This window comes from Azospirillum brasilense, from assembly GCF_003349955.1.
Taxonomy (GTDB): Bacteria; Pseudomonadota; Alphaproteobacteria; order Azospirillales; family Azospirillaceae; genus Azospirillum; species Azospirillum brasilense_B.
Genome location: NZ_QLKQ01000043.1, coordinates 1 through 56038, shown reverse-complemented (window position 1 = coordinate 56038; position 56038 = coordinate 1). Strand labels below are relative to the sequence as shown.

At 68.9% G+C, this 56038-nt stretch carries 51 protein-coding genes and 1 tRNA gene (1 of these 52 cut by a window edge); 37 read left to right on the top strand and 15 right to left on the bottom strand.

The annotated features are described in order from the left end of the window. Positions 1 to 260 carry the 3' portion of a diaminopropionate ammonia-lyase gene (locus DXK32_RS19090; protein ID WP_114859967.1) on the top strand. It extends 973 nt beyond the left edge of the window, so the window shows 260 of its 1233 coding nt (coding positions 974-1233); its start codon lies off the left edge, out of view; the stop codon is at positions 258 to 260. A 30-nt stretch (positions 261 to 290) separates the two neighbouring features. Here the strand turns inward: DXK32_RS19090 and DXK32_RS19085 are convergent, their stop codons facing one another. Continuing rightward, entirely contained in the window at positions 291 to 605 is a 315-nt protein-coding gene (locus tag DXK32_RS19085) for a hypothetical protein (RefSeq protein WP_162801247.1), read from the bottom strand. A gap of 186 nt (positions 606 to 791) precedes the next feature. Between DXK32_RS19085 and DXK32_RS19080 the strand changes: the two genes are divergently transcribed. Next, positions 792 to 1973: an aminotransferase gene (locus DXK32_RS19080; RefSeq protein WP_114859965.1), complete on the top strand. Its 1182-nt coding sequence runs from the start codon at positions 792 to 794 to the stop codon at positions 1971 to 1973. A 6-nt stretch (positions 1974 to 1979) separates the two neighbouring features. Here DXK32_RS19080 and DXK32_RS19075 read toward each other — a convergent pair whose 3' ends face one another. After that, positions 1980 to 2645: an ATP-dependent Clp protease proteolytic subunit gene (locus DXK32_RS19075; protein WP_114859964.1), complete on the bottom strand. Its 666-nt coding sequence runs from the start codon at positions 2643 to 2645 to the stop codon at positions 1980 to 1982. Between the two features lie 251 nt (positions 2646 to 2896). On the opposite strand from DXK32_RS19075, the gene DXK32_RS19070 reads away from it, so the two are divergent. The 10 genes from DXK32_RS19070 (at position 2897) to DXK32_RS19025 (ending at position 17913) form a co-directional block, all read left to right on the top strand. After that, positions 2897 to 3652 carry an alpha/beta hydrolase family esterase gene (locus DXK32_RS19070; protein ID WP_162801250.1) on the top strand — a complete coding sequence of 252 codons (756 nt, stop codon included), beginning with the start codon at positions 2897 to 2899 and terminating at the stop codon, positions 3650 to 3652. Positions 3653 to 3754: 102 nt separating this feature from the next. Then, complete coding sequence (locus DXK32_RS19065; RefSeq protein WP_014240224.1) at positions 3755 to 4609, top strand: ABC transporter ATP-binding protein; 855 nt, start codon at positions 3755 to 3757, stop codon at positions 4607 to 4609. A 24-nt stretch (positions 4610 to 4633) separates the two neighbouring features. Further along, positions 4634 to 5443 (top strand): ABC transporter permease, encoded by an 810-nt coding sequence (locus DXK32_RS19060; RefSeq protein ID WP_014240225.1) that lies wholly within the window; start codon positions 4634 to 4636, stop codon positions 5441 to 5443. Positions 5444 to 5478: 35 nt separating this feature from the next. Then, positions 5479 to 6498 (top strand): ABC transporter substrate-binding protein, encoded by a 1020-nt coding sequence (locus tag DXK32_RS19055; RefSeq protein ID WP_114859962.1) that lies wholly within the window; start codon positions 5479 to 5481, stop codon positions 6496 to 6498. 264 nt (positions 6499 to 6762) lie between these two features. Further along, on the top strand, positions 6763 to 7194 hold the full coding sequence (locus tag DXK32_RS19050; RefSeq protein ID WP_035673230.1) for an ArsC/Spx/MgsR family protein: 432 nt from the start codon (positions 6763 to 6765) through the stop codon (positions 7192 to 7194). A 33-nt stretch (positions 7195 to 7227) separates the two neighbouring features. Then, on the top strand, positions 7228 to 9339 hold the full coding sequence (locus DXK32_RS19045) for an ATP-binding protein (RefSeq protein ID WP_114859961.1): 2112 nt from the start codon (positions 7228 to 7230) through the stop codon (positions 9337 to 9339). A 13-nt stretch (positions 9340 to 9352) separates the two neighbouring features. Beyond that, a complete protein-coding gene (locus DXK32_RS19040) occupies positions 9353 to 11320 on the top strand; it encodes a response regulator (protein WP_114859960.1) in 1968 nt (655 codons plus the stop codon). 145 nt (positions 11321 to 11465) lie between these two features. Next, positions 11466 to 14090, top strand: a complete 2625-nt coding sequence (locus DXK32_RS19035; protein WP_247877233.1) for a hybrid sensor histidine kinase/response regulator — start codon at positions 11466 to 11468, stop codon at positions 14088 to 14090. Between the two features lie 14 nt (positions 14091 to 14104). Beyond that, the gene (locus tag DXK32_RS19030; RefSeq protein WP_114859959.1) at positions 14105 to 15994 is read left to right on the top strand and encodes a response regulator; all 1890 of its coding nucleotides are present in this window, start codon (positions 14105 to 14107) and stop codon (positions 15992 to 15994) included. 233 nt (positions 15995 to 16227) lie between these two features. Then, on the top strand, positions 16228 to 17913 hold the full coding sequence (locus DXK32_RS19025; RefSeq protein WP_114859958.1) for a methyl-accepting chemotaxis protein: 1686 nt from the start codon (positions 16228 to 16230) through the stop codon (positions 17911 to 17913). Positions 17914 to 17941: 28 nt separating this feature from the next. Here DXK32_RS19025 and DXK32_RS19020 read toward each other — a convergent pair whose 3' ends face one another. Further along, positions 17942 to 18802, bottom strand: coding sequence for an alpha/beta hydrolase (locus tag DXK32_RS19020; RefSeq protein ID WP_114859957.1), 861 nt, complete (start codon positions 18800 to 18802; stop codon positions 17942 to 17944). Between the two features lie 77 nt (positions 18803 to 18879). Beyond that, positions 18880 to 19524, bottom strand: a complete 645-nt coding sequence (locus tag DXK32_RS19015; protein WP_114859956.1) for a dienelactone hydrolase family protein — start codon at positions 19522 to 19524, stop codon at positions 18880 to 18882. Positions 19525 to 19679: 155 nt separating this feature from the next. On the opposite strand from DXK32_RS19015, the gene DXK32_RS19010 reads away from it, so the two are divergent. Continuing rightward, on the top strand, positions 19680 to 20171 hold the full coding sequence (locus DXK32_RS19010; protein WP_114859955.1) for a cupin domain-containing protein: 492 nt from the start codon (positions 19680 to 19682) through the stop codon (positions 20169 to 20171). A 21-nt stretch (positions 20172 to 20192) separates the two neighbouring features. Here the strand turns inward: DXK32_RS19010 and DXK32_RS19005 are convergent, their stop codons facing one another. Then, a complete protein-coding gene (locus tag DXK32_RS19005; protein WP_114859954.1) occupies positions 20193 to 21659 on the bottom strand; it encodes an FAD/NAD(P)-binding protein in 1467 nt (488 codons plus the stop codon). A 219-nt stretch (positions 21660 to 21878) separates the two neighbouring features. Between DXK32_RS19005 and DXK32_RS19000 the strand changes: the two genes are divergently transcribed. Both DXK32_RS19000 and DXK32_RS18995 read left to right on the top strand, forming a co-directional pair. Continuing rightward, positions 21879 to 22181 carry a hypothetical protein gene (locus DXK32_RS19000; protein WP_114859953.1) on the top strand — a complete coding sequence of 101 codons (303 nt, stop codon included), beginning with the start codon at positions 21879 to 21881 and terminating at the stop codon, positions 22179 to 22181. 58 nt (positions 22182 to 22239) lie between these two features. Continuing rightward, on the top strand, positions 22240 to 25590 hold the full coding sequence (locus DXK32_RS18995) for a PAS domain-containing protein (protein WP_114859952.1): 3351 nt from the start codon (positions 22240 to 22242) through the stop codon (positions 25588 to 25590). Positions 25591 to 25605: 15 nt separating this feature from the next. Here DXK32_RS18995 and DXK32_RS18990 read toward each other — a convergent pair whose 3' ends face one another. Together DXK32_RS18990 and DXK32_RS18985 are read right to left on the bottom strand one after the other, a co-directional pair. After that, entirely contained in the window at positions 25606 to 26133 is a 528-nt protein-coding gene (locus DXK32_RS18990; protein WP_114859951.1) for an isopentenyl transferase family protein, read from the bottom strand. Between the two features lie 114 nt (positions 26134 to 26247). Then, the gene (locus DXK32_RS18985) at positions 26248 to 26532 is read right to left on the bottom strand and encodes a hypothetical protein (RefSeq protein ID WP_114859950.1); all 285 of its coding nucleotides are present in this window, start codon (positions 26530 to 26532) and stop codon (positions 26248 to 26250) included. A gap of 92 nt (positions 26533 to 26624) precedes the next feature. Between DXK32_RS18985 and cutA the strand changes: the two genes are divergently transcribed. Both cutA and DXK32_RS18975 read left to right on the top strand, forming a co-directional pair. After that, positions 26625 to 26939 (top strand): divalent-cation tolerance protein CutA, encoded by a 315-nt coding sequence (gene cutA, locus DXK32_RS18980; RefSeq protein ID WP_114859949.1) that lies wholly within the window; start codon positions 26625 to 26627, stop codon positions 26937 to 26939. Positions 26940 to 27074: 135 nt separating this feature from the next. Then, positions 27075 to 28289 carry an MFS transporter gene (locus tag DXK32_RS18975; RefSeq protein ID WP_114859948.1) on the top strand — a complete coding sequence of 405 codons (1215 nt, stop codon included), beginning with the start codon at positions 27075 to 27077 and terminating at the stop codon, positions 28287 to 28289. A gap of 4 nt (positions 28290 to 28293) precedes the next feature. Here DXK32_RS18975 and DXK32_RS18970 read toward each other — a convergent pair whose 3' ends face one another. From DXK32_RS18970 to DXK32_RS18955, 4 genes are all read right to left on the bottom strand, one after another. Further along, positions 28294 to 28971 carry an SPOR domain-containing protein gene (locus tag DXK32_RS18970; protein WP_114859947.1) on the bottom strand — a complete coding sequence of 226 codons (678 nt, stop codon included), beginning with the start codon at positions 28969 to 28971 and terminating at the stop codon, positions 28294 to 28296. A gap of 184 nt (positions 28972 to 29155) precedes the next feature. Beyond that, a complete protein-coding gene (locus tag DXK32_RS18965) occupies positions 29156 to 30445 on the bottom strand; it encodes an O-acetylhomoserine aminocarboxypropyltransferase (protein ID WP_038528179.1) in 1290 nt (429 codons plus the stop codon). A gap of 18 nt (positions 30446 to 30463) precedes the next feature. After that, positions 30464 to 30982, bottom strand: a complete 519-nt coding sequence (locus tag DXK32_RS18960; protein ID WP_114859946.1) for a CoA-binding protein — start codon at positions 30980 to 30982, stop codon at positions 30464 to 30466. Continuing rightward, a complete protein-coding gene (locus DXK32_RS18955; RefSeq protein WP_114859945.1) occupies positions 30979 to 31797 on the bottom strand; it encodes an enoyl-CoA hydratase in 819 nt (272 codons plus the stop codon). The genes DXK32_RS18960 and DXK32_RS18955 overlap by 4 nt, the downstream gene beginning before the upstream one ends. A gap of 259 nt (positions 31798 to 32056) precedes the next feature. Between DXK32_RS18955 and DXK32_RS18950 the strand changes: the two genes are divergently transcribed. The 6 genes from DXK32_RS18950 (at position 32057) to DXK32_RS18925 (ending at position 36213) form a co-directional block, all read left to right on the top strand. After that, positions 32057 to 32527: a PaaI family thioesterase gene (locus DXK32_RS18950; protein ID WP_114859944.1), complete on the top strand. Its 471-nt coding sequence runs from the start codon at positions 32057 to 32059 to the stop codon at positions 32525 to 32527. A 196-nt stretch (positions 32528 to 32723) separates the two neighbouring features. Beyond that, positions 32724 to 33188 carry a 50S ribosomal protein L13 gene (rplM, locus tag DXK32_RS18945; protein ID WP_014240247.1) on the top strand — a complete coding sequence of 155 codons (465 nt, stop codon included), beginning with the start codon at positions 32724 to 32726 and terminating at the stop codon, positions 33186 to 33188. Between the two features lie 4 nt (positions 33189 to 33192). Beyond that, positions 33193 to 33675: a 30S ribosomal protein S9 gene (gene rpsI, locus DXK32_RS18940; protein WP_014240248.1), complete on the top strand. Its 483-nt coding sequence runs from the start codon at positions 33193 to 33195 to the stop codon at positions 33673 to 33675. Between the two features lie 130 nt (positions 33676 to 33805). After that, a complete protein-coding gene (argC, locus tag DXK32_RS18935; protein WP_114859943.1) occupies positions 33806 to 34858 on the top strand; it encodes an N-acetyl-gamma-glutamyl-phosphate reductase in 1053 nt (350 codons plus the stop codon). Between the two features lie 35 nt (positions 34859 to 34893). Next, positions 34894 to 35412, top strand: coding sequence for a gamma carbonic anhydrase family protein (locus tag DXK32_RS18930; RefSeq protein ID WP_114859942.1), 519 nt, complete (start codon positions 34894 to 34896; stop codon positions 35410 to 35412). A 213-nt stretch (positions 35413 to 35625) separates the two neighbouring features. Next, the gene (locus tag DXK32_RS18925) at positions 35626 to 36213 is read left to right on the top strand and encodes an OmpA family protein (protein ID WP_014240251.1); all 588 of its coding nucleotides are present in this window, start codon (positions 35626 to 35628) and stop codon (positions 36211 to 36213) included. Positions 36214 to 36375: 162 nt separating this feature from the next. On the opposite strand, the gene DXK32_RS18920 is transcribed toward DXK32_RS18925, so the two are convergent. Beyond that, the gene (locus tag DXK32_RS18920) at positions 36376 to 38175 is read right to left on the bottom strand and encodes a PHA/PHB synthase family protein (protein WP_114859941.1); all 1800 of its coding nucleotides are present in this window, start codon (positions 38173 to 38175) and stop codon (positions 36376 to 36378) included. A 233-nt stretch (positions 38176 to 38408) separates the two neighbouring features. Here DXK32_RS18920 and DXK32_RS18915 point away from each other — a divergent pair, with 233 nt between their 5' ends. The 3 genes from DXK32_RS18915 to DXK32_RS18905 all read left to right on the top strand — a co-directional run bounded on the left by DXK32_RS18915 (position 38409) and on the right by DXK32_RS18905 (position 41062). Then, entirely contained in the window at positions 38409 to 38831 is a 423-nt protein-coding gene (locus DXK32_RS18915) for a hypothetical protein (protein ID WP_114859940.1), read from the top strand. Positions 38832 to 39203: 372 nt separating this feature from the next. After that, positions 39204 to 39671 carry a MarR family winged helix-turn-helix transcriptional regulator gene (locus tag DXK32_RS18910; RefSeq protein WP_247877232.1) on the top strand — a complete coding sequence of 156 codons (468 nt, stop codon included), beginning with the start codon at positions 39204 to 39206 and terminating at the stop codon, positions 39669 to 39671. Further along, complete coding sequence (locus DXK32_RS18905) at positions 39668 to 41062, top strand: multidrug effflux MFS transporter (RefSeq protein ID WP_247877231.1); 1395 nt, start codon at positions 39668 to 39670, stop codon at positions 41060 to 41062. The genes DXK32_RS18910 and DXK32_RS18905 overlap by 4 nt, the downstream gene beginning before the upstream one ends. Here the strand turns inward: DXK32_RS18905 and DXK32_RS18900 are convergent. Further along, positions 41038 to 41697 carry a hypothetical protein gene (locus tag DXK32_RS18900; RefSeq protein WP_162801248.1) on the bottom strand — a complete coding sequence of 220 codons (660 nt, stop codon included), beginning with the start codon at positions 41695 to 41697 and terminating at the stop codon, positions 41038 to 41040. The genes DXK32_RS18905 and DXK32_RS18900 overlap by 25 nt on opposite strands. Positions 41698 to 42012: 315 nt before the next feature. On the opposite strand from DXK32_RS18900, the gene DXK32_RS18895 reads away from it, so the two are divergent. Genes DXK32_RS18895 through glpX form a run of 3 tightly spaced genes read left to right on the top strand, consistent with a single transcriptional unit; the run spans position 42013 to position 45630 of the window. Beyond that, the gene (locus DXK32_RS18895) at positions 42013 to 43287 is read left to right on the top strand and encodes an LL-diaminopimelate aminotransferase (protein WP_114859938.1); all 1275 of its coding nucleotides are present in this window, start codon (positions 42013 to 42015) and stop codon (positions 43285 to 43287) included. Then, the gene (locus DXK32_RS18890) at positions 43287 to 44594 is read left to right on the top strand and encodes a homoserine dehydrogenase (protein WP_114859937.1); all 1308 of its coding nucleotides are present in this window, start codon (positions 43287 to 43289) and stop codon (positions 44592 to 44594) included. Before DXK32_RS18895 ends, DXK32_RS18890 begins: the two co-directional genes overlap by 1 nt. A 43-nt stretch (positions 44595 to 44637) precedes the next feature. Further along, positions 44638 to 45630, top strand: a complete 993-nt coding sequence (gene glpX, locus DXK32_RS18885; protein ID WP_174437339.1) for a class II fructose-bisphosphatase — start codon at positions 44638 to 44640, stop codon at positions 45628 to 45630. A gap of 81 nt (positions 45631 to 45711) precedes the next feature. On the opposite strand, the gene DXK32_RS18880 is transcribed toward glpX, so the two are convergent. Then, entirely contained in the window at positions 45712 to 46806 is a 1095-nt protein-coding gene (locus DXK32_RS18880) for a glycerol dehydrogenase (protein ID WP_114859936.1), read from the bottom strand. 213 nt (positions 46807 to 47019) lie between these two features. Here DXK32_RS18880 and recJ point away from each other — a divergent pair, with 213 nt between their 5' ends. The 4 genes from recJ (at position 47020) to DXK32_RS18860 (ending at position 50434) form a co-directional block, all read left to right on the top strand. Beyond that, on the top strand, positions 47020 to 48819 hold the full coding sequence (recJ, locus tag DXK32_RS18875; protein WP_114859972.1) for a single-stranded-DNA-specific exonuclease RecJ: 1800 nt from the start codon (positions 47020 to 47022) through the stop codon (positions 48817 to 48819). Between the two features lie 123 nt (positions 48820 to 48942). Next, positions 48943 to 49018 (top strand) — tRNA-Glu (locus DXK32_RS18870). Between the two features lie 234 nt (positions 49019 to 49252). After that, entirely contained in the window at positions 49253 to 50092 is an 840-nt protein-coding gene (locus DXK32_RS18865; RefSeq protein ID WP_114859935.1) for an aldo/keto reductase, read from the top strand. A 135-nt stretch (positions 50093 to 50227) separates the two neighbouring features. Then, positions 50228 to 50434 (top strand): hypothetical protein, encoded by a 207-nt coding sequence (locus DXK32_RS18860; RefSeq protein ID WP_114859934.1) that lies wholly within the window; start codon positions 50228 to 50230, stop codon positions 50432 to 50434. Between the two features lie 91 nt (positions 50435 to 50525). Here the strand turns inward: DXK32_RS18860 and oxlT are convergent, their stop codons facing one another. Beyond that, a complete protein-coding gene (oxlT, locus tag DXK32_RS18855; RefSeq protein WP_114859933.1) occupies positions 50526 to 51827 on the bottom strand; it encodes an oxalate/formate MFS antiporter in 1302 nt (433 codons plus the stop codon). 487 nt (positions 51828 to 52314) lie between these two features. Between oxlT and DXK32_RS18850 the strand changes: the two genes are divergently transcribed. From DXK32_RS18850 to DXK32_RS18835, 4 genes are all read left to right on the top strand, one after another. Beyond that, on the top strand, positions 52315 to 53244 hold the full coding sequence (locus DXK32_RS18850) for a histone deacetylase family protein (RefSeq protein ID WP_114859932.1): 930 nt from the start codon (positions 52315 to 52317) through the stop codon (positions 53242 to 53244). Positions 53245 to 53398: 154 nt separating this feature from the next. Next, positions 53399 to 53881, top strand: a complete 483-nt coding sequence (locus DXK32_RS18845) for a GNAT family N-acetyltransferase (RefSeq protein WP_114859931.1) — start codon at positions 53399 to 53401, stop codon at positions 53879 to 53881. Positions 53882 to 54141: 260 nt separating this feature from the next. Continuing rightward, the gene (locus tag DXK32_RS18840) at positions 54142 to 55167 is read left to right on the top strand and encodes a 2-dehydropantoate 2-reductase (protein ID WP_014240275.1); all 1026 of its coding nucleotides are present in this window, start codon (positions 54142 to 54144) and stop codon (positions 55165 to 55167) included. 99 nt (positions 55168 to 55266) lie between these two features. After that, on the top strand, positions 55267 to 55713 hold the full coding sequence (locus DXK32_RS18835; RefSeq protein WP_114859930.1) for a CBS domain-containing protein: 447 nt from the start codon (positions 55267 to 55269) through the stop codon (positions 55711 to 55713). Positions 55714 to 56038 lie beyond the last annotated feature (325 nt).

Genomic DNA, 56038 nt, shown 5'->3' with positions numbered 1-56038 from the left:
TCCCCGACGACGCGGCGGTGGCGACCATGCGCCTGCTGGCCGAGGGGCGCCATGGCGGGCGGCCCATCGTGGGCGGGGAGTCCGGCGTCGCCGGTCTGGCCGGCCTGCTCTGCGCCGCGGCGGACACGGCGACCCGCGCCAGCCTGGGTCTCGCCCCGGACGCCCGCGTGCTGGTCTTCGGATCGGAGGGAGCGACCGACCCCGATGTCTATGAGTCCCTGGTGGGCCGCAAGCCCGACGCGGTGCTGGGCGGCGCCTGACCGCCCGGCGGGAAACGGGGAGGAGTCGCTTTACTCGGCGGCGGGGGGAACGGCGGCAATGCGCGTCGGGACGAGGGCGGCCAGGATGCGCCCCTGGTCGTCCAACCGCTTTTCGAAGCCATCGAGACGGGTGTTCATCACCTTCAACTCCGACTTCACCATCATCATATCGGCCTTCAAGCTGCCAACGTCGGCCTTCAAGCTGCCAACGTCGGCCTTCAGGCCCCCAACATCGGCCTTCAGGCCCCCAACGTCGGCCTTTAGCCCGCTCACATCTCGGGCGGTGCCTTCGACGATGGCGATCAGCTTGTGCAGCAGAGGCTTCAGATCGTCGTTGTCGGCCATGGTCATCCTGCCTTCGTCGTGCCGCGTCTGGCGGAGCGGGTTGAGTTTATCAGAGGCGATGCACGCCGTGAAGCGCCGTTCCCACTCATGTGTAACCGCCCCGCTCTGGTCGCTTGCGCGAGCCCGGCGGGGCGGTCCACCATGGCGCCCCAAGAAAATCGGACCCCGCAGACTGGACACCAGGGAATGGACCGCAGAGACGTCAACCCGCTCGTCGCCGCCACCGAGGCCCCGCCCATCGCCGAGGCGTGGCGCTGGGTGGAAGGCCGCAGCTTTCCGGCGGACAAGCCGCTGATCGACCTCTGTCAGGCGGTGCCCGGCTACCCGCCCGCCGACGCGCTGACCGCCCATCTGGCCGAGCAGGTGCGGGCGCCGGACACGGCGCGCTACACCGCCATCGACGGCATCCCGCCGCTGACCGCCGCGCTGGCCCGGCGCACCGGGTCGCTCTACGGCGGCGAGGTGACGGCGGGCGAGGTGCTGATCACCGCCGGCTGCAATCAGGCCTTCGCGGTGGCGGTGATGGGGCTGGCGCGGGCCGGCGACAACGTGATCCTGCCCGCCCCCTGGTACTTCAATCACAAGATGACGCTGGACATGCTGGGCATCGAGGCCCGGCCGCTGGCGTTGCGCGAGGAGAACGGGCTGATCCCCGACCCGGCGGAGGCCGAGCGGCTGATCGACGCCGGCACCCGTGCGCTGGTGCTGATCTCCCCCAACAACCCGACCGGCGCCATCGCCCCGCCCGAGGCCATCGCGGCGCTGTACGAACTGTGCGAGCGGCGCAATGTCAAACTGCTTCTCGACGAAACCTATCGCGACTTCCCGGACTGGCAGGGGCGGGCGCCGCACGGGCTGTTCCAGCGGCCGGGCTGGCAGCGCACGCTGGTCCAGCTCTACAGCTTCTCCAAGGTCTACAGCCTCGCCGGCTATCGGGTCGGCGCGGTGATCGCCGACGCCGGCCTGCTGTCCCAGGCGCGCAAGGTGATGGATTGCCTCGCCATCTGCGCGCCGCATGTCGGCCAGAAGGCGGCGCTGTTCGGGCTGGAGACCCTGGACGGCTGGGTGGCGGAGAAGCGGGGCGACATCCTGGCCCGCGTCCACGCCTTCCAATCGGCGATGGAGGCCAGCGGCACCGGGTATCGAATCGCCAGCATCGGCGCCTATTTCGCCTATGTCCGGCACCCCTTCGCCGGCAAGCGCGCCCACAACGTGGCCGAGGGGCTGGCCCGCGATCACAACATCCTATGCCTGCCCGGCTCCATGTTCGGTCCCGGCCAGGACGATTACCTGCGCTTCGCCTTCGCCAACGTGGACGCGGCGGTCATGCCGGAGATCGCGCGGCGTCTCGTGGAAAGCGAAGCGTAAAAGACCTTAGCGGATCAGGTGGGTGACGATGTTGGCGCCCACCGCCGCCAGATGGTCGGCGTTGTCGCGGTAGTCGAGGCTGCCGGAGAAACCGCCGGCGGCCCGCACCCGCTCGATCCAGGCGGGGGCGGCGCCCAGCGCGACCAGACGCTTCACCATCTGGTCGGTGGAGCGCAGCGTCATCCGGCCGTTCTCGGCCAGACGCGGGGCGTGCACCATGAACTCGGCGGTCGGCGCGGCATAGCGCGGGTAGCCGGCCAGATAGAGACCGACGCACATGCTCTCGCAGGACTGCCCGCCGGCCACGCGGGTGGCGACGGCACGCCCGGCCTGCCGTTCCGCCAGCATCAGGTCGATCATGCGGTAGCCCGCGGTGGTGAAGCCGCCGGGGCTCGACAGTTCGACCACCACCGGCTGGCCCGCCGGCACGCTGCGCAGCGCGTCGGAGAAGCGCTGCTCCACGGCCGGGGTGATGATGCCATCCAGCCGCAGCGTGGTGGAGTCCAGCTGATCGACGCGGACCAGCGTGGCGTCGGGAAAGTCGGAGGCGACGGGAGGCGGCGCCGGGTTCGGACGGTTCACCGAGAGGCTGTCGGCGGTCGCGGCCCCGGACGAGCCGACGGCCAGCAGCAGCCCCAGAACCATCATGCGTGCAGTCGCGTGAACCGGCATCGAAACCTCCTTGCTCTGCGAAGGAGGGTGCCGGGAAATGCTTGCGTGATGGTTAACGCGGAGCCTGTCCGAACGTGCAACGTCCTTTGCCACAGGCTGTTTATGAAGGGAGTTGGTCGATCGGGCTGTGAATGGTGAAACAATTTTGCGCATTTTGCGCCGCGGCCTTGCTGATTCTGTGGGCCGTTCAGGGCTTATCGGCGGAATTGGTTAATAATGTGGCGCCGCGCCGCGGGTCGGACGGTTGCGGTGTGCCACCCCCGGCAACGGTGCCCGACCATGTGACCCTGGACGGGGCGGCGCGTGGGCTGATCGTGGCCGTGCCGGAGGGCTATCGCCCCGACCATCCGCACAGCCTCGTCGTCGCCTTCCACGGGCGGACCAACAGCAACGCCGAGGTGCGGCGCTACTTCGGCCTGGAAGGGCAGGCGGAGGAGCCGGCGATCGTCGTCTATCCCGCGAGCCTGAAGGACGCCCGCGGATTGAACGTCTGGTCCGATCCCGGCGACCCGCCGGACCGGCTGCGCGATTTCCGGCTGTTCGATGCCGTTCTGGAGAGCATGGCGGCGAGCTACTGCATCGACATGGGCCGGGTGTTCGTCGTCGGCCATTCGCTGGGCGGTTCCTTCGCCAACAGCCTCGCCTGCGCGCGGGGCGGGGTGATCCGCGGGCTGGCCAGCCTTGGCGGCGGCTCCGCGCGGCCCAAGGACTGCGGCGGGCCGGTCGCCGCCATGGTCCTGCACAACCCGCGCGACGAGCAGGTACCGGTTTCCGAAGCCCTGCGCCTGCGCCGTGCGCTGCTGGCCCAGGACGGGTTGCCGACGGGCAGCGAGCCCGACGAGCCGCACCGCTTCAACTGCCGGCGCTATGGCGCCGAAGGCGAGGAGAACCCGGTGCTGTGGTGCCCGCTGGCCGACGACCGCGCGCGCAATGGGCGCTTCTACCCACATCAATGGCCACAAGGGGTGGGGGCGGCGATCATGGCCTTCTTCGCGCGGCTGGACTGAGTCGCGCCATCCGCAGCAACAATTGTTGGCTGTGCCCATTGCCGAGGCCGCCTCATTCCGCCAAGATGCCGTGAAAACGACCATCAGGGACGGAACGCATTGATGTCAGACAGCGCCGCCGTGGCGGCCGCCCTGCGGACGGAGGGGGCGGACAAGGCCGCGCTCCGCCTGGACGGCGTGACCTGCACCTTTCCATCGCCCGACGGGCGCGGGCAGACCTACACGGCGGTCCAGGGCGTGACCCTGTCGGTGGCCGCGGGGGAGTTCGTGTCCATCGTCGGGCCGACCGGCAGCGGCAAATCCACCATCCTGAACGTCGCGGCGGGCCTGCTCGCCCCCAGCGCCGGGCGCGCCCTGACCTTCGGGGAACCGGTCGATGGCATCAATCCGCACGCCGGCTACATGTTCCAGGCCGACGCGCTGATGCCCTGGAAGTCGGCGCTGGAGAATGTCGCCGCCGGGCTGGAGTTCCGCGGCGTGCCGCGGCGCGAGGCGGAGGAGCGGGCGCGCCCCTGGCTGGCCCGCGTCGGGCTGGACCGCTTCGGCGACCGCTACCCCCACCAGCTCTCCGGCGGCATGCGCAAGCGGGTGGCGCTGGCCCAGACGCTGATCGTCGATCCCAAGATCGTGCTGATGGACGAGCCCTTCTCGGCGCTCGACATCCAGACGCGGCAGCTGATGGAGAACGAACTGCTCGACCTGTGGTCGGCGGACCGCAAGTCGGTGGTCTTCATCACCCACGACCTGGAGGAGGCCATCTCCATGTCCGACCGGGTGCTGGTGCTGTCGGCCGGCCCCGGCGCCCGGCTGATCGGCGAGTACCGGGTGGATCTGGAGCGCCCGCGCGACGTGGCGGAGATCCGCATGACGCCGCGCTTCCTCGACCTGCACCGGGAGATCTGGGGGCAGCTGCGCGAGGAAGTGCTGAAGGGCTACGCCCAAACCAAACTGAAATGACGTCCAAGCCGACGTGAGGACCCCATGGCCGTGGCCCGTGTGAAACGCCTGCCGAGCCGCCCGGTGATCCTGCTGCTGCAGGTCGCCGTGCTGATCGGTTTCTTCCTGATCTGGCACGTCCTGACCGCGACGAAGATCCTGAGCCCCTTCTTCTTCGGCACGCCGCTGGCGGTGCTGGAACGCACCTGGAGCGACTTCGCGTCCGGGGTGATCTGGTACCACCTGGGCATCACGCTTCTGGAGACCGCGCTGGCCTTCGTCATCGGCACGGTGGCGGGCATCGCCTTCGGTTTCTGGTTCGCCCGCGCCCCCTTGGTCTCCATCGTCTTCGACCCCTACATCAAGGCGGTCAACGCGCTGCCCCGCGTGGTGCTGGCGCCGATCTTCGCGCTGTGGCTGGGTCTCGGCATCTGGTCGAAGGTGGCGCTGGGGGTGACGCTGGTCTTCTTCATCGTCTTCTTCAACGTCTACCAGGGCGTGAAGGAAGTCAGCCCGGTGGTGCTGGCCAACGCGAAGATGCTGGGGGCGAGCAACCGGCACCTGTTCCGGCACGTCTATCTGCCGTCCGCCCTGTCCTGGGTCTTCTCCAGCCTGCACACCGCGGTCGGCTTCGCCATGGTCGGCGCGGTGGTGGGCGAGTATCTCGGCTCCGCCGCCGGCCTCGGCTACCGCATCCATCAGGCGGAGGGGGTGTTCGACACGGTCGGCGTCTTCTCCGGCATGCTGGTCCTAACGATCTTCGTCGTGGTGATCGACGCCGTGGTGACCGTCATCGAGAAACGCCTTCTGCACTGGCGCCCGCAGGAGGCGCAGACGACCAACGCGCAGGGATGACCGCGCCATATGGAAAGAAACCTGGGAGGGAAGCCATGCGTATGAAAAGCGTGATCGCCGCCGCGGCGGTGGTCCTGGCCTTCGGGATCGGCGGGGCGAACGCCCAGCAGGTCGAGAAGAAGGACCTGAAGCTGGCGGTCGGCGGCAAGCCGCTGCTCTATTACCTGCCGCTGACGGTGGCGGAGCGGCTCGGCTACTTCAAGGAGGCCGGGCTGAACGTCGAGATCAACGACTTCGGCGGTGGTGCCAAGAGCCTCCAGGCGCTGGTCGGGGGTTCCGCGGACATCGTGACGGGCGCCTTCGACCACACGGTGCAGATGCAGGCCAAGGGCCAGCCGATCACCGCCGTCGCCCTGCTGGGCCGCTATCCGGGCATCGTCCTGGCCGCGGTCAACAAGGCCGGCACGATCAAATCGATCAAGGAGCTGAAGGGCAAGAAGATCGGCGTGACCGCCCCCGGCTCCTCGACCAACTTCATGGTCAACTACCTGCTGACCCAGCACGGGATGACGCCGGAAGACGTGTCCTTCATCGGTGTCGGCGGCGGCCCCAGCGCGGTGGCCGCGGTGAAGCGCGGCGAGATCGACGCCATCGCCAACCTCGACCCGGTGATCAGCCAGTTGGAGGCCGACGGCGACGTCAGCACCATCGCCGACACCCGGACGGAAAAGGGCACGCTGGACACCTACGGCGGGCCGTATCCGGCGGCGGTGCTCTACACCACGCCGGCCTTCATCAAGGAGAACCCGAAGACGACCCAGGCGCTGGTCGACGTCTTCGTGCGGACGCTGAAGTGGCTGGATCAGGCCAAGACCGAGGATGTGCTGAAGGTCCTGCCGCCGGAATACTTCCTCGGCAACCAGACGCTCTACGCCCAGGCGTTCGAGCATTCGAAGCCGACCTATTCGCCCGATGGCCGCTTCTCCCAGGAAGGGGCGGAGGCCGCCTACAAGGTGCTGAAGGCCTTCGACAAGGCCGTGGCGGCGACGGACATCGACCTGTCCAAGACCTACACCAACGCCTACGTCGAGGACTCGCTGAAGCGCATCAAGTAAAGTTCCCTCTCCCCTCTGGGGAGAGGGTTAGGGTGAGGGGGTTGTGCTTTTGCCGAACATACCTCCATGCGCAACCCCCTCACCGGCCCTTCGGGCCACCCTCTCCCCAGAGGGGAGAGGGTTGATTTCATCGAATGAGATTTTTCGCGAACAGCCGATCCGTTCGACAATCCGGGGGTGCGACATTCCGTCACCGGCACCCCCGGTCTCCGCGCCGGTAGACTGGACCTAATTCGTCCTGTTTCGATGCGGAGCACCAACCCCATGACGGAAGTGATCTTTTACGGTCTGTCCGGCTGCACGGCCAACGCCAAGCAGAAGCTTCAGCTCCAGGCCGCCGGCCACACGCTGGTGGAGCGCGATCTGGCCGCCGAGCCCCTCACCGCCGAAACCCTGCGCCCCTTCTTCGAGGACCGTCCGGTCGAGGACTGGTTCAACCGGCGCGCCGCAGCGGTCAAGACCGGCGCCGTGAAGCCCGACGAGCTGGACGAGGAGTCGGCACTGGCCGCCCTGCTGGCCGACCGCGACCTGATCCGCCGCCCGCTGCTCCAGGTCGGGGCGGACCGCAAGGCCGGGTTCGACCCCAACACGCTGCACGCCTGGATCGGCCTGACCGCCTCCGGCGAAAGCTGCGACGACAAGCATTCGCGCGGCGTCTGCGACCACGGACATCACCATTTCCCGAAGCAGGGCTGAGCGCGGAATCAACTGGCGGGGAGATGGGGGCTGATGGTTGAATGCCGGGTTATGGACCGGCCCGACCAAGAGCTTGCGGAACTCCTCACCAGCCTGGGCGCGCGGCTCTCCGCCGCGCCGCCCGGCGCGCTGAACGATCTTCGGGAACCATTGCGCGCTCTGCGCGACCGGCTTTCGGCGGCCCTGGACGACCCGGTTCCCGACGATTTCCAGGGGCCGGGCGAGGCGCATTTCCGTTCCCTGCTGTCCGACGCCATCGGTTGCGTGTCCGAAGGCTTCGTGCTGTTCGGCGCCGACGGACGGCTGGTGCTGTGCAACGACCGCTACCGCGCCGCCTACCCGCTGCTGTCCGACCATCTGGTTCCCGGCGTCCGCTTCGCCGATCTGCTGCGCGTCGCGGTGGAGCGGGGGGCCGCCGGCGACGATCTGGGCGACCCGTCCGACTGGATCGCCGAGCGGCTGAACCGCCACATCCGCAGCGGGCCGCCGACCGACCATCAGCTCGGCGACGGGCGTTGGTACCGCATCAGCGAGCACGCCACGCGCTTCGGCGGCGTGGTCAAGATCCTCACCGACATCACGGAACTGAAGCGCCACGAGGAGGCGCTGGCCGACAGCGAGGCGCGCTACCGCCGGCTGGTCGAGATGGCGCCCTACGGCATCCTGATCTGGGATGGGCTGCGGCTGCGCTTCGCCAACCGCTCCGCCGCGCTGATTCTGGGCAACGGCGATCCCGAGGCCATGCTGCGCATCCCGCTGGTCGAGGCGACGGAGTTCGACGGGGTGCAGCGCCTGTTCGACTGGCTGCCCCCGCCCGGCAGCGGCCTGGAAGCCCCGCCGCCGGTCGAGGCCCGCTTCGTCACCGCGCAGGGCGCCCTGCGCGAGCTTGAGGTCGGCATTCACCCCTTCGCGGTCGAGGGAGAGGCGGCGTGGTTCCTCGTCCTCACCGACATCACCGGGCGCAAGCAGGCGGAACGCGCCATCCAGCAGGCGCAGAAGATGCAGGCCATCGGCCAGTTGGCCGGCGGCATCGCCCACGAGTTCAACAACATGCTGACGGCCATCGGCGGCTTCGCCCAGATGGCCCGCCGCGCCCCGCAGGACCGCCCGCGGGTCGAGCAGTGCCTGACCGAGATCGTCAAGGCGACCGACCGCGCCTCCGGCCTGACCGCCCAGCTTCTCAGCTTCGGGCGGCCCGGCCAGACCGACGCGGCGCGTCCCGTGCGCGTCGGCGCGGTGATCGACGATCTGCGCCGTTTCCTCGGCCCGACGCTGGGCGAGCGCCACCCGCTGCGGATCGGCGGCGCGGGCGGCGGGGCGGCGGTGACCATCGACCCGGCCCTGCTGCACCAGTCGCTGCTCAACCTCGTGCTCAACGCGCGCGACGCCATGCCGGAGGGCGGGCCGATCACCATCGCGGCGGAGCGGACGGACGATCTTGGAGTCACCATCACCGTTGCCGACACCGGTTGCGGCATCGACCCGGCGGTGATCGACCGCATCTTCGAACCCTTCTTCACCACCAAGGAGCCGGGGGCCGGGACCGGGCTGGGGCTGGCGCTGGTCTATTCCACGGTCGCGCGGGCCGGCGGCGACGTCGAGGTGGACACGGAACTGGGGCGCGGCACCGTCTTCACGCTCCGCTTCCCGACGGAGGAGGTCGCGGAACCGCAGGACGCGGACGCCCCCGGCCTGGACGCCTTCGGCCTGGACGACGCGTTCCTCCTCGACGCGGAGGACGACGAGATGGAGGGGCTGTCGATGGCCGCCACCGTCCTGCTGGTCGAGGACGAGGCGCAGGTGCGCGATTTCATCCGCCTGACGCTGGAGGACATGGGGATGAGGGTGGTCTGCGCCGCCGACGGCACCGAGGCCCTGCGCGCCTACGCCGACCATGGCGGCGCCTTCGACCTGCTGGTGACCGACCTCGTGATGCCGCAGCTCGGCGGGGCGTCTGTGGCGCGCACGCTGCGCCGGGAGAATCCGGACCTGCCGACCGTCCTGATGTCCGGCTACCCGCCGGAAACGGAAAGCCTGGACGATCTGCTGGCCGACCCGAAGTCGGGCGGGCGCCGCACCGTCTTCCTGCGCAAGCCGATCAACCCGGACGAGCTGGCCGACACGATCCACGCGTTGCTGATCTGATGGCGGGGCATCGATGAACGCCGTTCCCCCGTCCGCCACCCTGTCGACCGACGGCATTCCCATCGGCGCCTACGACGTCGACGCGCTCCTTGGCGAGCTGAGCGGCGATGCGCCGGAGGAGTCGGCGGAGTCCGCCGTCTGCGTCCGGGTCGAGGAGGTCTTCACCCCCGCCGCGCGATTCCTGATCGCGGAGGAGCTGGCCGAATTCCTGGAGGCGCGCGGCATCACCCCCACCGAATTCCTGCACAAGGTGGAACCGCAACGCTCCTTCCTCGACTGGCCGCGCCGCGTCCAGGTGCTGGAGCGGGTGGCCCAGCGGCAGTCCCGCCCCGGACGCCGTTCCCCCGCCATGCGGCTGGAGGAGCTGAAGCGGCTGGAACAGGAGGTTCTGGCCGTCACCGCCCGGCGCGCCCACAGCGGCACCTCCCTGTCCATCGACGCCAAGCAGTTTGCCGCCACCGTGGCCCAGACCATGGCGCGGACGCCGGGATTCGCCGGACGCCACACCATCGATTGCTGGCTGTCCGCCTGGGTGGGGGAGGGGCGCAACCACGAACTTCGGCTGGTGCGCATCCTGTCGCTCGACGGGGACGGGCTGTCCGGTGATGGGCTGTCTGGCGAGGGCATCGCCATCCTCGACCAGATCGTCGGGGAGATGCTCGCCAACGGGCTGGTGGTCGAGGCGCTGTTCGGCTGGGCCGACGGGCTGCGCGGCATGCTCGACGCCATGGCGATGGTCTGGCGGGGCGAGGCGCCGTCGCACCCCGACGCCCCGGCGGTGCTGCACCGCCTGTCCGCCTTCGTCGCCCGCCATCAGGCGCGCGCCGCCCGGCTGGGGCTGGAGGCCGGGGTTCACCACGCCCTGCTCGGCGACGCGCCGCTGTCCGGCACCAAGGCGGAGCCGAACAGCGTGGCGGCGGTGCTGGACGAGCTGTCGGCGATCAGCCTCCTCGCCGCGCGCCTGACGGTGAAGGGCGGGGTGATCGGCGGCGAGCGCACGACCCGGCTGATCGACCGGCGGGTGGCGCTGCTGCTGTCCGGCGCGCGGCTGGAGGCGGTGCTGCACGCCAAGAGCCACTACGCCCGCATCGTCGATCTCCTGTCCTTCGAGGGGGCGGTGTCGGGGGAGCGCAGCCGGCGCATGATCGTCGCCCACCTGCGCCGGCATCTCGAGGCCCGCGACTTCACCCAGCGCCTGTTCGAGACGGCCCGCACGCCGCGCGCCCGCATCAAGGCTCTGGCCGACCTGCAACGGCGCGTGGCGCGTTCCACCCTGCCGGACGGCCTGCGCGAACGCTACGTTCGCATGCTGGACGAGATCCAGAACACGTTTCTGCGCACCAACAAGGTCTTCGCCCGCATCGCCAAGGACCGCCCGCCCCACGTCGACGAGGTCATGGAGTTCGCCAGCCTGCTCGCGGAGGGCGCCTTCACCGAGGGGAAGTGCGTGGCGGCGGCGCGCGAGCTGGTCGGGCACCATGTCCGCTCCACCGCCTTCCTGCGCGGCTATCTCGCCCGCTGCAAGGACGCGACGGAGCAGCGGGCCGAGCGCTTCGCCCAGTTCTTCGCCACGCTGGCCGACGCCGGCCTGCCGATGCGCGCCATGAACACGCTGCGCGTCCTGCTGGCCGACGATGAGCCGGCCGCACGCGGCTACGTCGAGATGATCCTGCGCGACCTCGGCATCACCGAGCTGACCATCGCCCAGGACGGGCGCGAGGCGCTGACCCTGTTCGAGGAGCGGCAGGGCGCCTTCGACCTCATCGTCTGCGACTGGAAGATGCCGCGCCTGTCGGGGCTGGAGTTCCTGAAGCTGGTCCGTGCGGTGCGTCCCGACATGCCCTTCCTGATGGTCACCGCGCTCGCCACCATCATCGCGGTCGAAGAGGCCATGGCCCACGACGTCACCGCCTACATCGCCAAACCCTTTTCTCCCGAACAGCTCGAGGAGAAGATCCTGGTTCTGGTGAACCGGCGCTGAGCGGTGGAAATCGTATGCTCACGGTAGAATCCGTTCGTACGAAGGCGAACAGCGAAACCGGCTGTTAACGGCTCCCCTCCTATTACGGGTCTATGCAGATCGCGCCTTGCGCGGCGGTACACCCATGACGATGGAGCGGGGCTCCGTGGATCTTTCCGGCCGGGGCGGGCTGCCCCCCACCGACACCGACCTCGACGTCCGTGCCGCCCGGCCGGGCGGGGACGCGGCGGCGCGCCGCGGGTTGGGCGGGCTGACCGACCTGCTGTTCCTCATGCTCGGCGCCGCCGGCCTGCTGGCCGTGATGATGCCGGAGGAGGGGCGCGACCGGCTGATGCTGCCGCTCGGCGTGATGACGCTGGCGATGGCGGCGCTGGCCGTGCTGTCGGTGCGCCGCGCCCGCGCCGCGGCGGCCGCCCTGGACCGCTCCGCCCGCCTGCTGCGCGCCGCCAACGAGGAATTGGCCGGCAGCCGCCAGCGCTTCCGCGATTTCGCCGAGGCGGCGTCCGACTGGTTCTGGGAAAGCGCCCCCGACCACCGCTACACCTACGTGTCCGAACGGCTGCCGGAGCTTCTCGGCGGTGATCCGGCGCCGGTGTTCGGCGATTCGCTGCTCGACCTCGGCGCGCTGGTCGAGGATACCGACACCTGGCTGGATCATCTGGCCGACATCGAGGCCGGGCGGGCCTTCCGCGACCTGGAGGTCACGCTGCGCGACGGGGCGGGCGACACCCGTGTCTTCCGCATCAGCGCCCAGCCCTTCACCGACGCGGACGGGCGGTTCGCCGGCTACCGCGGCACTGGCATCGAGACGACCGCCGAGACGCTGGCCCTGGTCGAGGCGCGCTTCATGCAGTCGGTGGTGCACGACGCGCTGTCTAGCATCTCCGAGGGCTTCGTGCTGTTCAGCCCGGACGACCGGCTGATCTTCTGCAACGAGCGTTACCGCAGCGCCTACCCGAATCTGGCCGACGTGCTGGTGCCCGGCACCGCCTTCGAGGACATCCTGCGCGCCGGCGCCGAGCGCGGCGGGTATGAGGGCGACGACCGCGAGATGGCCGACTGGATCGCCGAGCGGATGAAGCGCCATCTGCTGCACACCGATCCGGTGGACGGCCGCCTGTCCGACGGGCGCTGGTACCGCATCAGCGAGCACGCTACCGGCTCCGGCGGCATCGTGAAGATCCTGATGGACATCACCGAGCTGAAGCGGCGCGAGGAGCAGCTCGCCGGTCAGACGGAGCGGCTGGAGGCCACCGTCAGCGCGCTCAGCGAGAGCGAGAAGCGCTACCGCCAGCTGGTCGAGCTGGCGCCCTACGGCATCGTCCTCTGGGACCGCCGGGCCATCCGCTTCGGCAACGCCGCGGCGGCGTCCATCCTCGGGGTGGACGGCAGCGGCGGGCTGGAGGGGCTGAACCTCAACCGCTTCATCGTCGAGGCGGAGACGGTGACGACGCGGCTGGGGCTGGGCGCCGAGGGCGACCACCAGCGGGTGGAATGCGCGATCGCCCGCCCGTCGGGTGAGCAGCGCCACGTGGAGATCGGCGCCTTTCCCGCGGTCTACCAGCGGGAGGCGGCGGTTCTCCTGGTGCTGAACGACGTGACCGAGCGCCGCCGCGCCGAGGCGGAGCTTCAGAAGTCGCAGAAGATGGAGGCGGTCGGTCGCATGGCCGGCGGCATCGCCCACGAGTTCAACAACATGCTGACCGCCATCGGCGGCTTCGCCCGGCTGGCCGAGCGGGCGCCGGACGATCCGGGGCGCGTCACCACCTGCGTGCGGGAGATCGCCAAGGCGTCCGACCGGGCCGCCGCGCTGACCGCCCAGCTTCTCGACTTCTCCCGCCGCCGCCCGTCGGACGAGACGGAGGTGGTGGCGCTGGCGCCGTTGGTGCGCGATCTGAAGGTCTTCCTGAAGCCGCTGATGAGCGCCGGAATCGATCTGGACATCCGCATCGGCGACGGGGACGCCCACGCCGTCGCGAACCCGGTGATGCTGAACCAGGCCCTCCTGAACCTCGCCCTCAACGCGCGCGACGCCATGCCGGACGGCGGGCGGCTGACCATCGCTCTGGACAGCGCCCTTCCGGACGGCGCCTTCTTCGAGCGCCATGGCGCGCTGGCGCACGGCCGCTACGCCGTGATCCGCGTCATCGACGAGGGCTGCGGCGTGCCGGAGGCGGTGCGCGACCGCATCTGGGAGCCCTTCTTCACCACCAAGGAGCCGGGCAAGGGCACCGGCCTCGGCCTGTGGATGGTCTACGGCACCGCCCGGCAGGCCGGAGGGACGGTCGAGATGGAGGCCGGGCCGGACGGCCGGGGCAGCGTCTTCTCCATCCATCTGCCCGCCGTTCCCGCTCCCGTCCAGGCCGGTTCGCCGGTGGACGGGCTGGGGCTGGGCGAGGACGAGGGGGCCGCGATCCTGCTGGTGGACGACGAGGACTCCGTGCGCACCTATGTCCGTCTGGCGTTGGAGGAGGCCGGCTGCACGGTGACGGAGGCGGTGGACGGGCTGGACGCGCTGGAGCGCTGGGACGAATGCGGCGGGCTGTTCGACGCCGTGGTGTCCGACATGTCCATGCCCCGCATGAACGGGCTGGAGCTGAGCCGCGCCCTGGCGGAGCGCAACCCGGAGCTGCGCATCCTCTTCCTGACCGGCTATGCGTCCCACGAGACGGCGGCGGACATGACGGCACAGCCGGGCCGCCGCATCGTCATGAAGCCAGTGGCCCCGGACCGCCTGATCGAGGCGGTGCGGGAATTGCTGGCCGAATGAGACGGGGTTAGGGCATGGCATCGGACCAGAGCATCGCGGACGGCCGGGACAGCGGCCGTGACCTGGACACGGATGGCGGAGGCGACACCGCCGTCTGCCGGACCCCGGAGGACTTCTACACCCCGCAGGGCCGCGACAGCATCGGCCGGCACTGCCAGCGCTATTTCGACGAGAACGCGCTGACTCCGACCGAGCTTCTGCATTCCCCCCGCCACCAGCAGAGCCTGTCCAACATCCCGACCTTCGTCGCCATCCTGCAGCAGGCGGAACGGGCGATGGACCGCAAGGGCGCGCTGACCGCCCTGGTCAACGAGGTCGCCCGGGTGACCCGCGAGAGGCTGAAGGACGCCCAGCCGCCGGACCTGACGCCGGCCACCTACGCCGCGACGGCGGAGCGGCTGATCGCCGCCCGCGACGCCTTCACCGGGCGCTTCATGGTCGATGCGGCGCTGACCACGCACCTGTACCAGGGCCGCAGCTTCGCCGAGAAGGCGCGGCTCCTGCTGGAGCTGGCGGACGGGCTGGAGGACGCCGACGCGCTGGCGCCGCTCGACCGGCTGCTCGGCGAGATCCTGCGCAGCGACACCGGCACCGCCTCCTGCTCCCTGGACGCGCTCTTCGTGGACCGGGTGGACATGATCGTGACGCTGATCGCCGGGGACAAGCCGCTGTCGGACGAGGCGCCGCCGGTCTTCCGGGGGCTGGAGACCCTGGTGCGCCGCACGGCCATGCCGGTGCTGAGCGACAGCCTGATCGTCGCGCTGCGCCGCGAACTGTCGAAGCCCGACCGCTTCACCATCACCAGCGCCGGCGACCTGTTCGGCGTGGAGGCGGTGCAGCGGGAGATCATGGCGCTGAGCCAGGTGTCGCAGCGGCTGCGCACGGGGGAGGGCTATTTCGGCGGAGCCCGGACGGAGGCGGCGCTCCAGCGGCGCAGCGCTCTGCTCGTCAACGAGGACACGCTTCCCGAGATCACCAAGGGGCGGACGCTGATGCAGAAGCTCCGCATCCTGTTCGTCCTGCAGAGGATGCCGCTGTCGCCCAGCGCCGAGCGGGCGGTGAACGGCTATCTGACCCAGTTCTTCGACGGGCGGGATTTCGCCGGGCGCCTGCTCGACTGCTGGAAGGAGAAGACCGAGAAGCTGAAGGGGCTGTCGGAGGTCCAGAAGCTCGTGCTCGACAGCGCCTTCGCGGAGGACGCCCGCGACCATATGGCCGGGCAGATCGACGAGATCCAGAACGCCTTCATCCGCACCCAGCGCCTGCTGAGCCCCCTTCAGGGCAAGGACGAGCCGAACCCCGACACGGTGCTGGAGATGGTGCGGCTGGCCGGCGACGGCGCCTTCTGCCGCGGCAAGAGCCGGGCGGCGGTCGCCAAGGCGCTGTACCGGCAGGTGCACCGGCCGCGCTTCGTGCGCTCCTTCCTGCTGGGCGCCACGGGCGGCAAGGAGCGCTCGGCCCGCGCCTCCTGGATGCGCGGGGCGCTGGGGGTGATCGGCGTGCCCTTCATCGACCTCGGTGCCATCCGCGTTCTGGTCGTCGACGACGAGGACGGGCCGCGGCACTTTGTCGAGTCGGTGCTGCGCGACCTCGGCATCGGCCACATCGACACGGCGTCGGACGGCCAGGAGGCGCTGCTCCGGCTGGCCGGGGACGGGGCGTACGACCTGATCGTCTGCGACTGGATGATGCCGAAGGCCAGCGGCCTGGACGTGCTGCGCCGGGTGCGCGAGGTGCGGCGCGATCTGCCCTTCCTGATGGTGACGGCGCTCGCCACCCTGAAGGCGGTGGAGCGGGCGCTGGCCCACAACGTCAGCGCCTACATCGCCAAGCCCTTCACCCCGGAGCAGCTCGAGGAAAAGGTTTTTCTCGTCCTGACGCAGAAATCGGCCCCCGGCGCGTGAGCGGAGCAACCAAAGCTGGTTGCGGCATTCTTTTGTGTCTCCTTTGAGTTATCTATTTTCGGGATGCGACACCAAAACAATCTCGATGGTTGCTCTGAAGTTGTTCGAATTTCTTTGAACGAAATTAAATAAAACTATTAACAAATGAGTTAGGATTGCTTCGATAGCATTCCGGCATGGAAACGCTCACGCGTGCCACCGCCCATCGGCGCGGATTTGTCGGGAAGGTTGTCATGTTCGATAATGTGTCCATCCGCTCGAAGCTTTGGGGATTGGTGGCTCTGGCGAGCATCGCGTCGGCGGCCATCGTCGGTGCCGGGCTCTGGCTGAATTACCAGCGCATGCACGCCGACCGCGTCCAATCCCTGCGCTTCATGGTGGAAGCCGCCCACAGCATGGCCGCCACCTATGAGGCGGAGGCCGCCGCCGGTCAGATCACGCGGGAGGAGGCGCAGGCCCGCTTCAAGCGGTCCCTTCTGGGGATGCGCTACGGCGGGCAGGAGTATCTGTTCGCGATCACTCTGGACGGCTTCGGCTTCGCCCATCCCAGCCCGAAGCTGATGGGGCAGGACGTGTCCGGCGTCAAGGACACCAAGGGCGCGCCGATCCTGATGGACATGGCGCGCATCGCCAAGGCGTCGGGGGAAGGCACCTACGGCTACTTCTGGAACGTCGCCCCGAACAGCGACGAGACGGCGGCGAAGCTGTCCTACATCAAGATCTTTCAGCCCTGGGGCATCTACATCGGGACCGGCGTCTTCATCGACGACATCCGCGGCGCCTTCCTGAGCACGCTGTGGACGGTTCTGGTGGTGGCCGGTCTTCTGGCGGTGCCGGCGGTCTGCCTGATCGCGCTGGTCGGCGTGCGGCTCAGCGCCACGATCCGCAGCCTCAGCACCCGCATGCACGCCCTGGCGGACGGCGACCTTTCCGTCGCCTTTCCCGAGGCGACCCGCCGCGACGAGATCGGCGCCATGGCCGGCGCCGCCCGCGTGTTCCTGAGCAACGCCGCGGAGAAGAAGCGCCTGGAGGCCGATCAGGCCGCCGCGCTGCGCCGGTCGGAGGAGGACAAGCGCCGCACCCTCGCCGGCCTTGCCGAACGGTTCGAGCGGAGCGTCGGCGAGGTGATGAAGGCGGTGTCGCACGAAACCGAGGCGATGGAGCACGAAGCCCAGGAGATGACCCGTGCCGCCGGGCAGACCGACCGGCTGGCCGGCACGGTGGCGGCGGCGACGGAGCAGACCTCGGTCAACGTACAGACCGTCGCCGTGGCGACGGAGCAGCTGTCCGGCTCGGTGGGGGAGATCAGCCGCCGGGTCGCCGACGCCTCGCGCATCGCGCGGGACGCCGCCACCGCGTCGGAGCGCGCCACCGGCAAGGTGACCGGGCTGGCCGAGGCGGTCGGTCGGATCGGCATCGTGGTCAGCCTGATCAACGACATCGCGGCGCAAACCAACCTGCTGGCGCTCAACGCGACCATCGAGGCGGCCCGCGCGGGCGAGGCCGGCAAGGGCTTTGCGGTGGTCGCGGGCGAGGTGAAGAGCCTCGCCAGCCAGACCGCCCGCGCCACCGAGGAGATCGCCGCCCAGGTCGCCGGCGTCCAGTCCGCGACCGGCGAGGCGGTGGCCGAGATCGGCGGGGTCGCGCGCGTGATCGAGCAGGTGAACGGCATCGCCACGATCATCGCGTCGGCGGTGGAGGAGCAGGGGGCGGCGACCCAGGCGATCAGCCGCAACGTCCAGCAGGCCGCCGAGGTCACGCGCGACGTGGCGCGCGACATCTCCGGCGTCACCGCCGCCGCCGGGCAGTGCGGGAAGATGGCCTACGCCGTGCTGGAGGCGTCCCGGCAACTGGCCCAGCAGTCGGAAACCCTGAACGGCGAGATCGGCGGCTTCCTGAAGACCCTGCGCACGCAGTGAAAGGCGGGGCCGGCGGGCGCCCTGGCGGTCAGTCGGCGGCGGCGCGCGTGCCGGTCTCCGGGACCGCTGCCGGGGTCGCCTTCTTGGGCGCCGGTTTTTCCAGAACGGTCGTCTCCACCCAGTCCGCGACGTGGCGGGCGACCGATTCCCAGCCGGGTTCGAGCATCATGCTGTGCCCCATCTCCGGAAAGAACACCGGCTCCGTCCGGAAGGCGCGGGCGGTCGCCTCGACCTGGTCCCTGGGAATCAGCCGGTCCTCCTCCGCGCCCAGAACGGCCACGCGCTCGCCGCGGGCCGGCAGCAGCGGGAAGGGAATCCAGCCGCCGATGTCCAGAAGCACGCGCTGCGACTCCTCCTGCATCAGCGGCTCGTAGCGCTTGGCCAACTCCAGCGGCACCCGGTCGGAGAACATGGCGCGGCGCACCGCCTCCGCCTCGATGCCGTTTGAGAAGGTCATCAGCATGCCCATCTGCTGGAACACGTAGGGATCGCTCCAGGCCAGCCGCATCGTGGACTCCAGCAGGCCGTGCGGCGGGGCGGAGGCCATCAGGACCGCCCCCGGAAAGCGGCGGCGGATCAAGGCCCGCTGGACCACCATGCCGCCCATGGAATGGCCGATCAGCACCGGCGGCGCCGAACAGGCGTCCACCGCGCTCAGAACATCATCCACATAGTCGGCGATGCCGAAGCTGTTCAACCGCTCCCGCCCCTCGCTGGCGCCATGGCCGCGCAGGGACACGGCGTGGGCCTCCCAGCCCTGCTCGGCGAACCAGGGCAGGAAATGCTCGTCCCAGATCCAACCGCCGCAGAAGGCGCCGTGGACGAACAGCAGGGGCACCGGCTTGGCCGGTCCAGCGGGAAGGCGGCTGAGGATTTCGAGCTGGGGCATGGGCGGTCCGATCCGGATGCTGCGGTGCGGTGGGGAAACCAGAGGTAGCCCGCATCGCTTCCGCTGTCGACCCGCGCTCAGCCGTTGGCAGCCTTGAGCAGATGGGTGGTGAACCAGGAGCGCGCGGAATCGGCCACCTGATCCAGCTTCCCCGTCTCCTCGAACAGGCGGCCGGCCCCCGGCACGACCTCCAGCGCCTTGGTGCAATGCAGCCGGGTGAAGGCGTCGTTGTTGAGGTCGAGCGCCGGGGCGTCCTTGCTGCCCACCACCAGCAGGGTGGGGGCGGCGACGGCGTTCAGCCACTCCTCCGCCAGATCGGGGCGCCCGCCGCGGCAGACCACGGCGCCGATTCCATCGTGCTCCGCGGCGCGCCCGGCCGCGATCAGCGCCGACGCCGCCCCCGACCCGGCGCCGAAGAAGCCGATGGGCTTGCGCTCCACCGTGGTGGCGGCGCGCAGATGGCGGACGGCCAGCAGCAGGCGTTCGGACTGGCGGTGGACGTCGAACTGGTTGGCCGGGTCGGCCTTCTCCCCCTCGGTCATCAGGTCCATCAGCAGCGTGGCGAATCCGGCCTCGCGCAGGCGCGCGGCGACGCGGGCGTTGCGCGGGCTCATCCGTCCGCTGGAGGTGCCATGGGCGAAGATCACCGCCGCCGCGAAACCGGCCGGTGCCCCGAATTGCCCAGCAAGACCGAGCGGTGGAATGTAGAGCGTCGTCTCCATGCGCCTTTCCCCCTTTCGTTGGGCCTTGCCCCGATGAGGTGGCCGGCCGGTGGCTCAACAGGTCGGATGGTCGGTCCGTGCCCGATGGCCTACAATGACGATCCCGAACCGAATCCACAGATCGGTATCGTTCCCCGGTGAAGGGAGACCCACCTTTGTCAGACAAGCCCCCCGCCACTGTTTCACCCACCGCACCCGTCCTCGACCCCGCGGCGGTCGGGGCGAAGCTCGGCGCCACCGGCTATCCCGAGCCGTTCCGCGCCGCCGTCGCCGGGCGCCTGCGCAAGCGGCTGGGCAACCCGCTGGGAATCACCAACTTCGGCGTGAACCTGACCCGGCTGGAGCCGGGCGCCGCCTCCGCCCTCCGGCACTGGCACACCCGCCAGGACGAGTTCGTCTATGTGCTGGACGGCGAGCTGACCCTGGTCACCGACGCCGGCGAGACGGTCCTGCGTCCCGGCATGTGCGCCGGCTTCCCGGCCGGAAAGCCCGACGGGCACCAGCTCGTCAACCGCTCCGAGGCGCCGGCGACCTATCTGGAGGTCGGCGATCGCAGCGCGGGGGACGAGGTGCATTACCCGGACGAGGATCTGCGCTACGACAGCGCGACCGATCTCTTCGCGCATCGCGACGGCACGCCCTGGTGAGCGGGGCGGAGACACCATCCGTCAGGGCACCGCCCGCGCGCCGAGAAAGGCCGGCTCCGCCAGAGGGTGGGCGGACCGCCGCAGCCCGGCGATGTGCCGGGCGGCCTGGGCGCATTGGTTGCGCAGCTCGGGCACCGCGGTCATCTCCCAGAAGGGCGGCCGGCTGACCGGGCCGAGGGCGAACAGCCGGTCCGACTCCCGACCGTCCTCGCTGATCAGGGCGCCGTCCATGCTGACATCCAGCCCCAGCCGCAGCGGGTCGGGTCGCGCCAAGCCGCGCGTCAGCAGCGCCTTGACCAGGGGATGGGCGATCCGGCTGAAGTCGCATTCGGTGCCGGTGGCGTTGACGAGGGCGCCGACGGTGCGGGTCCAGACGGTTCCCTCCGATCCACGGGCGCGGACGGTCGCTTGCACCCCGTTCGGCACGAGGGTCAGTGTCTGAAGGCGGCCGGCGCGGATGGTCAGCCGCCCGTTCGCGCAGAGGGCGGCGATGCGGGCGGCCACCTCCGGCGCGATGCGGTGGCGATGGACCTCCCAATAGGGGCGGACATGGCGCAGGAAGCGCCGCCGCTCCTCCAGCGGCAGGTGACTCCAGATCAGATGATGGTAAGGGCGCAGCGCGTCGAAGGCCGACCGCCAGTCGAATCCCGTCTCCCGCGCGCGGCGGACGTCGGCCTTCAGGGCGATCATCACGTCGAGCACGGTGCGTGGCATCACCTGGGGGTGGATGAAGCTTTTGAAGGGCCGCGTCTCCTCGTGCGTCTGGGGCAGCAGGCCGCGGCGCGACAGAGCGAGAATGGGGCCGCGGTGCCCCTGGTCCTCCAGCGACAGGACGGTGTCCACCATGGTCAGCCCGGTGCCCAGGATCAGCACGGGCGCGTCGGGGGCGATGGCGGCCAGCGCCGGCCAGTCCCAGGGCGAGGCCACGTAGCGGCTGGAGGCGTAGACCTCCGGCGCCGGGACCGGCGGCGGCGAGGGGGCGAAGTTGCCGACGCACAGGACCGCCGTGTCCACCGACAGGCTGGTGCCGTTGCTCAACCGCAGCCGGGTGCCCCGTGCGTCCGACGCGATGTCCACCGCCTCCGCCCGCGACATGGTGAGCGAGACGTGGGGTGGGGCGTTGGCCACGGCCTCCCGCAGGACGTCCCGGATGTAGGCGCCGTAGCGGGCGCGGGAGACGAAGGCGTGTCCGCTGGGCGGCACCGCCCCGGCACCCTCCTCTTGTGCCTCTTCGTCCTGCGCCCACAGCCAGCGCAGGAAGTGCCGCGGGTCATCCGGATAGGCGCTCATGTTGTAGGCGCGCACGTTCAGCAGATGCGCGGCGTTGGGCGTGGAGTAGGCGAGCCCGGCGCCGACGCTGGGCGTGCGTTCGATCAGGTGCAGGCTGGTCGGCTCATCGACGGAGCGCAACAGATGCGCGGCGAGGACGCTGCCGGTGAAGCCGGCCCCGATGATGGCGATGCGGCGTTTCGAAGGGCGTGCTGACAACGTCGTCGCTCCTCTGCTCTGGCCGTGCGAAGGGGGCGGTGATCCGGTGCCGTGGTACCGAAAGGCCCGGTCGGCCACTCTTCGGTGCAGGGTTGGACAGGTCAACCGCTATTCCGGCGTAGGACAAACCCCTGGCACCGCCGGAAGGTTTATGGTTAACAGGAAATTAACTATAACCGGGGATGGTTTCGCACCTTCGAACCATGTACGGCAGGACCGATGCGCGACCACCCCCTCCGACCCGCCCACATCATCCCGTGCGACACCAAGCCGGCCCCGTCGGACCGGCGCGACTCCGAACGGCGCGAACCGGACGTGCAGTTGGCCGCCATGGTGCCGCAGAGCGTCAAGCGCGCCGTCCGCCGCCGCGCCGAGGAGGAGGGAACGACCGTCCGCAGCGTTCTTTTGCGCGCCCTGAAGCACGCCGGGATCGCCGAGGTGGACGAAGCGGAGATCGCCGACCGCCGCATCGCCGCCGGCGCCGAACGTTCCGGCGCCTGGAAGGCCACGCGCGCCCGTTGACGGGACGGTCGGGCTTCGCGCACCGTCACACGGCATCATTTTCCGAAAGCCGCCTTGCATGAGCCTTCTTCACCGCCTGTTGCTGCTCGTCCTCGTGGCGATGATTCCGGCGGCCGTCATCGAGGTGAAGAACGAGCTGGCCCTGCGCGCCGCGCGGGAGGCCGAGGTGGGGCGGGATGCCCTGCATGTCGCCGCCCTGTTCGAGGCGGAGCAGCACCGCATGATCGACGGCCTGCGGCAGGTGCTGAGCACGTTGGTGAAGGCCGACCCGGTGCGCGCCCCCGGCTCTCCCGCCTGTCAGGCGCTGATGGACGATCTGCGCGCGTCGTATCCCGGCCATCTCGGCATCGTGATCGCCGGGCTCGACGGGGTGGTGCGTTGCGCGACCGACCGCGCCTCGCTGGGGATTTCCATTTCCGACCGCGACTATTTCCGCGATGCGCTGGACAGCGGCCGGATGACGCTGGGCGAGCATGTTTTCCGCCGGACGGACGGGCGATCCGCCATGCCGGTGGCGCTGGCCTTCCAGGACGGCGAGGGGCGGGCGGCCGGCGTCGTGACGGCGATGACCGATATCTCCTGGATCGCCGATTTCCTGTCCAAGCGGCCGCTGGCCGACAACACGCGGATCACTCTGGTGGACCGCCGCGACCGGGTGGTTGCTCAAGTGCCGTCTCTGCAAATCCAGATGGCGCCGGACCAGAGCGGCGACGGCGGCGCGCTGTCCCCCATCGTCATCGCGCTGCTGTCCCGCGACGCGCCCGGCATTGCCGAGGTGACCGGGCTGGACGATCGGCCGCGCATCGTCGCCTACCGGCCGACCGGCCAAAGCCTGGACGGCATCGGGGTCGTCGTCTGCCTGGACAAGGGCGAGGCGCTGGGGCCGATCCGCGGTGCGATGATCCAGGCGATGACCGGCATCGCCGGCGTGCTGCTGCTGACCCTGCTCGCCGTCTGGTGGGGCGCCAGCCGGTTCCTGCGGCGGCCCGTGGCGGCGCTGGTCGCGACGGCGGAGCGCTGGAAGGGCGGCGACCTGACGGCGCGCAGCGGCGTGGCCGACCAGTCGTCCGAACTGGGCACGCTGGCCCGCGCCTTCGACGGCATGGCCGAGGAGCTGGCCCGCCAGCAGCAGGTGCGGGAGCAGGCCAGCGCGCTGGCCTACAAGACGGCCGCCGTTCTGGGCAGCATCACCGACGGCGTGTTCGAGGTGGACCGCCACTGGCGCATCACCTTCATGAACGAGCGCGCCCGGACGCTGATCGCCGGCGGGCGCGACCTGATCGGCCAAGACCTGTGGGACGTCTTTCCCGAGGTGTCCGCCAGCGCGTTCGGTGAAAACTACCGCCGCGCCATGCAGGATCAGACGCCGGTCGAGTTCGAGGAGTATTGCACGGCCTTCGAATCCTGGTTCGCCGTGCGCGCCTTCCCGTCGCCGGACGGGCTGGCCGTCTTCTTCCAGGACACCACCGCCCGCAAGTGGGGGGAGGCGGCTCTGACCTCCGCCAACCGGGAAAAGAACGCCCTGCTGGCGCAACTGAACAGCCTGCTGCAGAACGCGCCGGTCGGTTTCGCCTTTTTCGACCGCGAGCGCCGCTACATCCGCATCAACGAGCAGTTGGCGGATTGCAACGGCATCCTGGCCGAAGCCCATATGGGTCGTACGCTGGCGGATCTGATTCCCGTCGTCGGCGCCAGCGTCGAACCGCTGATCGACCGGGTGTTCGAATCCGGCGAGCCGATTCCCTACCGCGAGATCGTGGGCGAGACGCCCAGGGAGCCCGGCGTGACGCGCCACTGGCTGACCGCCCTGTTCCCGGTCCATGAGGGGATGGAGGTCGCGGCGGTCGGCGCCGTCGTGATGGAGGTCACCGACCTGCGGCGGGCCGAGACGGCGCGCCGCCAGAGCGACGAGCGCTTCCGGTCGGTCTTCGAGCTGGCGGCGGTTGGCATCGAGCGGGTGGGGTTGGATGGCCGGATTCTCGACGTCAACGCCAAGATCTGCGACATCGTCGGCTACCCGCGCGAGGAGCTGCTGAAGCGGACCTACCGCGACATCACCGATCCGGCCGATCTGCCGGAGGAGGAACGGCTGATCGAGCGGCTGCTGTCCGGCGACCTGTCCAGCTACGCCCTGGAGAAGCGCTACCGCCGCAAGGACGGCGGGGCGGTGTGGGTGCGGGTGACCTCCTCGCTCGCCCGGATCACCGGCACGGAGCCGGCCTACCGCATCACCGTCGCCGAGGACATCACCGAGCGCAAGGCGATGGAGGCCGAACTGCGCGCCGCCCGCGACGAGGCGGAGCGCGCCAACCTCGCCAAGTCGAAGTTCCTGGCCGCGGCCAGCCATGATCTGCGCCAGCCGCTCCAGTCGCTGTTCTTCTTCACCGCCGCCCTGTCGGCCCATGTCGGGTCCGCCGCGGGGACCAAGATCCTGACCCATCTGGAGCAGGGTCTGGACGCGCTGAAAGGGCTGCTGGACAGCCTGCTCGACGTGTCCCGCCTCGACGCCGGGGTGGTGACGCCGGTGTTCGAGGACTTCGACGTGGCGGAGGTGCTGGACCCGATCCGCGCCGCCTACGCGCCGGTCGCCGCCGGCAAGGGCATCGGCTGGCAGGTCGAGGTCACCGCCGGGCGGGTGCGCAGCGACCGCACGCTGCTCGGCCGGCTGCTGCGCAATCTGGTCGAGAACGCCATCCGCTACACCGAAACAGGGCTGGTGCGGGTGCAGTGCCGGTCGGACGGCCGCTTCCTGTCCATTGTCGTCCAGGACACCGGCATGGGCATTCCCGACGACCATCTGGAGCGGATCTTCGAGGAGTTCCATCAGGTCGGCAACCCGGAGCGGGACCGCAACCAGGGACTCGGCCTCGGCCTCGCCATCGTGCGGCGCCTGTCGCGGCTGCTCGACCATCCGGTGGAGGTGCGTTCCGCGGTGGGCAAGGGCTCGGCCTTCCGGGTTCTGGTGCCGATGGGAGAAACGGTGGCCACCGCCGTCGCGGACGCCGGGAGCACGGCGCCGGGGACGGGGCAGGGCCGTCTCGCCGTGCTGGTGGACGACGACGCCATCGTGCTGATGGGGCTTCAGCTGATCCTGACGGAATGGGGATACGCCGTGCTGGCGGCGGGCAGCGCCGATCAGGCGATGGAGCGGTTGTCCGCCCAGACCCGTGTCCCCGACATCGTGATCGCCGATTACCGGCTGCGCGAGGGGCGGATCGGGACCGAGGTGATCCTGCGCGTGCGCGAGCGCTACGGCGCCGGGGTTCCGGGTGTGATCCTGACCGGGGAGACGGGACCGGACTGCCTGCTGGACGCCACCACCCATGGGCTGACGGTGATCCACAAGCCGGTCACCCCCCGTGAGCTGGCGGCGGCGGTGGACCAGCGGTTGAAGGCCGTGCCGGTGTGAACCGGCGTCCGGCCGTCAGCGCGTGAGGCCCCAGCGCCGGTACCACGCGTTCAGGTCCCGCGCGGAGTCGATCCGTATCTTCGGCAGGTCGGCCTGATCGAAGGTGCGCAGGTTCCGCGCCCGGTTTCTCGGGGTGGCGACGGCGATGTGGCGGATCATCTCCCATTTGATGCTGTCCCGGCGACCCTCCAGCGCGCCGCGCCGTTCCCGCTCGAACAGGGTCCGGCGGAAGTAGCGCAGCAGGCTGAGCGGCATGGGCACGTCCAGGTAGATCAAGCCTGTCGCCCGCTGGAAGCGCTGCGGAATGCAGCGTGAATAGTTTCCCTCCATGATCCAGCGGTCGCCGGCGATGGCCGCGTCGTGCAGGGCGATGAACTCGTCGGTCGGCCGCGGCTGCCAATCCGTGTTGGGGGCGTGGTAGAGCCGGTCGAGGTGGACGACGGGAAAGCCGCGCTGCCGTGCGATCGCTTCGGCAAGCGTGGATTTCCCGCTGTTGGACGGGCCGAGGATGCAAATGCGGTGGCCGAGGTCGGAAAGCTGCATGGGATTGATACCGTTGGAAAACAAAGCTTGGTGCAAAACAAAGCTTGGTCGGGCCGCGAGCGTTCGCGGACCGCAACATGGTGTTCGGAGGGGGAATCGTCACCCGTCCGGCGGTCATTCCGCCTGGACGAGTTCCTTCGCGGCGGGGCGCGGGGCGAGGGCGGCGCGGCCGGCGTCGGTCAGGCGGCAGACCAGCCAGTCGGGCTTCAGCGGGTTGTCGAACCAGCGCGCGGCCCAGCCAGACTTCAGGCAGCTTTCGATGGTCTGGCGCTTGACGCGCTGGCCGTCGCCGTCGAACAGCGGCAGCTTGCCGCCGGGCTGATCCAGGCCGTTGCGCAGCCACGCCGCCTGCGCCTCGGTGGGGCGGCGTCGGGACGTGGTGCGTCGGGGTGCGGCCATGGTTCGTCGCCTCGGAAGATGGTGCGGCCCGGCTGTCACGCTCTGGCGGCCTGTGGCAAGATTCGGGCACTCTACATCGAAAGGCTCCGGTCATGGAATTCGTCTTCGCCTACATCACCGCCGGATCGCGGGACGAGGCCCGGCGCATCGGCCGCGCGCTGGTCGAGGAGCGGCTGGCCGCCTGCGCCAACATTTTCGACGGCATGACCTCCATCTACCGCTGGCAGGACGCCATCGAGGAAGCCAATGAGACGGTGCTGATCGCCAAGACGCGGGCGGAGCTGTTCGAGCGGCTGGCCGCGCGGGTGCGGGAGTTGCACAGCTACGATGTGCCCTGTGTGGTCGAGCTGAGGGTGGGGCGCGGCAACCCGGCCTATCTGGACTGGCTGCGCGACGGGACCGCCTGAGCCCTGAACTCTGAGTCCGCCGGCCGGTCGCCGCATGCCGGCCATGACGGCGGCGCATTGGACCGCCTCCGACCCGCGTGCCAGTTTCGCAAGGGTTGCTTTCAAGCGCAAATCATCCGGATGCGGAGAATTTCCATGACCGACACATCGGCGCGGCTGTCGATCGGCTTTTCCTGGATCGGCCACGCGCTGATGCACATCGTGTCGGCCCTGTTCCTGACCGTCGTCCTGGCATTGGAGCGGGAATGGAAGCTGCCCTACGACGAGCTGATCCGGCTGTGGACGCTCGGCGCCCTGATGATCGGCGTCGGCGCGCCGCTGGCCGGCTGGCTGGGCGACCGCTGGAGCGAATGCCGGATGATGGCGGTCTTCTTCCTGCTGACCGGGGCGGGGACCATCGCCTGCGGCCTGACCGATGGTCCGGAAGCGCTGCTGTGGGCGCTGGCGGTGCTCGGGCTCGGCTCCTCCATCTACCACCCGGTGGGTATGGCCTGGATGGTCAAGAACGCCACCAACCGCGGCAAGGCGCTGGGCTACCAGGGCATCTTCGGCACCATCGGGATCGCCTCGGCGGCGGTGGTGGCCGGCGGCCTGACCGAGTGGCTGGGCTGGCGCTCGGCCTTCCTGATTCCGGGGGCGGTCTGCCTGGGGCTGGGCGTCGTGCTGGCCCTGCTGATCGCCATGGGCAAGGTCGAGGACCGCCAGGGCGACGTGAAGCCAATCCCCAAGGCGTCGCGCGGCGACGTGATCCGCGCCTTCTTCGTGCTGTCGGTGACGATGGTCTGCGCCGGGCTGATGTTCAACGCCATGCAGGTGGTGCTGCCCAAGCTGTTCGAGGCGCGGCTGAGCGACCTGCTGGGCGGCAGCACGCTGGGCGTTGGCGGCGTGGTGACGGCGGTCTATCTGTTCGCCGCCCTGCCGCAGCTCATCGGCGGGCATCTGGCCGACAAGTATCCGCTGAAGCGCATCTACACCCTGTGCCTGCTGGTCCAGGTGCCGATGATGGCGGCGGTGGCGGTCCTCGCCGACCTGCCGCTGGTCGGTGCGGCGGCGCTGGTCGTCGTCGCCTCCCAGGTGCAGATCCCGGCGGAGAACCTGCTGCTCGCCCGCTACACGCCGGAAAAGCACCGCGGGCTGGCCTACGGCGCCAAGTTCATCCTGTCCTTCGGCGCCGGCCCGCTGGCGGTGCAGCTCGTCGCCCTGGTCTACGAGCGGACGGGCGAGTTCGTCATGCTCTATGCCACGCTGTCGGTGCTGGCGCTGGTCGCCTTCGCGGCGGCGCTGCTGCTGCCGCGCGACCGCGACGTTCCGGCCAAGCCGGCGGCGGCCCCGATGGCGGCGGCGGAGTGACGCCTCACATCTGGTCCGGCAGGATGGGGTAGGGCGCGTCGCCGGGCAGGTCGGCCACCACCGTCCGCCCCGTCCAGGTCAGAAGCCAGGCGTCGCCGACCCCGGCGGCGCGGATCTCGGCCAGACGGCGCAGGGCGGTCGGGCGGTCCTCCGGCGGCAGGACGAGGCGGTGGATGCGCCGGCCCCGTACGTCGGCCGCCACGATGTCGGCCTCTGGATGGCTCAGCCGCGCGCGCTGGGCTTCCGCCTGTCCACGCTTCGAAAAGCTGCCCGCGACCACGAGAAAGCGCCGTTCGGCGGGGCGCGGCATCGGCGGCAACACGGTGGCTGGAAGCGCGGCGATCTCCACCTCCGCCGTTATTGGGAGCGGCGCGGGCGGTGGCGGGGCGGGAACGGCCGGCGGTTCGGTTTCCGGAAGGGGGACCGGCACACTCTCGGCGCTGCGGACCACCGGCACGATGACCGGCTTGCAGACATAGCCTTGGCTCAGGACGCGGAAGGTCGCGCAATCCTGCTGCAGCATCGCTGACAGCATGTGGTCGGTGCTGCTCTTGCTGGTTCCGACATAGAGCATTCCGTCCACCGCGAAGGACGCGGCGGTCATCGCCACCGGCGCGCCCGCGCAACCGCCCAGCCCCAGAAACGCGACCGCCGTCATTCCCCGCCTGAGCCGTCCGCTCATGCTCCGCTTCCCCGCCCTGTTCGTCTCAGGGTCGGTGCTATGACCTGCGGAGGTCAATGGAACGGCCAGCGCTCAGCCCTTCGCGTCACGCCTACCTCCTGCGGGGTATCCCCCGCCCGCCGGGCCGGACGCCGCGGCGGGCGGAGGGGAACCGGCATCAGGCGGCGGCCAATCAGGCGGCCAATCAGGCGGCCGATAGGGCGCGGTCGAGGTCGGCGATGATGTCCTCGACGCTCTCCAGCCCGATCGACAGGCGCAGCACGTCCGGGCCGGCGCCCGCCTGGGCCTGGCCTTCCGGCGAGAGCTGGCGGTGCGTGGTCGACGAGGGATGGATGATCAGCGACCGGCTGTCGCCGATGTTGGCGAGGTGGCTGAGGAGCTGAACGTTCTCCACCACCTTCACGCCGGTGTCGAAGCCGCCCTTCACGCCGAAGGTCAGCACGGCGCCGGCACCCTTGGGCAGGTACTTCTTGGCCAGAGCGTTGTACTTGGACGATTCCAGCCCGGCGTAGCTGACCCAGCCCACCGCCGGATGGCTTTCCAGGAACTGCGCGACCTTCAGGGCGCTGTCGCTGTGGCGCTGCATGCGCAGCGGCAGCGTCTCGATGCCGTTCAGCGTCAGGAAGGCGTTCAGCGGCGCCTGACTCGGCCCGAGGTCGCGCAGGCCGACGGCGTGGCCGTGGATGGTGAAGGCCAGATGACCGAAGGTCTCCTGGAACTTCAGCCCGTGATAGCCGGCGTCCGGCTCCGACAGGGCGGGGAACTTGCCCGACTTGCCCCAGTCGAAGGTGCCGCTGTCGATGACCACGCCGCCGACCGAGGTGCCGTTGCCCGACAGGAACTTCGTGGTTGAATGCACGACCAGCGTGGCGCCCCACTGGATCGGGTTGATCAGGTACGGCGTCGCCAGCGTGTTGTCGACGATCAGCGGAATGCCGGCCTCGTCGGCGATCTTGGCGATGGCCTCAAGGTCGGTGACCACGCCGCCGGGGTTGGCGAGGCTTTCCACGAAGATGGCCTTGGTCTTCGCGGTGATGGCGGCGCGGACGTTCTCCGGCTGGTCGGTGTCCACGAAGACGGACTTCCAGCCGAAGGCGCGCGGGAAGCTGGTGCCGAGCTGGTTGAGCGTGCCGCCGTAGAGCTTGCGCGAGGCGACGATCTCGTCGCCCGGCTCCATCAGCGGGAACAGGGCGAGCAGCTGCGCGGCGTGGCCGGAGGAGGTGGCCGTGGCCCCGGCGCCGCCTTCCAGGTTGGCGAGCCGCTCCTCCAGCACCGACACCGTCGGGTTGGTCAGGCGGGAGTAGATGAAGCCGACCTTCTGGAGGTTGAACAGCGAGGCCGCGTCGTCCACGTCGTCGAAGACGAAGCTGGTGGTCTGGTAGATCGGCGTCTGGCGCGCCCCGGTGGCGGGGTCGGGGGCGGCGCCGGCGTGGATGGCGCGGGTTTCGAAACCGAAGGACTTCTGCTCGCTCATGATGGCTTCCTCTGCTTTTTACATCAGTTTTTTGAAGGATTTGGCCGGTGCGGCCTTCTTGGACGTCAGAATGTTGGAGTTGACGCCGATGCGCCCGATCTCGTGGAACAGGCGCTGAAGCTCGATCTTGGGACAGCGGTTCATGATGACGGTCAGCCCCGCCGCCTCGGCCCGCGCCGCCGCCTCGTCGTTGCGCACGCCGAGCTGCATCCACACCACCTTGGCGCCGATGGCGATGGCCTCGTCGGTCACGCCCCCGGCGGCGGTGGCGTTGCGGAAGACGTCCACCATGTCCGGCGGCTCCGGCAGGTCGGACAGGCTGGCGTGGACCCTCTCGCCGAGGATGGTCTGGCCGGCCAGCTTCGGGTTGATGGGGATGACGCGGTAGCCCTTGTCGCGCAGGTACTTCAGAACGATGAAGCTGGCCTTCACCGGGTCGTTCGACGCGCCGACCAGGGCGATGGTCTTCACCCGGTCCAGGACCTGGCGGATGAACTCGTCGCTGTAGCCGTCGTGCGAGGGGGCGGGGCCGCTCATTGACCGCACCACACCGGTGGGCGCTTCTGCAGGAAGGCGTCGATGCCCTCCTCGGCGTCGCGGGCCAGCATGTTCTCGGTCATCACGCGGGCGGCGTAGGCGTAGGCCTCCTCCACGCCCAGCTCGATCTGGCGGTAAAAGGCCTCCTTGCCGATGGCGAGGGTCAGCGGCGACTTCGCGGCGATCTTGCCGGCGGCCTCCGCCACCACGGCGTCGAGCCGGTCGGCCGGCACCGCGCGGTTGACGAGGCCGATGCGCTCCGCCTCGTCGGCGCCGATCAGGTCGCCGAGCAGAAGCATTTCCATGGCGGCCTTGCGCCCCACGGCGCGGCTCAGCGCCACCATGGGGGTGGAGCAGAACAGGCCGATGTTCACGCCTGGCGTGGCGAATCGCGCCGTGTCTGCGCAATAGGCGAGGTCGCAGGTGGCGACGAGCTGGCAGCCCGCCGCCGTGGCGATGCCGTGGACCTTGGCGATCACCGGCTGGCGGAGTCGGCTGACCGTCAGCATCAGTTTGGAGCACTGGACGAACAGCGATTCATAGGCCGCGCGGTCCGGGTTGGCGCGCATCTCCTTCAGGTCGTGCCCGGCGCAGAAGGCCGGCCCGGCCCCGGCCAGCACCACGGCGCGGACCGAGGAATCCCGGTGGATGGCGTCCAGCTCCGCCTGCAGCGCGCCCATCAGCCCGACGGACAGGGCGTTGCGCGCCTGCGGGCGGTTCAGCGTCAGGGTCGCAACCCCGTCGCGGTCCTCGCGGAGAACCAGCGGCGTGTCGTCGCCGATGAGGGGCCCGTCGGCGGGTGGGGTGTCGTTCATCGCTGTCCAATCCTCCCGGATGTTTTGATCGTTGGCGGGAACAGTACCCCGACCGTCCCCGCCACGGAACCGGGCGTGTGGTCCGATCATCTAACGACGCCAAGGCGGGCAACTCAACCTATTTGTTGATTTGATTTGTAGATTTAACGTTGTCAGATGTTCTCTGATTGTGTGAAATCCACGGAGCCGCGACACGCTTGGCGGGCCGGGGGATGTCCGCCATGATCGGGTGTCCATAAGAAAAGCCATAGGTGAGGGAATGAGCGCGCCGGTCGTGTCCGCGGAAGAATTGGAAGCCCTGATTCGCGAGGGCGTGCCGCTGGTCGGCAATTACGGGATCACCATTGAGCAGCTCGGCGCCGGGACCGTGCGCATGAAGCTGCCCTACAACGACAGCTTCGTCCGTCCCGGCGGCACGGTGACCGGGCCGGCGATGTTCGGGCTGGCCGACGTGGCGCTCTACGCCGCCGTGCTCAGCCTGATCGGGCGGGTGGAGCTGGCGGTGACCACCAGCATGACCATCAACTTCCTGCGCCGCCCGGCGCCGGTCGCCATCACCGCCGATTGCCGGATCCTGAAGATGGGCAAGCGGCTGGCCTATGGCGAAGTCCTGCTGTTCTCCGAGGGCGATCCGGAGCCCGTCGCCCACGCCACCGGCACCTACTCGATTCCGCCGCACGACCCGGTGACGCTCGCGGTATCAGGATACCACGATCCGGAAATCTCCTGAAAAAATCAATGATATCAATGGCTTTGCTTTCGCGGTAAAATGATACCGTGCGTGTAGAGTGTTGATATGAAACGGATATTTTTCCGTTGACAGGCCCCCCATGCACTGCGTACAAAACCGGCCGCTTCGGCGCCCCGGGGATTGAACGTCCAGTTTCGGTGGCCCGCCGATCCACGTTTAGTCAACGAGTGTGGCGATGAAGACCTTCAATCTGAAGCCGACCGACATCGAGAAGAAGTGGTACGTCGTCGATGCCGACGGCCTCGTTCTCGGCCGGCTTGCCAGCATCCTGGCGAACATCCTGCGCGGCAAGAACAAGCCGACCTTCACCCCGCACATGGATTGCGGCGACCATGTCGTCGTGATCAACGCGGAGAAGGTCAAGCTGACCGGCAACAAGCGCCAGGACGACATCTTCTACTGGCACACCGGTTATCCGGGCGGCATCAAGGGCCGTTCCAAGGGCCAGATCCTGGACGGCAAGTACCCGGAGCGCGTGATCGAGAAGGCCGTGGAGCGCATGGTTCCGCGCGGCCCGCTCGGCCGCAAGGTGATGACCCACCTGAAGGTCTACAAGGGCGCCGCCCACCCGCACGAGGCGCAGCAGCCGGTCGCTCTCGACGTTGCGGCCATGAACCCGAAGAATAAGCGGAGCGCGTAATCCAATGGCTCAGGTTACCACCACCCTTTCCGGCCTGAAGGACATCGCTGCCGCTCCGGCCGCCGCCTCCGCCGAAGTGGTCGCCCCGAAGCTGGACGCCCAGGGCCGCGCCTACGCCACCGGCAAGCGCAAGGACGCCGTCGCCCGCGTGTGGATCAAGCCGGGCTCCGGCAAGATCGTCATCAACGGCCGCGACCAGGAAGTCTACTTCGCCCGCCCCGTGCTGCGCATGATGATCGCCCAGCCGTTCGGCATCACCGACCGCGCCGACCAGTTCGACGTGATGGTCACGGTGGCCGGCGGTGGTCTGTCCGGTCAGGCCGGCGCGGTCCGTCACGGCATCTCCAAGGCGCTGACCTACTTCGAGCCGGCGCTCCGTCCGCCGCTGAAGGCCGCCGGCTTCCTGACCCGCGATGCCCGCGTCGTCGAGCGTAAGAAGTACGGCAAGGCCAAGGCCCGCCGCAGCTTCCAGTTCTCGAAGCGCTAAAGCCTACCGCGGACCCGCGTTACTGCTGTACAAGCGAGGGGCGTCCCGACGGGGCGCCCCTTTCTTGTTTCTGTTTCACTCGTCGTCACCGTTCCGTGCCCATCCCCGTGCGTCAAAAGGAACAGCGTCCATGGCCAACAGCACTTCCCCCATCCGCGTCGGCATTCTCGGTGCGTCCGGTTACACCGGCGCCGAGCTGGTGCGCATGCTTCTCCGCCATCCCGGCGTGGAGATCTGCGCGCTGACGGCCGAGCGACAGGCGGGGAAGCCCATGGCGGAGGTGTTCCCGCATCTGGGCCAGTTCAACCTGCCCGGCCTCGTCAAGATCGAGGAGGTCGCCTGGGACAAGCTGGACGCTGTCTTCTGCGCCCTGCCGCACGGCACCACGCAGGAGGTCATCGCCGGCCTGCCGCGCCACATCAAGGTGGTGGACCTGTCCGCCGACTTCCGCCTGTCCGATCCCGCCGAATACGCCACCTGGTACGGGCATGAGCACCGCGCCGTGGAGCTTCAGAAGGAGGTCGCCTACGGGCTGACCGAGTTCAACCGGCAGGGCGTGCGCAAGGCCCGCGTGATCGCCAACCCCGGCTGCTATCCCACCTGCTCGCTGCTGCCGCTGCTGCCGCTGCTGATGGACGAGATGATCGAGCCGGGCGGCATCGTGATCGACGCCAAGTCGGGCGTCTCCGGCGCCGGGCGCGACGCCAAGCAGCAGAACCTCTTCACCGAAGTGTCGGAGGGCTTCAACGCCTACGGCGTCGGCCACCACCGCCACATGCCGGAGATCGAGCAGGAGCTGCGGCTGGCCGCCGGGCGCCCGGTGACGGTCAGCTTCACCCCGCACCTCGTCCCGATGAACCGCGGCATGATGGCGACGATCTACGTACGCATGGCCGACGGGGTCACCGCCGACGACCTGCGCGCCACACTGACCGCGCGCTACGAGTCGGAGCCCTTCGTGAACGTCACGGCGGCGGGCATCGCCCCGGCAACCCGCCACGTCCGCGCCTCCAACCAGGCGCTGATCGGCGTCTTCCCCGACCGCACCCCGCGCGGCGCCATCATCGTCTCGGTCATCGACAATCTGGTGAAGGGCGCCTCCGGGCAGGCCATCCAGAACATGAACGTCATGTTCGGCCTGGGCGAGACGACTGGCCTCGAACAGGCCCCGCTGTTCCCGTGACCGAAGAGAAACAGCCCGAGGAAAAATTGCCTGCGATGTCCGGCCTCATCTTGCCCTTCCAGGGCACGCATCCGAAGATCGACCCCAGCGTCTACGTGGCGCCGACGGCCTCGGTCATCGGCGACGTGGAGATCGGGCCGGGCAGCAGCGTCTGGTTCGGCTGCACGATCCGTGGTGACGTGAACGAGATCCGAATCGGTGCGCGCACCAACATCCAGGACGGTACCGTGATTCACGTCGCTTCGGCGGGGCAGGGGACCTACATCGGCGACGACGTGTCGATCGGCCACATGGCCCTGTTGCACGCCTGCACGCTGGAGAACGGTTGCTTCATCGGCATGCAGGCTTGCGTCATGGACGGGGCTTACGTCGAGTCGGGTGCCATGGTGGCCGCCGGGGCGCTGGTGACCCCCGGGAAGCGTGTGGCCTCCGGGCAACTTTGGGCCGGAAGTCCCGCAAGACCCGTGCGTGCACTTACGGAAAAGGACACATCTTTCTTCCCGGTAAACATCCGGAACTACGTGCGGCTTGCTCAAATCTACAGAGAAGGCTAATACCTCTTTAGTGCGTCGCAGCACTGTGGCATACTAGCAACAGTGACACCGGCACGAAACGTGTAGGACTTCCGGAGGGTATGTTTGTACGTGGACAAACCCCACATGTTTCGCGTTTTGTCACGTTACATGCACGCGATATGTCCTATCGTTTGTGCGATTCGTCCTCCGCGAACCAAGCGGTAGGGAGTGTGTCTCTAAGGGAGTGGAGAAATGAACAGCTTCTTCCGCGCTACCATGGCCGTCGTGCCGGCCGCCGTCGTCGCTTTCGGCCTGACCGCCGGGGCTCAGGCCCAGAGCGCCGACACCGCCGAGTGGTGCAACCCGGTCATCGGCTGGAACGACACCCCGGTCCGCACGGCGGATGGCGGCTACGCCACCCACCAGGGCAGCTTCAAGTGCCCGCCGGCCGCCGCTCCGGCGGTTGCCCCGGCCCCGGCCGCCCGCGCCCAGACCGAATACCTCGTGTTCTTCGACTGGGATAAGGCCAACGTCACCCCGGCCGCCGATCGCGTGATCGGCGATGCGGCCGCTGCCATTGGCAAGGGCGCCAACGCCCGTGTCCATGTCGTCGGCCACACCGACACCTCGGGTTCGCCGGCCTACAACCAGCGTCTGTCGGTGCGTCGCGCCGAGGCGGTGAAGCAGGCCCTCGTCTCCAAGGGCATCGCCGCCGGCGCCATCACCACCGAGGGCAAGGGCGAGAGCCAGCTCCTGGTGCAGACCGGCCCGAACGTCCGCGAGCCGTCCAACCGTCGTGCGCAGATCCTGCCGCGCGGTGCGAACGCCCCGTCGTCGTAAGGCGCAGGCATCCCTTTCGGGATACGGAACCCCGGACCTCGGTCCGGGGTTTTCGCCGACAAAGGAAAAGGCCCCGGACTTCGGTCCGGGGCCTTTCTCTTTTGGCCGTCCCTTTCGGTCCGGCCATCCGGAGGGCGGGGACCGCCCTCCGGATTCGGGACATCAGACGATGCGCACCTTGGCGTAGGAGCCGGGGGCGTCTTCCAGAACGGGCAGGCCGCCCTTGGCCGGATCGCGCGCCGGGACCTTGCCTTCGGAGAAGGTGGAGACCCAGTTGTTCCACTCCGGCCACCAGGAGCCGGGGGTCTGCTCCGACGACGCCAGCCAGTCGTCGGACGCCTTCGGCAGCTTGGTGTTGGTCCAGTAGCAGTACTTGCCGGCGGCCGGCGGGTTCACCACGCCGGCGATGTGGCCGGAGGCCGCCAGCACGAACTTCACCGGGCCGGAGAAGAGGTGGGCGCCCATGTAGGTGGACTTCCACGGCGCGATGTGGTCCTCGCGGGCCGACAGGAAGAAGGACGGGGTCTTGACGTTGCGCAGGTCGATCGGCACGCCGCCAAGCGACACCCCACCCGGCTTCGCCAGAAGGTTCTTCTGGTACATGTTGCGCAGGTAGAAGCTGTGCATCGCCGCCGGCATGCGGGTCGAATCGCTGTTCCAGTAGAGCAGGTCGAACGGGAAGGGGTCCTTGCCGAGCAGGTAGTTGTTCACCACGAACGACCAGATCAGGTCGTTGGCGCGCAGCATGTTGAAGGTGGTCGCCATCTTCGAGCCGTCCAGGTAGCCCTGCTGGGCCATCTGGCTCTCGATCATGGTGAGCTGCTCCTCGTCGATGAAGACCGATAGCTCGCCGGCTTCCGTGAAGTCCAGCATGGTGGTGAAGAAGGTGGCCGACTTGATGCGGTCATCCTTCTTGGCGGCCATGTAGGACAGGGTGGAGGCCAGCAGCGTGCCGCCCAGGCAATAGCCGATGGCGTTCACGTCCTTCTCGCCGGTCACCTTCTCGATGGCGTCCAGCGCGGCCAGCACGCCTTCGAACATGTAGTCTTCGAAGCCCTTCTGGGCCAGCTTCTCGTCCGGGTTCACCCAGGACAGGACGAAGACGCTGTGGCCCTGGTCGACCGCCCACTTGATGAAGCTGTTCTTCTCGCGCAGATCCAGGATGTAGTACTTGTTGATCCAGGGCGGCACGATCATCAGCGGCCGCTTGTTCACCTCCGGCGTGGTCGGGGTGTACTGGATGAGCTGCATCAGATCGGTCTGGAAGACGACCTTGCCCGGGGTGACGGCGATGTTCTTGCCGACCTGGAAGGCGTCGTAATCGGTCATGGAGATGCGCAGCTCGCCCTTGCCGCGCTCCAGGTCCTTCAGCAGGTGCTCCAGGCCCTTGACGAGGTTCTCGCCGCCCGTCTCGATGGTCGTGCGCAGCACCTCCGGGTTCGTCATGACGAAGTTGGAGGGCGCCATCGCGTCGACGAACTGGCGGGTGTAGAAGTCGACCTTCTTGGCGGTGTGGTCGTCCAGCCCGTCCACCTCGTTGACCGTCGACTGCATCCACCGCGCCGACAGCAGGTAGGACTGCTTGATGAAGTCGAACAGGGTGTTCTCGTCCCAGGCCGAATCCTTGAAGCGGCGGTCGTCCTTGGCCGGGGCGATGACCGGCTGGGACTCCTGACCGAAGAAGCGCTGGGTGGTGCGCTGCCACAGGGTCAGGTAATCCTGCCACAGCGTCATCTGCGCCTTCATCAGCTTGGCCGGGTCGGCCATCATGCGCGTGGTCATCTCCAGGAACGCATGGCCGACGCCCATCGGGTCGGGGTTCTTCGCGCCGACGCCGTCCGAGGCCTGACGGGACAGGAATTCGGTGACCAGCCGCTGGCTCTGCTCGGCGATGCGGGTCATCGCCCGCGACATCTCCACCGGGTCGGGAAGCTTGACGTCAGGGGCCTGGTTTTCGGCCATTGGTGCGGTCCTTCTTCTTTAGGCGAGTTTTAGGCTTCAGGAGGGACGTTGTGCGGTTTATACAGTGCCTGCCGGAAGTCTGTTCGGTCGGAGTGCGTTCCGGTCCTGGCACCCCGGACAGCTTATGCCATGTCCGTTCGAGCCGGGGTCCGTCATACACCTCTCGTATGAAGATTTCATTTCGCCCACCACCGTTCAAGCGGCTGGATGGGTTCGGATGTGGGGTTTGCAGAATGGAAACGGGTATCCGACGCGGCGTGGTGGCGAAGGCGGGCCGGCTGGGGCCGGCGTTGTCCGTCCTGGTTGTTCTGGCTCTGCCGGCCTGCAGCGACCGCGTGCTCGACACCGGGCTGGTCGGCGCCGTGACCGGTCGCGACGTGCCCAGCCAGGAGTCGCCGGTGCGCGGCATGTCCGGCGAGAACCGGGAATACCCCAATCTCGGCACCGTCCCGCCGCGCCCCACCGATCTGCGGACGGAAGCGCAGCGCCAGCAGGACCTGGACCGACTGGCCCAGGACCGCGCGGCCGCCAAGAGCATGCTGCCGACCCCCATGGACGTTCCTCCGCCGCCGGACATCACGCCTGGACAGCCAAGCGCCGGGCCAAGCGCCGGGCCAAGCGTCGGGAAGCCCGTCACCGGAAAGCCCACCCCCTGAAAACCCGATTGAGGGCTGGGGTCTAGCAAAAGACGGGCGCCGCCAGTAATCCGTAAGTATACCTATGCGAAGCGTCCTTCGGCCTCTGGCGGCTTCCCTTTGACGGAAAGGGATGCACCGGTCTTCGTCCGGCCGATGCGCAGTTACGAAGGCGGTGGCGCGGACCACGGAGCACCCATTGCTGCTGCCAATTCGGCAAAACCTACGTCTTGCGGTGGCGGGTCCGCAACAGATTTTCAAACTGCGACTATTTGGCGCGTCCGCTTCGCTTCACGTCGCGCGAACGGGCGCCGCGCGGCCATGGCGCCGTGGCATGACCGCTCTGCGCCGCCCGCGGTTGCTGGAAATTATAAGGCGCCCTTACAATAAGGCATGCTTGATGAATCCCCCTTCGGAATGATCCTGATCGACTGCGCGCGGCTTCTGCGCGCGCGGTTCGACCGTGCCTTGGACGACGCCCGGCTCGGCCTCACGGCGGGGGAAGCGCGGGCTTTGGTTTATGTCTGCCGCCACCCCGGCTCGCGACAGTCGGTGCTGGCGACCCACATGTGGGTGGAGCCGATGACCCTGGTCGGATTCCTCGACCGGCTGGAGGCGCGCGGGCTGGTGGTTCGCGAGCCGGACCCGGCGGACCGCCGCGCCAAGATCGTCCGGCCGACCCCGCAGGCCGAGCCGCTGGCGCTCCAGATCCTGGAGGCCTTCCGCAACGAGCGCGAGTCGGCCATGGCCGACCTTTCGGCGGAGGAGATCGCCCTGCTCAAGGACATGCTGGGCCGCCTGCGCAACCGCATGATCGCCGACGACATGATCGCCGACAACCGCGGCGGGGCCGGCCAATGAGCCGTCCACCCGTGCAGACCGACGCGCCCGCCATGACGGAGACGCGGACGGCCGTCATCGGAACGCTGATCGTCACGCTGGGGCCGCTCAGCCTCGCGCTCTACACGCCGGCCCTGCCGATGCTGGTGGAGGCCTTCCAGACCACGCCGGCGGCGCTGAAGCTGACGCTTTCCGTCTATTTCTTCGGCTTCGCCTTCTCCCAGCTCGCCTGCGGGCCGCTGTCCGACGCCTACGGGCGGCGGCCGGTCGCCCTGGGCTTCTTCGTCACCTATGTGCTGGGCAGCGTGGTGGCGTCGCTGTCGGGCAGCATCGAATGGCTGCTGGTCGGGCGGGCGTTGCAGGGCATCGGGGCGGCGGCGGGCATCGCCATCTCCCGCGCCATCGTGCGCGACCAGTTCACCGGGCAGCGGTCGGCGCGCATCCTCAACCTGATCGGGCTGATGCTGGCCGTGGTGCCGGCGGTGGCGCCGACGCTGGGCGGGGTGATCCTGGGCACGGTGGGCTGGCACGCCATCTTCGTGGTGATGACGCTCTACGGCCTCGCCGTGCTGACCGTTTTCGCGCTGGGCACGGCGGAGACCAATCGGACGCGCGACCGTTCGGCGGCGCGGCCCGGCCCGGTGATCCGCAACTACCGCACCCTGCTGACCGACCGGCGCTTCATGCGGGCGGGGCTGGTGCTCGGCACGACGCTGGGCGGCCTCTACACCATGGCGGCGCTGCTGCCCTTCGTGATGATCGAGCGGGTGGGGCTGAGCCCGACCGTCTTCGGCTTCGCCATGCTGTTGCAGACCGGCTCCTACACGCTGGGGGCGACCCTGGCCGGGCGGCTGCTGCGCCGGGTGGACGCGATGCGGCTGATCCCCTACGGGCTGGCCTGCGTGGCGGTGGGCGGACTCGGCTACGCCCTGGCGCCGCTGACCGGCGAGCCGACCGTGGCGAGCGTGATGGGGCCGACCGCGATCTGGGCCTTTGGCATCGCCCTGGTCATGCCCGGAGCGACCAGCGACGCCCTGGCCGGCTTCCCCCGCATGGCCGGGGCGGCGTCGGCGCTGATCGGTTTCATGCAGATCGGCGGCGGGCTGGCCGGCACGGCGGTGGCCGCCCTGTTCGCCGATCCCTACACGGCGACCACGGCCATCATGCCGGGCCTCGCCGCGCTGTCGCTGCTGTCCTACGCGCTGCTGCGCGTGCCGGCACCCCGGCGCGGCCACCCGGCCAAGCCGGCCCGCCCGGAGGATCTGGAGGTCGCCGTGGACCCCGCCGCCCTGGTCGGCGCCGGCGGGGAGGAGATCGAGGAGGCGCTGCACCAGCGCGCAACGCGGCGGCGGGCCGAGCTTAAGCCCGGCCCGCGTACCCGAGACGGTCAATCAATCCCGAAATCGAAGTAGCTGTCGCCGTTGACCTGCGCAAAGGCGGTTCCGCGGACCTGGGAGCTGTAGAAAATCAAGGCATATTCGCCGGCCTTGAGGGGGGTGTTCACGGTTGCGGCGTAGAGCGTGTAGTTCTTCGGTGCCTTCGACTGATCGGGCAACAGGGCGACGGTGGTCGGAACAACGCGATCCTTGTTCACCCCTGTCGAATAGCTCATGTAGCCGCCGCCGACGATGACCTCGCGCGTTCCATTGTCCCGCGTGGCGAAGTCCGCAAGCGTGAAGTAGCTTTCGGGTTGGGCGTTGCTGGGGACGGCGAACAGAAACACGGGCTGCCGTCCGGCGAGCCGCAGCGTGGCGCGTGTGCCGCGCAGGACAGCGTACTGTCCCACCCCACCAAACCCCAGGGCGCGGACGGCGGTGCGCATTTGTGGCGTCAGGTACCGCATGGACCGCTGCTGCCCGTTGTCGAACAACACGACCTCTTCGGGGTTGAAGGGGCCCTTGACCTTGATTTCCGCAAAATTGATTTTCGCCGGTTCCGCAGCGACAGGCCCGTCAAGCGTGGTCGTCGGCCGCTTCTCATTGCAGCCGGCAAGGCTCAGGGCCAGCACGCCGGCCAATACGGAAGCCTGAAGAACTCTCCTGAACATAGCAAAATCCTCTCGTCGTTCCCACGCAGCGGGGCGCTTATGGTCGCGTAACGATTATCAGGGGTGGAAATCGTCTCGAACGATCCATCCTGGAGGAATTCCCATCGAAAAACCAAGGCTTTTCGGCGACGCGGCCCCGTCCTGGGGTGGGCATGGTCATGCGCGAGGGATCGGGGATCGCGGAATGGGCGCCAGTTCGCCAATCATCGGGCGACGCGAATTTTACCTCGCTTCTGCGGATGCGGGGCGGTAGATAAGTGGTCCCGGTCCGCAAATATGGGTTCGTGGCGCGGCCGGACAGGCTTCGGAGCGTCCATGAGCGATTCAGAATTCCACCGGATCAAGCGGCTTCCGCCCTACGTCTTCGCCGAAGTGAACGCCATGAAGGCGCGAGCCCGAGCTGCCGGCGAGGACATCATCGACCTCGGCATGGGCAACCCGGACCAGCCGACGCCCCAGCATATCGTCGATAAGCTGATCGAGGCCGTGCGCGATCCCAAGACGCACCGCTACTCGAACTCCCGCGGCATCCCCGGCCTGCGCAAGGCGCACGCGGCCTATTACAAGCGCCGCTTCAACGTGGACGTCGATCCGGAGTCGGAGTGCATCGTCACCATCGGGTCGAAGGAAGGCTTGGCCAACCTCGCCCAGGCGATCACCAGCCCCGGCGACATCATCCTGGTGCCGAACCCCAGCTACCCGATCCATCCCTTCGGCTTCATCCTGGCCGGCGCCTCGGTGCGTCATCTGCCGGTGGGGCAGGCCAACGGCACCTCCACCGACATCGACAGCTTCATGGTCATGCTGGAGCGCGCCGTGCGCCACAGCGTGCCGAAGCCGCTGGCGCTGGTGCTGAACTACCCGTCCAACCCGACGGCGGAGGTGGTGGGGCTCGACTTCTACCGCCCGATCGTCGAGTTCTGCCGCAAGCACGGCATCTACATCCTGTCGGATCTGGCCTACGCCGAGGTCTTCTTCGACGGCGACCCGCCCCCCTCGATCCTGGAGATCCCGGAGGCGCGCGAGATCGCGGTCGAGTTCACCTCGATGTCGAAGACCTATTCGATGGCCGGCTGGCGCATCGGCTTCGCCACCGGCAACAAGACGCTCATCACCGCGCTGGCCCGCATCAAGTCGTACCTGGATTACGGCGCCTTCACGCCGATCCAGGTTGCCGCGACCGCCGCGCTGAACGGCCCGCAGGACTGCGTGGAGCAGGTGCGCACCATGTACCGCCAGCGCCGCGACGTGATGATCGAGGGTCTGGCCTCGGCCGGCTGGACGGTGCCGAGCCCGTCGGCCTCGATGTTCGCCTGGGCGCCGATCCCCGAGCCCTTCGCCCATCTCGGCTCGCTGGAGTTCTCCAAGCTGCTGCTGCAGGAGGCCAAGGTCGCCGTGGCGCCGGGCATCGGCTTCGGCGAGTACGGCGACGGCCATGTCCGTCTGGCGCTGGTGGAGAACGTCCACCGCATCCGTCAGGCGACCCGCAACATCAAGGAGTTCTTCCGCTCCAACGCCGCCGGCGCGGCGGCGAGCAAGGACCCGGCGGCGCGCGCCGCCCTCCTCGATCCGGAGAAAGCGAAAGTCTGATGTCCGACTCCCACAAAACAGGCCCCCTGAAAATCGCCGTCGCGGGCCTGGGCACGGTCGGCGCGGGCGTTCTGAAGCTTCTGGAGCGGCAGGCCGATCTGATCGAGCAGCGCTGCGGCCGCCGCATCGAGGTGGTGGCGGTCAGCGCCCGCTCGCGCGGCAAGGACCGTGGCATCGACCTGTCGACGGTCGAATGGTACGACGATCCGGTGGCGCTCGCCGCCCATCCCGGCGTGGATGTGGTGGTCGAACTGATCGGCGGATCCGAGGGGCCGGCGAAGGAGACCGTCGAGCTGGCGCTGGAGCGGGGGCGCCATGTCGTCACCGCCAACAAGGCGCTGCTCGCCCATCACGGCACCGCGCTCGCGGCCAAGGCGGAGGCCGCCGGCCTCGCCATCGGCTTCGAGGCGGCGGTGGCCGGCGGCATCCCGATCATCAAGGGGCTGCGCGAGGGGCTGGCGGGCAACCGGGTGTCGGAGGTGCACGGCATCCTCAACGGCACTTGCAACTACATCCTGACCGAGATGCGCACCACCGGCCGCGACTTCGCGGACGTGCTGGCCGACGCGCAGAAGCTGGGCTACGCGGAAGCCGACCCGAGCTTCGACATCGACGGCGTGGACGCGGCGCACAAGCTGGCGATCCTGACCTCGGTGGCCTTCGGCACGCCGGTGGACTTCAAGAGCGTCCATGTCGAGGGCATCCGCCACGTCTCGGCGGTGGACTTCGACTACGCCGACGCGCTCGGCTACCGGATCAAGCTGCTGGGCATCGCCCGGCGCACCGACCACGGGATCGAGCAGCGCGTGCACCCCTGCATGGTGCCGAAGGCGGCGCCCATCGCGGCGGTGGACGGCGTGTTCAACGCCGTGATCGCCCAGGGCGACTTCGTGGACCGCGTGCTGTTCGTCGGCCGCGGCGCCGGCGAGGGGCCGACGGCCTCGGCCGTGGTCGCCGACCTGATCGACATCGCCCGCGGGCGCTCCACCCCCACCTTCGGCGTGCCGGCGGCCCAGCTTTCCGAGGCGCAGCCGTCGCCGATGGAGGCCCGCCGGGGGTCGTACTACGTACGCCTGATGGTCGTGGACCGTCCCGGCGTGATAGCGGATGTTGCGGCGGCGATGCGCGACCAGAACGTCTCCATGGAGCAGTTCCTGCAGCGCGGGCGCGCCCCCGGCGAAGCGGTGCCGGTGGTCCTGACCACCCATGACACCGAAGAGGCGGCCATGCAGCGCGCGCTTGCCACCATCGCCGACAAGGAGTCGGTGGTCGAGCCGCCGCGCATGATCCGCATCGAACAGTTTTGACCGAACCATAGAAGAACCGAGCATCGATTCGGGGGAGAACACCATGTCCGTTCATGTCGACCTGTCCGGTATGGACCGGAACCTGGCTCTGGAAGCCGTCCGCGTCACCGAGGCCGCCGCGCTGTCCGCGTCGCTGCTGATGGGCCGCGGTGACGAGAAGCTTGCCGACCAGGCCGCGGTCGACGCCATGCGCCAGGCGCTCAACACCCTCTACATCGACGGCACCGTCGTCATCGGCGAGGGCGAGCGCGACGAGGCGCCCATGCTCTACATCGGCGAGAAGGTCGGCGCCGGCATCGGCCGCGGGCCGAAGGTCGACATCGCGCTCGACCCGCTGGAAGGCACCACCATCTGCGCCACCGGCGGCCCGAACTCGCTGGCCGTCATCGCCATGGCGGACGAGGGCGGCTTCCTGAACGCGCCCGACGTCTACATGGACAAGATCGCCGTCGGCTCCGGCCTGCCGGAAGGCGTGGTCGATCTCGACGAGACGCCGGCCAACAACCTCAAGGCGCTGGCCAAGGCCAAGGGCACTGAGGTGCAGGAGCTGCTGGTCTGCATCCTGAACCGTCCGCGCCACGCCGAGCTGATCGCTCGCGTCCGTGAAGCCGGCGCGCGCATCATGCTGATCAACGACGGCGACGTGTCGGGCGTGATCGCCACCAGCCAGGCCGGCACCGGCGTGGACATGTATGTCGGCTCCGGCGGCGCGCCGGAAGGCGTGCTGGCCGCGGCTGCGCTGCGCTGCATCGGCGGCCAGTTCCAGGGCCGTCTGCTGTTCCGCAACGACGACGAGAAGGCCCGCGCCGCCCGCTGGGGCGTCAAGGACCTGAACAAGAAGTACAGCCTGACCGAGCTGGCCAGCGGCAACGTCATGTTCGCCGCGACCGGCGTGACCGACGGCGCCATGCTGCGCGGCGTCCGCCGTTTCCCCGGCGGCGCGACCACCCACTCGGTGATCATGCGCTCCAAGTCGGGCACCGTGCGCTACGTCGAGGCGCACCACAACCTGCAGCGCAAGCCGGCCATGGCCTGAGGCCAAGGCCGCAAGAAAAAGGGGCGCGCGGCCATTCACCGCGCGCCCCTTTCTTTTTGAGGATTTCTCCTTCTTCGGAGATTACAGGGCTTTCCGCCGCCGTCCCTCGGCGTCGGCGGCCTTCATAGCGGCCAGGACGCGCTGCGGGGTGATCTCGTGCGGCTCGTTGTGGATGGTCTCGCCCTCCGCGCAGGCCCGTTCCGCCGCCAGCAGGAGCCGCTCGTCCGACACATCGCCAAGGCCGATCTCGGCCAGGGTCGTCGGCAATCCCACCGCCTTGCAGAAGCCGTAGACCTCGTTCAGCACCGCCGGCGGCCGGTCGGTCAGGATCAGCAGCGTCAGCGTGCCGAAGGCGACCTTCTCGCCGTGCCAGTAATGGTGCGTTTCCTCCAGCGCGGTCAGGCCGTTGTGGACGGCGTGGGCCGCCGCCAGCCCGCCGCTCTCGAAGCCGAGCCCGCTCAGCAGCGTGTTGGCCTCGACGATGCGTTCCAGCGCCGGAGTGACCACGCCCTGCTCGCAGGCGGACTTGGCGAGCACGCCGTATTCCAGCAGCGTGTCGTAGCACAGCCGGGCCAGAGCGAAGGCGGTCATCGGGCCGACCCGTCCGGTCATGTTGCCGCCGCGCTTGATGCGGCAGTCCTCCGCCTCGAACCAGGTGGACAGGGCGTCGCCCATGCCGGAGACGAGGAAGCGCACCGGGGCGCCCGCGACCACGCCGGTGTCGACCAGCACGAGGTCCGGGTTGCGCGGCAGCACGAGGTAGCGTTTGAACGCCCCCTCCGGCGTGTAGATCACCGACAGGGCGCTGCATGGCGCGTCGGTGGAGGCCAGCGTCGGGACGATGGCGGTGCGCGCGTCCAGCGCGTGGGCGACCGCCTTGGCGGTGTCGAGCGCCTTGCCGCCACCGATGCCGGCCACGACGTCGGCGCCCATGGCGCGGGCGAGCGCGGTCAGCCGATCGATCTCCTCGTCGGAGCATTCGCCCCGGAATTCCTGGATGTTCAGGTCGACGCGCCCGGCGGCGGCGTCAATCAGCCGGCCCTTCAGCGTCTTCAGGACGAAGCTGTCGGTGACGGCCAGAACCGTCTTGCCCAGCCGGGCCAGATCCTCTCCCAGGCTGTCGAGGGCGCCGTTGCCCTGGACGTAGCGGGCCGGAAAGATCGCCGTGGTGATCATGGTTCCCTCCTCCGCGTGGTGATGGCGGCAGTGGAGCAGGACGCCTCTCCACCCGCAATGACCTGCCTCAAGTTGCGCTGCGGCAAGGGCGCCTGCCACCTTTGCGTACAAGCGCAGCGGCGACAGGTCCACCGGGAGAGCCCCATCCGCTGGCCCGGCTGTCCCCCATCTGCTATGGCTTCGGCCTTTCCGATCCGTGGCATTCTGGGCAGCATGACCGACACCGTCCCCCCCTTCCTGAACGTCGCCCATTCCCTGTCCGGCAAGCGCTGGCAGGCGCGGCCCTACGATGAGCGGCTGGCCTGGGGGCTGGCGCAGGGGCGGGGACTGCCGGAGATCGTCGGGCGGGTGCTCGCCGCCCGCGGGGTCACGGAGGAAGCGTGCGACGGCTTCCTGAACCCGACGCTGAAGGCGCTGCTTCCCGACCCCTCCCGCTTCAGGGATATGGACGCCGCGGCGGAGCGCATCGCCCGCGCGATCATGGACGGCGAGCCGGTGGCCGTCTTCGGCGACTACGACGTGGACGGCGCCACCTCCTCCGCTCTGATGCGACGCTTCTTCCGGGCGGTGGGGGCCGACCTGCGCATCTACGTGCCCGACCGCATGAAGGAGGGCTACGGCCCCAACGGCCCGGCGCTGCTGCGGCTGAAGGCTGAGGGCGTGCGGCTGGTGGTGACGGTGGATTGCGGAATCTCCGCCTTCGCGGCGCTGGAGGCGGCGGCGGAGGCCGGGCTGGACGTCGTGGTCCTTGACCATCACGCGGCGGAACCGCGCCTGCCGCCGGCCGTCGCCCTGGTCAACCCGAACCGGCTGGACGAGGACGGCGCCTACCGCACGCTGTGCGCGGCGGGGGTGACCTTCCTCGCCGTGGTGGCGGTGAACCGGGCGCTGCGCGGCGCCGGATTCTACGCGGGCCGCAACGAGCCGAACCTGATGGAGTGGCTCGACCTCGTGGCGCTGGGCACGGTGTGCGACGTGGTGCCCCTGACCGGGCTGAACCGGGCGCTGGTGGCGCAGGGGCTGAAGGTGATGGCGCGGCGCGCCAACCCCGGCCTGTCAGCCCTGTCCGACGTCGCCGGGGTCAAGGAGAAGCCGGACGCCTACCACGCTGGCTTCGTGCTCGGCCCGCGGGTCAACGCGGGCGGGCGGGTCGGCGCGTCGGACCTCGGGGCGCGGCTGCTCTCCACCGACGATCCCATGGAGGCGATGGAGCTGGCCCAGAAGCTGGAGGCCCACAACGCCGAGCGACGCGCGGTGGAGCAGGGCGTGCTGGCCGACGCCATGGCCCGGCTGGAGGAGCATGCCGACGAGTTGGCCGAGTTGGTCTTCGTGGCGGGGGAGGGCTGGCACCCCGGCGTGATCGGCATCGTCGCCAGCCGCCTGAAGGAGCGCTACAGTCGCCCCGCCTGCGTCATCGCGCTGGAGGAGGGGGCGGACGGCACGGTGATCGGCAAGGCCTCGGGCCGTTCGGTGCGTGGGGTCGATCTCGGGGCGGCGGTGATCGCGGCGCGGCAGGAAGGGCTGCTGATGGCCGGCGGCGGGCACCGCATGGCGGCCGGCTTCACCGTGGCCGGGAACAAGCTGGCCGACCTGCAGGCCTTCCTGACCGGCCGCGTCGCCGAACAGGTGGCTGCGGCCCCGCTGGTGCCGACTCTGGAGCTGGACGGCGCGCTGTCCGTGGGGGCGGCGAACACGTCCCTGGTGGACCGCCTGAACCAGCTCGGCCCCTTCGGCACCGGCAACGCGGAGCCGCGCTTCGCCGTCACCGACGCCCGTGTGGTGCGGGCCGACGTGGTCGGGGCGAATCACGTCCGCTGCATTCTCCAGGGCGGCGACGGCGCCCGGCTGAAGGCCATCGCCTTCCGCGCGCTGGAGAGCGAAATGGGAAAAGCCCTGCTGATGGGCCGCGGATCGCCCTTCCACATCGCCGGTGTCCTGCGCATCGACCGCTGGAACGGGGCGGAGGGAGTCCAGCTCCTGATCGACGACGCTGCACCCTCCCAAACCATGTGAATGCAAACAAATTCGTGGCGAAGAGGGTGCATGGGGGGCATACGCGAACGGGGTAGAAAGGAGTTGGAAAAAACGCTTGCGCTCGGCCCGTCATCCCATTAGTAATCCCGCCACGCCAACGACGTCCCCATCGTCTAGAGGCCTAGGACACCGCCCTTTCACGGCGGCGACAGGGGTTCGAATCCCCTTGGGGACGCCACCTTCTCACAGGTTGGCACCGGTTTCGAAAGCTCAGCCCTTGGCTGAGCTTTTGTCGTTTCGGGCGACATTTGTCCGGCACCTTTGCCGGTCCGGCAAGCGACCTGTTTGCCGCGCCGCTTGCGTCGGCTTCTCCCGCCCGCCGAAATAGCGCCAAGGGGCGGTTTCCAGGGGGACCTCCGTGGACTAACGTTCCTCACGCCCTTCAAAGAGGCCACGGGTACGGGAGACATCCATGACCATTCCGACGACACGCCTTCCTTCGGGAACCGCCGTTCCGGTGCTCGGCCAAGGCACCTGGTACATGGGCGAGGACAGCCGCGACCGCGCGCGGGAGGCGGCGGCGCTGCGGGTCGGCCTCGACCTCGGCATGACGCTGATCGATACGGCGGAGATGTACGCCGACGGCGGGGCGGAGGAGGTGGTCGGCGAGGCCATCGCCGGGCGCCGCGACGAGGTGTTCCTGGTCAGCAAGGTGCTGCCGATGAACGCCAGCCGCCGCGGCACCGTTGCGGCCTGCGAGCGCAGCCTGAAGCGCCTGCGCACCGACCGCATCGACCTCTATCTGCTGCACTGGCGCGGCAGCCACGACTTCTCCGAGACGATCGCGGCCTTCGACGCGCTGATGCGCGACGGCAAGATCGGCCGATGGGGCGTCAGCAACCTGGATCTCCAGGACATGGAGGAACTGGTCGGCACGCCGGGCGGGGAGGGGGTGCAGACCAACCAGCTCCTCTACAACCTGACCCGCCGCGGCATCGAGTACGACCTGCAGCCCTGGTGCCGGGGGCGGGGCATCCCGATCATGGCCTATTCGCCCATCGAGCAGGGCCGGATGCTGCGCCACCCGGAGCTTCGCCGCGTCGCCGACCGGCATGGCGTGACGCCGGCCCAGGTCGGGCTGGCTTGGCTGCTCCGCCAGGACGGGGTGATCGCCATCCCCAAGGCGTCAGACCCCGCCCATGTCCGCGACAACCGGGCCGCCGCCGACCTGCGGCTCGACGAACAGGACCTCGCGGACCTCGACCGCGCCTTTCCGCCGCCGCGCGGACCGCGCCCGTTGGAGATGCTGTAACGGAGCTTCGTCAGCGCGGCGAAGCGCCGCGCTTGCGGTGGCGGACTCGATTTCCCTGGCCGAACGGCCTATTTATGCTGCATTGCGGAATCAGGCGTGCCTGGTTCCGTCTGTGGCTCATCCGGGAATCGAAGCATGCTCGCCATCGTTCTTCTGTCCATGCTGCTGTCGGGCTTCGCCATCGTCGTGGCGCGGATCCTGACCGCCGAGGTCGCCACCGCCGGTATGCCGGTCCGCGATCCCTGGTCGCCCCGGCATCTCCGCCGGGTGAAGAAGGCGCGCAAGGCGCAGGAGGAGATCGAGGGCGGCCCGTCCTGGGCGTCCTTCCCGCGCGGGCTCTGACCTTTTCCCAAAAACCTTTCCCCACAAGCAAATCGGGCCGGGAAATCTCCCGGCCCGATCGCGTTCGGGTGCTGATGGTGCGTCCGGTGCCTTACTGGGCCGGCTCCGCCGCCAGCTTCGAGGCCGGGAGGCTCTCGTTGATCTGGCGGGCGCGCATCGGCTTCAGGACGAAGATGGCCAGCAGGGCGGCGATGCCGTTCACCGCGGCGGCGAAGAAGAACACCGCCTGCCAGCTGCCGGTCGAGGCGACCGCCACGTTGGCGAAGGGAACGACCAGCGACGCGGTGCCCTTGGCGGTGTACAGCAGGCCGGCGTTGGTGGTGGCGAACTTCGAGCCGAAGGAGTCGCCGCACAGCGCCGGGAACAGGCTGTAGATCTCACCCCAGGCGAAGAACACCAGACCCGTCAGGATCACGAAGGCGACGGGGTTGTGGCCCCACTGGTTCAGCGCCAGGATGCCGACGCACTCCAGGGCGAAGGCGATGAACATCGTGTTCTCGCGGCCGATGTGGTCGGACACCCAGCCGAAAAACGGGCGGGTGACGCCGTTCAGCACGCGGTCGATCGACAGGGCGAAGGTCAGCGCCGGCAGGGTCAGGCCCATGATGCTGACGGGGACGCCGTCCAGGTGGAAGTCCTTGGCGATCGGGCCGAGCTGGGCAGTCGCCATCAGGCCGCCCGCCGCCACCATCACGAACATGGCGTACATGACCCAGAAGACCGGGGTCTTCAGCATCTGGACCGGGGTGTAGCTCTCGCGGGTCTGCGACACCGACGAGCGGGAAACCTCCGGAACCTGACCCTTCTTCGGCGACGCCAGGAACCACGCCAGCGCGAGGATCACCGCGCCCTGGCCGATGCCGAAGGTCATGAAGGTGGCTTCATAGCCCGAGGAGTGGATCATGTTGGCGATGGGAACGACCGTGAGGGCCGAGCCGGCGCCGAACCCGGCGGCGGTCAGGCCGGCGGCGAGGCCGCGGCGGTCGGGGAACCACTTCAGCGCGTTGCCCACGCAGGTGCCATAGACGCCGCCGGCGCCGATGCCGCCCAGCGCCGCGCCCAGATAGAGCATGGCGAGCGAGTCGGCCACCGAGTTGACCGCCCAGGCCGCGGCGCAGAACACGCCGCCGATGAGGACGACGATGCGCGGGCCGAACTTGTCGACGAACCAGCCTTCGACGGGAACCAGCCAGGTTTCCATGACGACGAAGATGGTGAAGGCCACCTGGATGGCCGCACGGCCCCAGCCATGCTTCTGGTCGATGGGCTCGACGAACAGAGTCCAGCCATACTGCAGGTTCGCGATCATCGACATGCAGATGACGCCGATGACGAGCTGGAACCAGCGGCCACCGAGGGGCCCCTTCGGGGCCTCCGTGAGGGCTTGGTGCATTTCTCTCCTCCTAGAAGCGATCTCTTTGCGAAGCGGTCTTTTGCTTTTTTGAGTCGGGTTGTTTTTGTTTTTTGACCGGAGGTGTCCCCGTGGTGTGCCGGGTCGTCTCCATCGCCTTGGCCTGACCGTGGAACCGGCCGCTTGGTGTGGGCGGCTTGAGCTCACGGGATGAGCGTTTTTGGCATTAGAGATATGGTATGCCAGATACAGTTTCCGGCGCAAGCTGTTTGTCAGCGTAACAAACAGACCTGGCTCTAGCGGGATGGCCTACCACCTTCGAACGCGTTGATGGCCCTTGTTTGATTGGGGATTCTGTCGTTCGGACGGCGGTGGTGCTGACGGTTTGCCAGCAAAGCGATTTGGCCCATTCTGGTATCTGGTATACATATAAGGCAAGAGCGGGTGTCGACTCGGGGTGGCATGCGCTTCCGCACCGTCGCGCGGTCGACCCGCTTCACATCATCGGTACAGGGGAGGAGAGGACTCGATGACCACCGCCATTTTCACCCATCCGGACTTTCTGGCGCATGACACCGGCCCGGGACATCCGGAGCGTCCCGAGCGAATCGCCGTGGTGTGGGAGGTTCTGGACCGCGACGAGTTCCGCGCTCTGCCCCGCTTCGAGGCCCCTGAGGCGGAGGTCGAGCAACTGCGCTGGGTGCATGACCCGGCCTATGTGGCCGCCGTGCTGAACGCGGTCCCGGACAGCGGCCATGCCCGGCTGGACGCCGACACCGTGCTGTCCCCCACCTCGCGCTCGGCGATCCTGCGGGCCGCCGGAGCGGTGTGCGCGGCGGTGGACGCGGTGCTGGACGGGACGGCGAAGAACGCCTTCTGCGCCGTCCGCCCCTGCGGCCATCACGCCGAGCCGGCGCGCGCCATGGGCTTCTGCGTCTTCAACAACGTGGCGGTCGGTGCCGAGCACGCCCGCAAGCGGCGCGGCCTGACCCGCGTGGCCGTGGTCGATTACGACGTGCACCACGGCAACGGCACCCAGGCGATGTTCTGGGACGACGCCGACCTGTTCTTCGCCTCGACCCACCAGTCGCCGCTCTATCCCGGCACCGGCTCGATGAGCGAGACCGGAGTCGCCGACAACATCGTCAACGCACCGCTGCCGCCCCACTCCGGGACGGTGGAGTTCCGCCAGGCCATGGAGCGTCGCATCCTCCCCGCGCTGGAGGAGTTCCAGCCGGAGCTGATCCTGATCTCCGCCGGATTCGACGCCCACGCCCGCGACCCGCTGGCGTCGCTGAACTTCACCGGCCCGGATTTCGAATGGGCGACGCGCAAGCTGGTCGAGGCGGCGGACCGGCTGTGCGACGGCCGCGTCGTGACGGTGCTGGAGGGCGGCTACGACATGGTGGGGCTCGCGGAGGGGTGCGCCGCCCATCTCCAGGCTCTGGTGCGCGCCTGACCAAGGCTCGGACGGCAATTCCCAGGCAATTTCGAGGGGCTTTGCGCAGCTGCGTCATAACGTCGGTTGCTTCCTGCACGGATTATCTGGTATACCAAATACCAGAGAGACGAACAGAGTCCCTCGAACACCAAAAAAACGGGAGTTACGCACGATGGACCAGCGGATCGCCGAACAGAACGCCGCTCAGAACGCTTCGGGCCAGCCCACCATCGAGATCACCCTGGCGAAGACCGACGCCGACATCGCCGACAGCTACGCGGTGGTGAAGGAACTGCGCACCCACATGACCGACGCCGACGCCTACGCCGCCCAGATCCGCCGCCAGATGGAGGACGGCTACACCATGGCGCTCCTGCGCATCGACGGCGAGGTGGCCGGCTGCGGTGGCTTCCGCGTTCACGAGACGCTGTCGCGCGGTCGCTATATGTATGTTGAGGATCTCGTCACCTCGCCGAAGCATCGCTCCTTTGGCCTGGGTGACAAGCTGTTCGACTGGCTGGCCGGTCAGGCCCGCGAAAAGGGCTGCGCCCAGATGGAAATCATCTCTGGCGTCCAGCGCGGCGACGCGCATCGCTTCTATCACCGCAAGCGCATGACGGTTAAGGCCTTCCAGCTCGTCCTGCCACTCACCTGATCCCACGCACCGGATGGACCCGCGAACCGGGCGTCCGGACGGGCCGGGCGTCCGGTTTTCCATGCGCGAATTTTCGTCGGAAAACCCAGGATTCTCGCCCGATTCCGGATCATGCCCCTCCCTCGACAGGGTCTATTTTGCCAGTTGACATCTGGTATCTGGTATACCAAACTCCGTATTTGTTCGGTGTGCTGATTGATTGGGGTTACTGCAAAGGCTGCGCGGCGCGCGGCCGATAATTGGGGGAGAGGAAACGGGTTATGAAGATCTGCATCTTTGGGTCCGGGGCCATCGGCGGGTATCTGGGTGTGCGTCTCCACCAGGCCGGCGCGGATGTCAGCCTCGTGGCGCGCGGCGCCCATCTCACGGCCATGCGTGAGAACGGCGTGAAGCTGATCGTCGGAGAGGAAGAAACGGTCGTCCACCCCCGCTGCACCGACAACGCGGCGGAACTCGGCCCGCAGGACTACGTCATCATCGGTCTCAAGGCCCACTCCGTTCCCAGCGTCGTCAACGCCATTCAGCCGCTGCTCGGCAAGGACACCGCCGTGGTCACCGCGGTCAACGGCATCCCCTACTGGTACTTCTACAAGAACGGCGGCGAGTTCGAAGGCCGCGTGCTCGACACCGTCGATCCCGGCGGCATCCAGTGGAACGGCCTGAGCCCGGAGCGCGCCATCGGCTGCGTCGTCTACCCCGCGACCGAAGTCGTCGAACCCGGCGTCATTCAGCACATCTACGGTGACAAGTTCTCGCTGGGAGAGCCGGACGGCAGCCAGTCCGACCGCGTGAAGAAGCTCAGCGCGGCGATGGAAGCCGGCGGCCTGCGCGCCCCGGTACTCGACCGCATCCGCGACGAGATCTGGCTGAAGCTGTGGGGCAACCTCTGCTTCAACCCGATCAGCGCGCTCACCCACGCCACGCTGGACGTCATCTGCTCCGATCCGGAGACCCGCGCCGTCGCCAAGTCGATGATGCTGGAGGCCAAGGAGATCGGCGATCGTCTGGGCGTGCATTTCCGGGTGGATGTCGAACGCCGCATCAACGGCGCCGGCGCCGTTGGCGCGCACAAGACCTCCATGCTCCAGGATCTGGAGCGTGGTCGTCCGATGGAGATCGATGCCCTGCTGTCGGTGGTCCAGGAGATGGGCCGCATGGTCGGCGTGGCGACCCCGACCATCGACGTGGTCCTCGCGCTGGTCCGCCAGCGCGGCGAGATCGCCGACTGCTACACCCGCCCGCAGCGGGCGTCGTCCGAGGCCGCACCCGCGGTCGCCGCCCAGTAGGGCGGACACCGTCCGGCCCCGCACACAGAAACCAACGCCCCCAACGACGCAGAGAAGCAACGCCGAGGGGCCGGACCATCGCTTCACAGGAGGAGCGTCATGAGGGTTGAAGACATTCTCCGCCGGAAGGGGACGCGCATCGGCACGGTGCGCATCAACGAGACCGTGGAAACGGCGTTGCGTCTTCTGAAGGCGGAAAACACCGGCGCGCTGGTGGTCAAGGACGTCTGCCGGACCGAGGGCAACACCGTCGTCGGGGTAATCTCCGAACGCGACATCGTGCGCAGCCTGACCGACCGCGGGCCGGGCATCCTGTCCCTGCCGGTCACGGCGGTGATGAGCCATCATCCCGTTTGCTGCGCGCCGGGCGATTCCGTCCGTCACGTGCTCCAGCTGATGGACGAGCACACCATCCGCCACATTCCCGTTCTGGACGGCGCCTCGCTGGTCGGCGTGGTCAGCGTGCGCGATCTCATCAAGGCGCAGCTCGACGCCGCCCCGCCGGACGCCGAGATCGTCAGCTATCCCGTCGCCGCGGCCCAGTGACGGCGGCCCAGTGACGGACGACGTGCCCTGGGCCGTCGTGTCCGGGGCAGCCTTCCCATGACGGCGGCGGTGCTCCGGAGGCGGTCACCCGCATCCATCCCGGGTGACCGCTCCGCCGCCCTGCGGGACTGACGCCGGACCACGCCCCGTCGCGGGCCGGCACCGACATCATTCGAGAATTTGACCGGCGGGCCGCCCGCCGAGGCCGCCCGCCGTCGAGGCCGGAGCGCTGACGCCTCGTCCTGCCGATTGCTTTGGGAGGCAATCAACAACCATGAAAATCGCCATACCCAGGGAGCGGCGCGCGGGCGAGAATCGCGTCGCG

Bases quoted from the DNA above. Each gene is read 5' to 3' on its own strand.
- DXK32_RS19085 (WP_162801247.1), bottom strand. From the start codon at position 605: ATGGCCGACAACGACGATCTGAAGCCTCTGCTGCACAAGCTGATCGCC.
- DXK32_RS19080 (WP_114859965.1), top strand. From the start codon at position 792: ATGGACCGCAGAGACGTCAACCCGCTCGTCGCCGCCACCGAGGCCCCG.
- DXK32_RS19075 (WP_114859964.1), bottom strand. From the start codon at position 2,645: ATGCCGGTTCACGCGACTGCACGCATGATGGTTCTGGGGCTGCTGCTG.
- DXK32_RS19065 (WP_014240224.1), top strand. From the start codon at position 3,755: ATGTCAGACAGCGCCGCCGTGGCGGCCGCCCTGCGGACGGAGGGGGCG.
- DXK32_RS19060 (WP_014240225.1), top strand. From the start codon at position 4,634: ATGGCCGTGGCCCGTGTGAAACGCCTGCCGAGCCGCCCGGTGATCCTG.
- DXK32_RS19055 (WP_114859962.1), top strand. From the start codon at position 5,479: ATGCGTATGAAAAGCGTGATCGCCGCCGCGGCGGTGGTCCTGGCCTTC.
- DXK32_RS19050 (WP_035673230.1), top strand. From the start codon at position 6,763: ATGACGGAAGTGATCTTTTACGGTCTGTCCGGCTGCACGGCCAACGCC.
- DXK32_RS19045 (WP_114859961.1), top strand. From the start codon at position 7,228: ATGGTTGAATGCCGGGTTATGGACCGGCCCGACCAAGAGCTTGCGGAA.
- DXK32_RS19040 (WP_114859960.1), top strand. From the start codon at position 9,353: ATGAACGCCGTTCCCCCGTCCGCCACCCTGTCGACCGACGGCATTCCC.
- DXK32_RS19030 (WP_114859959.1), top strand. From the start codon at position 14,105: ATGGCATCGGACCAGAGCATCGCGGACGGCCGGGACAGCGGCCGTGAC.
- DXK32_RS19025 (WP_114859958.1), top strand. From the start codon at position 16,228: ATGTTCGATAATGTGTCCATCCGCTCGAAGCTTTGGGGATTGGTGGCT.
- DXK32_RS19020 (WP_114859957.1), bottom strand. From the start codon at position 18,802: ATGCCCCAGCTCGAAATCCTCAGCCGCCTTCCCGCTGGACCGGCCAAG.
- DXK32_RS19015 (WP_114859956.1), bottom strand. From the start codon at position 19,524: ATGGAGACGACGCTCTACATTCCACCGCTCGGTCTTGCTGGGCAATTC.
- DXK32_RS19000 (WP_114859953.1), top strand. From the start codon at position 21,879: ATGCGCGACCACCCCCTCCGACCCGCCCACATCATCCCGTGCGACACC.
- DXK32_RS18995 (WP_114859952.1), top strand. From the start codon at position 22,240: ATGAGCCTTCTTCACCGCCTGTTGCTGCTCGTCCTCGTGGCGATGATT.
- DXK32_RS18990 (WP_114859951.1), bottom strand. From the start codon at position 26,133: ATGCAGCTTTCCGACCTCGGCCACCGCATTTGCATCCTCGGCCCGTCC.
- DXK32_RS18985 (WP_114859950.1), bottom strand. From the start codon at position 26,532: ATGGCCGCACCCCGACGCACCACGTCCCGACGCCGCCCCACCGAGGCG.
- cutA (WP_114859949.1), top strand. From the start codon at position 26,625: ATGGAATTCGTCTTCGCCTACATCACCGCCGGATCGCGGGACGAGGCC.
- DXK32_RS18975 (WP_114859948.1), top strand. From the start codon at position 27,075: ATGACCGACACATCGGCGCGGCTGTCGATCGGCTTTTCCTGGATCGGC.
- DXK32_RS18970 (WP_114859947.1), bottom strand. From the start codon at position 28,971: ATGAGCGGACGGCTCAGGCGGGGAATGACGGCGGTCGCGTTTCTGGGG.
- DXK32_RS18965 (WP_038528179.1), bottom strand. From the start codon at position 30,445: ATGAGCGAGCAGAAGTCCTTCGGTTTCGAAACCCGCGCCATCCACGCC.
- DXK32_RS18960 (WP_114859946.1), bottom strand. From the start codon at position 30,982: ATGAGCGGCCCCGCCCCCTCGCACGACGGCTACAGCGACGAGTTCATC.
- DXK32_RS18955 (WP_114859945.1), bottom strand. From the start codon at position 31,797: ATGAACGACACCCCACCCGCCGACGGGCCCCTCATCGGCGACGACACG.
- DXK32_RS18950 (WP_114859944.1), top strand. From the start codon at position 32,057: ATGAGCGCGCCGGTCGTGTCCGCGGAAGAATTGGAAGCCCTGATTCGC.
- rplM (WP_014240247.1), top strand. From the start codon at position 32,724: ATGAAGACCTTCAATCTGAAGCCGACCGACATCGAGAAGAAGTGGTAC.
- rpsI (WP_014240248.1), top strand. From the start codon at position 33,193: ATGGCTCAGGTTACCACCACCCTTTCCGGCCTGAAGGACATCGCTGCC.
- argC (WP_114859943.1), top strand. From the start codon at position 33,806: ATGGCCAACAGCACTTCCCCCATCCGCGTCGGCATTCTCGGTGCGTCC.
- DXK32_RS18930 (WP_114859942.1), top strand. From the start codon at position 34,894: ATGTCCGGCCTCATCTTGCCCTTCCAGGGCACGCATCCGAAGATCGAC.
- DXK32_RS18925 (WP_014240251.1), top strand. From the start codon at position 35,626: ATGAACAGCTTCTTCCGCGCTACCATGGCCGTCGTGCCGGCCGCCGTC.
- DXK32_RS18920 (WP_114859941.1), bottom strand. From the start codon at position 38,175: ATGGCCGAAAACCAGGCCCCTGACGTCAAGCTTCCCGACCCGGTGGAG.
- DXK32_RS18915 (WP_114859940.1), top strand. From the start codon at position 38,409: ATGGAAACGGGTATCCGACGCGGCGTGGTGGCGAAGGCGGGCCGGCTG.
- DXK32_RS18910 (WP_247877232.1), top strand. From the start codon at position 39,204: ATGCTTGATGAATCCCCCTTCGGAATGATCCTGATCGACTGCGCGCGG.
- DXK32_RS18905 (WP_247877231.1), top strand. From the start codon at position 39,668: ATGAGCCGTCCACCCGTGCAGACCGACGCGCCCGCCATGACGGAGACG.
- DXK32_RS18900 (WP_162801248.1), bottom strand. From the start codon at position 41,697: ATGTTCAGGAGAGTTCTTCAGGCTTCCGTATTGGCCGGCGTGCTGGCC.
- DXK32_RS18895 (WP_114859938.1), top strand. From the start codon at position 42,013: ATGAGCGATTCAGAATTCCACCGGATCAAGCGGCTTCCGCCCTACGTC.
- DXK32_RS18890 (WP_114859937.1), top strand. From the start codon at position 43,287: ATGTCCGACTCCCACAAAACAGGCCCCCTGAAAATCGCCGTCGCGGGC.
- glpX (WP_174437339.1), top strand. From the start codon at position 44,638: ATGTCCGTTCATGTCGACCTGTCCGGTATGGACCGGAACCTGGCTCTG.
- DXK32_RS18880 (WP_114859936.1), bottom strand. From the start codon at position 46,806: ATGATCACCACGGCGATCTTTCCGGCCCGCTACGTCCAGGGCAACGGC.
- recJ (WP_114859972.1), top strand. From the start codon at position 47,020: ATGACCGACACCGTCCCCCCCTTCCTGAACGTCGCCCATTCCCTGTCC.
- DXK32_RS18865 (WP_114859935.1), top strand. From the start codon at position 49,253: ATGACCATTCCGACGACACGCCTTCCTTCGGGAACCGCCGTTCCGGTG.
- DXK32_RS18860 (WP_114859934.1), top strand. From the start codon at position 50,228: ATGCTCGCCATCGTTCTTCTGTCCATGCTGCTGTCGGGCTTCGCCATC.
- oxlT (WP_114859933.1), bottom strand. From the start codon at position 51,827: ATGCACCAAGCCCTCACGGAGGCCCCGAAGGGGCCCCTCGGTGGCCGC.
- DXK32_RS18850 (WP_114859932.1), top strand. From the start codon at position 52,315: ATGACCACCGCCATTTTCACCCATCCGGACTTTCTGGCGCATGACACC.
- DXK32_RS18845 (WP_114859931.1), top strand. From the start codon at position 53,399: ATGGACCAGCGGATCGCCGAACAGAACGCCGCTCAGAACGCTTCGGGC.
- DXK32_RS18840 (WP_014240275.1), top strand. From the start codon at position 54,142: ATGAAGATCTGCATCTTTGGGTCCGGGGCCATCGGCGGGTATCTGGGT.
- DXK32_RS18835 (WP_114859930.1), top strand. From the start codon at position 55,267: ATGAGGGTTGAAGACATTCTCCGCCGGAAGGGGACGCGCATCGGCACG.